47 protein-coding genes (1 of these 47 running past the window's edge) are annotated in these 57,671 nt (G+C 46.6%); 13 read left to right on the forward strand and 34 right to left on the reverse strand.

Features of this window, described 5'->3' with window-relative positions:
* Positions 1-449: 449 nt before the first annotated feature.
* From BT105_RS15385 to BT105_RS14035, 4 genes are all read right to left on the reverse strand, one after another.
* On the reverse strand, positions 450-1,280 hold the full coding sequence (locus BT105_RS15385) for a sodium:solute symporter family transporter (RefSeq protein WP_072301317.1): 831 nt from the start codon (positions 1,278-1,280) through the stop codon (positions 450-452).
* Positions 1,270-1,470 (reverse strand): ATP-binding protein, encoded by a 201-nt coding sequence (locus BT105_RS14025; RefSeq protein WP_072301318.1) that lies wholly within the window; start codon positions 1,468-1,470, stop codon positions 1,270-1,272. Before BT105_RS14025 ends, BT105_RS15385 begins: the two co-directional genes overlap by 11 nt.
* A 175-nt stretch (positions 1,471-1,645) precedes the next feature.
* On the reverse strand, positions 1,646-1,888 hold the full coding sequence (locus tag BT105_RS14030; protein WP_072301319.1) for a hypothetical protein: 243 nt from the start codon (positions 1,886-1,888) through the stop codon (positions 1,646-1,648).
* Positions 1,889-2,186: 298 nt separating this feature from the next.
* Complete coding sequence (locus BT105_RS14035; protein ID WP_072301320.1) at positions 2,187-3,833, reverse strand: hypothetical protein; 1,647 nt, start codon at positions 3,831-3,833, stop codon at positions 2,187-2,189.
* A 273-nt stretch (positions 3,834-4,106) separates the two neighbouring features.
* On the opposite strand from BT105_RS14035, the gene BT105_RS14040 reads away from it, so the two are divergent.
* Positions 4,107-4,334 carry a hypothetical protein gene (locus BT105_RS14040; RefSeq protein WP_072301321.1) on the forward strand — a complete coding sequence of 76 codons (228 nt, stop codon included), beginning with the start codon at positions 4,107-4,109 and terminating at the stop codon, positions 4,332-4,334.
* A gap of 57 nt (positions 4,335-4,391) precedes the next feature.
* Here the strand turns inward: BT105_RS14040 and BT105_RS15400 are convergent, their stop codons facing one another.
* Positions 4,392-4,661: an alpha/beta-type small acid-soluble spore protein gene (locus BT105_RS15400; RefSeq protein WP_072301322.1), complete on the reverse strand. Its 270-nt coding sequence runs from the start codon at positions 4,659-4,661 to the stop codon at positions 4,392-4,394.
* Between the two features lie 273 nt (positions 4,662-4,934).
* On the opposite strand from BT105_RS15400, the gene BT105_RS14050 reads away from it, so the two are divergent.
* The gene (locus tag BT105_RS14050; protein WP_242940133.1) at positions 4,935-5,867 is read left to right on the forward strand and encodes a magnesium transporter CorA family protein; all 933 of its coding nucleotides are present in this window, start codon (positions 4,935-4,937) and stop codon (positions 5,865-5,867) included.
* A 402-nt stretch (positions 5,868-6,269) separates the two neighbouring features.
* On the opposite strand, the gene BT105_RS14055 is transcribed toward BT105_RS14050, so the two are convergent.
* The 4 genes from BT105_RS14055 to BT105_RS14070 are packed head-to-tail and all read right to left on the reverse strand — an operon-like array spanning position 6,270 to position 8,720.
* Positions 6,270-6,995, reverse strand: coding sequence for an AAA family ATPase (locus BT105_RS14055; RefSeq protein ID WP_072301324.1), 726 nt, complete (start codon positions 6,993-6,995; stop codon positions 6,270-6,272).
* A 9-nt stretch (positions 6,996-7,004) separates the two neighbouring features.
* Positions 7,005-7,577, reverse strand: a complete 573-nt coding sequence (locus BT105_RS14060) for a DUF6434 domain-containing protein (RefSeq protein ID WP_072301325.1) — start codon at positions 7,575-7,577, stop codon at positions 7,005-7,007.
* Positions 7,570-8,211: a methyltransferase type 11 gene (locus BT105_RS14065; protein ID WP_072301326.1), complete on the reverse strand. Its 642-nt coding sequence runs from the start codon at positions 8,209-8,211 to the stop codon at positions 7,570-7,572. The genes BT105_RS14060 and BT105_RS14065 overlap by 8 nt, the downstream gene beginning before the upstream one ends.
* Positions 8,208-8,720 carry an AAA family ATPase gene (locus BT105_RS14070; protein WP_072301327.1) on the reverse strand — a complete coding sequence of 171 codons (513 nt, stop codon included), beginning with the start codon at positions 8,718-8,720 and terminating at the stop codon, positions 8,208-8,210. The genes BT105_RS14065 and BT105_RS14070 overlap by 4 nt, the downstream gene beginning before the upstream one ends.
* 222 nt (positions 8,721-8,942) lie before the next feature.
* Here BT105_RS14070 and BT105_RS14075 point away from each other — a divergent pair, with 222 nt between their 5' ends.
* Both BT105_RS14075 and BT105_RS14080 read left to right on the forward strand, forming a co-directional pair.
* The gene (locus BT105_RS14075) at positions 8,943-9,623 is read left to right on the forward strand and encodes a response regulator transcription factor (RefSeq protein WP_072301328.1); all 681 of its coding nucleotides are present in this window, start codon (positions 8,943-8,945) and stop codon (positions 9,621-9,623) included.
* Positions 9,623-10,903: a sensor histidine kinase gene (locus BT105_RS14080; RefSeq protein ID WP_072301329.1), complete on the forward strand. Its 1,281-nt coding sequence runs from the start codon at positions 9,623-9,625 to the stop codon at positions 10,901-10,903. Before BT105_RS14075 ends, BT105_RS14080 begins: the two co-directional genes overlap by 1 nt.
* Positions 10,904-11,256: 353 nt before the next feature.
* Here the strand turns inward: BT105_RS14080 and BT105_RS14085 are convergent, their stop codons facing one another.
* From BT105_RS14085 to BT105_RS14100, 4 genes are read right to left on the reverse strand one after another with little or no spacing between them, the layout of a single operon-like run.
* Positions 11,257-12,666, reverse strand: a complete 1,410-nt coding sequence (locus tag BT105_RS14085) for an HlyD family efflux transporter periplasmic adaptor subunit (RefSeq protein ID WP_072301330.1) — start codon at positions 12,664-12,666, stop codon at positions 11,257-11,259.
* A 4-nt stretch (positions 12,667-12,670) separates the two neighbouring features.
* The gene (locus BT105_RS14090; protein WP_072301331.1) at positions 12,671-13,519 is read right to left on the reverse strand and encodes a carbohydrate ABC transporter permease; all 849 of its coding nucleotides are present in this window, start codon (positions 13,517-13,519) and stop codon (positions 12,671-12,673) included.
* A complete protein-coding gene (locus BT105_RS14095; RefSeq protein ID WP_072301332.1) occupies positions 13,520-14,371 on the reverse strand; it encodes a carbohydrate ABC transporter permease in 852 nt (283 codons plus the stop codon).
* 4 nt (positions 14,372-14,375) lie between these two features.
* Positions 14,376-16,556 carry a type 2 periplasmic-binding domain-containing protein gene (locus BT105_RS14100; RefSeq protein ID WP_072301333.1) on the reverse strand — a complete coding sequence of 727 codons (2,181 nt, stop codon included), beginning with the start codon at positions 16,554-16,556 and terminating at the stop codon, positions 14,376-14,378.
* Positions 16,557-17,002: 446 nt separating this feature from the next.
* Between BT105_RS14100 and BT105_RS14105 the strand changes: the two genes are divergently transcribed.
* Complete coding sequence (locus tag BT105_RS14105) at positions 17,003-19,312, forward strand: hypothetical protein (protein WP_072301334.1); 2,310 nt, start codon at positions 17,003-17,005, stop codon at positions 19,310-19,312.
* A gap of 447 nt (positions 19,313-19,759) precedes the next feature.
* On the opposite strand, the gene BT105_RS14110 is transcribed toward BT105_RS14105, so the two are convergent.
* Genes BT105_RS14110 through BT105_RS14120 form a run of 3 tightly spaced genes read right to left on the reverse strand, consistent with a single transcriptional unit; the run spans position 19,760 to position 23,236 of the window.
* Entirely contained in the window at positions 19,760-20,872 is a 1,113-nt protein-coding gene (locus tag BT105_RS14110; RefSeq protein ID WP_072301335.1) for a PP-loop family protein, read from the reverse strand.
* Positions 20,869-22,560: a sensor histidine kinase gene (locus BT105_RS14115; RefSeq protein ID WP_072301336.1), complete on the reverse strand. Its 1,692-nt coding sequence runs from the start codon at positions 22,558-22,560 to the stop codon at positions 20,869-20,871. Before BT105_RS14115 ends, BT105_RS14110 begins: the two co-directional genes overlap by 4 nt.
* Entirely contained in the window at positions 22,553-23,236 is a 684-nt protein-coding gene (locus BT105_RS14120; protein WP_072301337.1) for a response regulator transcription factor, read from the reverse strand. Before BT105_RS14120 ends, BT105_RS14115 begins: the two co-directional genes overlap by 8 nt.
* 313 nt (positions 23,237-23,549) lie before the next feature.
* Between BT105_RS14120 and BT105_RS14125 the strand changes: the two genes are divergently transcribed.
* The 7 genes from BT105_RS14125 to BT105_RS14155 all read left to right on the forward strand — a co-directional run bounded on the left by BT105_RS14125 (position 23,550) and on the right by BT105_RS14155 (position 32,068).
* Positions 23,550-23,888, forward strand: coding sequence for a hypothetical protein (locus BT105_RS14125; protein ID WP_072301338.1), 339 nt, complete (start codon positions 23,550-23,552; stop codon positions 23,886-23,888).
* Between the two features lie 3 nt (positions 23,889-23,891).
* Positions 23,892-24,842 (forward strand): D-2-hydroxyacid dehydrogenase, encoded by a 951-nt coding sequence (locus BT105_RS14130; protein ID WP_072301339.1) that lies wholly within the window; start codon positions 23,892-23,894, stop codon positions 24,840-24,842.
* A gap of 14 nt (positions 24,843-24,856) precedes the next feature.
* Complete coding sequence (proB, locus tag BT105_RS14135) at positions 24,857-25,651, forward strand: glutamate 5-kinase (protein ID WP_028515389.1); 795 nt, start codon at positions 24,857-24,859, stop codon at positions 25,649-25,651.
* A gap of 16 nt (positions 25,652-25,667) precedes the next feature.
* Positions 25,668-26,156, forward strand: coding sequence for a deoxycytidylate deaminase (locus BT105_RS14140; protein WP_072301340.1), 489 nt, complete (start codon positions 25,668-25,670; stop codon positions 26,154-26,156).
* A gap of 30 nt (positions 26,157-26,186) precedes the next feature.
* Positions 26,187-27,434: a glutamate-5-semialdehyde dehydrogenase gene (locus BT105_RS14145; protein WP_028515388.1), complete on the forward strand. Its 1,248-nt coding sequence runs from the start codon at positions 26,187-26,189 to the stop codon at positions 27,432-27,434.
* 33 nt (positions 27,435-27,467) lie between these two features.
* The gene (locus BT105_RS15340) at positions 27,468-29,783 is read left to right on the forward strand and encodes an MAP7 domain-containing protein (protein WP_072301341.1); all 2,316 of its coding nucleotides are present in this window, start codon (positions 27,468-27,470) and stop codon (positions 29,781-29,783) included.
* 287 nt (positions 29,784-30,070) lie between these two features.
* Entirely contained in the window at positions 30,071-32,068 is a 1,998-nt protein-coding gene (locus BT105_RS14155) for a protein kinase domain-containing protein (protein ID WP_143186612.1), read from the forward strand.
* A gap of 168 nt (positions 32,069-32,236) precedes the next feature.
* On the opposite strand, the gene BT105_RS14160 is transcribed toward BT105_RS14155, so the two are convergent.
* From BT105_RS14160 to mtaB, 16 genes are all read right to left on the reverse strand, one after another.
* Entirely contained in the window at positions 32,237-32,971 is a 735-nt protein-coding gene (locus BT105_RS14160; RefSeq protein ID WP_072301343.1) for an ABC transporter permease, read from the reverse strand.
* The gene (locus tag BT105_RS14165; RefSeq protein WP_072301344.1) at positions 32,964-33,875 is read right to left on the reverse strand and encodes an ATP-binding cassette domain-containing protein; all 912 of its coding nucleotides are present in this window, start codon (positions 33,873-33,875) and stop codon (positions 32,964-32,966) included. Before BT105_RS14165 ends, BT105_RS14160 begins: the two co-directional genes overlap by 8 nt.
* 96 nt (positions 33,876-33,971) lie before the next feature.
* The gene (gene tuf, locus BT105_RS14170) at positions 33,972-35,171 is read right to left on the reverse strand and encodes an elongation factor Tu (protein ID WP_028515384.1); all 1,200 of its coding nucleotides are present in this window, start codon (positions 35,169-35,171) and stop codon (positions 33,972-33,974) included.
* Between the two features lie 168 nt (positions 35,172-35,339).
* Positions 35,340-37,418 carry an elongation factor G gene (gene fusA / locus BT105_RS14175; RefSeq protein WP_072301345.1) on the reverse strand — a complete coding sequence of 693 codons (2,079 nt, stop codon included), beginning with the start codon at positions 37,416-37,418 and terminating at the stop codon, positions 35,340-35,342.
* Positions 37,419-37,442: 24 nt separating this feature from the next.
* Entirely contained in the window at positions 37,443-37,913 is a 471-nt protein-coding gene (gene rpsG / locus BT105_RS14180) for a 30S ribosomal protein S7 (RefSeq protein ID WP_028515382.1), read from the reverse strand.
* A gap of 226 nt (positions 37,914-38,139) precedes the next feature.
* Entirely contained in the window at positions 38,140-38,556 is a 417-nt protein-coding gene (rpsL, locus tag BT105_RS14185; RefSeq protein WP_019680939.1) for a 30S ribosomal protein S12, read from the reverse strand.
* A 187-nt stretch (positions 38,557-38,743) separates the two neighbouring features.
* Positions 38,744-41,557, reverse strand: a complete 2,814-nt coding sequence (locus BT105_RS15155; RefSeq protein ID WP_177243999.1) for a leucine-rich repeat protein — start codon at positions 41,555-41,557, stop codon at positions 38,744-38,746.
* Between the two features lie 32 nt (positions 41,558-41,589).
* A complete protein-coding gene (locus BT105_RS15160; RefSeq protein ID WP_081367929.1) occupies positions 41,590-42,843 on the reverse strand; it encodes a leucine-rich repeat protein in 1,254 nt (417 codons plus the stop codon).
* A 73-nt stretch (positions 42,844-42,916) separates the two neighbouring features.
* A complete protein-coding gene (locus BT105_RS14215; RefSeq protein WP_347497076.1) occupies positions 42,917-44,341 on the reverse strand; it encodes a TrkH family potassium uptake protein in 1,425 nt (474 codons plus the stop codon).
* A gap of 33 nt (positions 44,342-44,374) precedes the next feature.
* Positions 44,375-45,733: a Trk system potassium transporter TrkA gene (gene trkA, locus BT105_RS14220; protein ID WP_072301347.1), complete on the reverse strand. Its 1,359-nt coding sequence runs from the start codon at positions 45,731-45,733 to the stop codon at positions 44,375-44,377.
* Between the two features lie 233 nt (positions 45,734-45,966).
* Positions 45,967-46,209 carry a hypothetical protein gene (locus BT105_RS14225; RefSeq protein WP_072301348.1) on the reverse strand — a complete coding sequence of 81 codons (243 nt, stop codon included), beginning with the start codon at positions 46,207-46,209 and terminating at the stop codon, positions 45,967-45,969.
* A complete protein-coding gene (locus BT105_RS14230) occupies positions 46,206-46,865 on the reverse strand; it encodes an HAD family hydrolase (protein ID WP_028515377.1) in 660 nt (219 codons plus the stop codon). Before BT105_RS14230 ends, BT105_RS14225 begins: the two co-directional genes overlap by 4 nt.
* 49 nt (positions 46,866-46,914) lie before the next feature.
* Entirely contained in the window at positions 46,915-47,856 is a 942-nt protein-coding gene (locus BT105_RS14235) for a DUF1963 domain-containing protein (RefSeq protein WP_081367930.1), read from the reverse strand.
* A 444-nt stretch (positions 47,857-48,300) separates the two neighbouring features.
* Entirely contained in the window at positions 48,301-49,755 is a 1,455-nt protein-coding gene (gene glgA / locus BT105_RS14240) for a glycogen synthase GlgA (protein WP_072301349.1), read from the reverse strand.
* A 623-nt stretch (positions 49,756-50,378) separates the two neighbouring features.
* Positions 50,379-54,083: a phosphoribosylformylglycinamidine synthase gene (locus BT105_RS14245; RefSeq protein WP_072301350.1), complete on the reverse strand. Its 3,705-nt coding sequence runs from the start codon at positions 54,081-54,083 to the stop codon at positions 50,379-50,381.
* Positions 54,084-54,280: 197 nt separating this feature from the next.
* Positions 54,281-55,591 (reverse strand): tRNA (N(6)-L-threonylcarbamoyladenosine(37)-C(2))-methylthiotransferase MtaB, encoded by a 1,311-nt coding sequence (gene mtaB / locus BT105_RS14250; RefSeq protein WP_072301351.1) that lies wholly within the window; start codon positions 55,589-55,591, stop codon positions 54,281-54,283.
* A gap of 265 nt (positions 55,592-55,856) precedes the next feature.
* Here mtaB and BT105_RS14255 point away from each other — a divergent pair, with 265 nt between their 5' ends.
* Entirely contained in the window at positions 55,857-56,087 is a 231-nt protein-coding gene (locus tag BT105_RS14255) for an HPr family phosphocarrier protein (protein ID WP_024860854.1), read from the forward strand.
* A gap of 77 nt (positions 56,088-56,164) precedes the next feature.
* Here the strand turns inward: BT105_RS14255 and BT105_RS14260 are convergent, their stop codons facing one another.
* Together BT105_RS14260 and BT105_RS14265 are read right to left on the reverse strand one after the other, a co-directional pair.
* Positions 56,165-56,758, reverse strand: a complete 594-nt coding sequence (locus BT105_RS14260; protein ID WP_072301352.1) for a hypothetical protein — start codon at positions 56,756-56,758, stop codon at positions 56,165-56,167.
* Positions 56,759-57,124: 366 nt separating this feature from the next.
* On the reverse strand, positions 57,125-57,671 hold the 3' portion of the coding sequence (locus BT105_RS14265) for a response regulator (RefSeq protein ID WP_072301353.1). It continues 221 nt past the right edge of the window; only the last 547 of its 768 coding nucleotides appear in the window; its start codon lies beyond the right edge, outside the window — the gene reads right to left on this strand; the stop codon is at positions 57,125-57,127.

The raw sequence follows: 57,671 nt of genomic DNA on the forward strand, positions 1-57,671 counted from the left end.
TATGAGCCATCAAAGGGCGAAGTAACATTCAGAATAGCATTCGATGAAGATGCTCAGGATTGGAGAATTGAGCAGAAGGATGTTGAATATGAATACCAAGATAATTCCACAACAACTGAGACTAATTCTACATCTATCGAATAAGCTGCACATAAGCTTACTGATGATTATTAATCAGGGCAATGGTGCTCGTCCGAATGAAGCGCCATTCAGCTTATAATACATAATAAGGAAGCCCATTACGGTAATGCCATTAAGCTAAGAAGACAAAGTAAAAGAAACAGTAGTATGTTTAATGTAAGAAGACATACTACTGTTTTATACACTTCTATAGCATATAAAGTCAAGGAATCATTTGTTTTCAAACTTCTATTGAATAACACTATGCGCTATATGGTCGCTTTTTTATATGTGTTTTTCAGTACTTTTGAGTTAGACAGCATTGAAAGTTACTTGTTGAGTTCTGCCTTTACAGTTTCATATTCCAGAGTTGTTTCCGTTTCGGGAGCGCCTGTTACCAGAGATACTATGATAATAGCTGCAAATGCGCAGAGGAATGCAGGAAGAAGCTCGTATATTGCAAGTACGCCGCCCATAGGAGCAATTGCGAACTTCCATACGAATACCATTACTGCACCTACAATAAGTCCTGCAATAGCGCCCCATTTATTTGAACGCTTCCAGAAGAGAGCTGCAAGCATTACAGGTCCGAAAGTCGCACCGAAGCCAGCCCATGCAAAGGATACTACTCTGAATACAGAGCTGTCCTGATCCCATGCGAGCGCAACGCCGCAGACTGCGATAACGAGGAGTACAACTCGTGCAACCAGCATAGAAGCCTTATCGCTCATTTTTACATTGAATACGCCTTTAAGGATATTCTCTGACATTGATGATGAAGCTGCAAGGAGCTGTGAATCAGATGTGGACATAGTACATGCAAGGATACCTGCGAATACAAGATAGGTATTCCAGAGCATTATGAAGAACATGGTAAAGAAGAATACAAGAAATCCGTAGCGGAAGTATTTGGACTTCATCCACTTCGGCATATCCTTTTTCCGGGACAGTCCGAAATGTCCGCCCAGCATTGAGAAGAGCTGCCCCCGGCCGCAGAATTTGTTGCAGTACGCTTTGTTTCCCCAGCCTATTGATATAACAAGGGGCACAATGAAGCATATCATTCCAAGCCATGCAAACAGAATATTCACAAAACCGAGGATAAGATAAGTAATCGAGAATATCCACAGGTGATCGTACCATTTTTTCTTAGCTTTCATGTTCTCTCTCCTCCAGTGTGATAATGCTCGCAGGACACTCCTTGGAACATTTACCGCAGCCTACGCACATCGTTTCATCAATGACTGCATTTATGCCGTGAGGTACACTTACAGCTCCCTTTGGGCAGACCTTTACACAGCAGCCGCAGGCTACGCACTGACTTTTATCAATTACAGCTTTTCGTTTCATGTCATCGCCTCCTGAGTATATTATATACTCTTTGTGTTTTTTGTTCTGTGACAAAGTCACATTAGCTGATCATAAACCAAAAAATGTTTTACAAGCAATAAAAATTCAAAGTTATACGAAAAATCTCCGACCATATGGTCGGAGATTTTATTTTTTTCAAATGCGATAATATCTGTTATTTAATTGCTTCTTTTGTTAGTCCTGCAGCAAACAGAGCAATCATCAAAATATAACAGCCAAGTCTGAACCATATAAGATACTGTGGTATCTCTTTCCGCATTCTTTTTGCAAGTGCTCCCGAAATAAGCATGATAAAAAGAACGGGAGACAGTGTGCTTACCAGTGAAAACACTGCACCGAGTATGGCTGCAAATCCTACAGGTAAAGTGGCTGCATCAGGTTCTTTCGCTCTACTCACGCATATCCTTCACTTTTGGAAGAGTTGATAGCAAGAAACAAGTGCCCTGTCAGACCTGATCGTTTTGCTGATAGAAAAACTCGTTACCATTCTGCTATCCCCTTCAATTACAGGTTATCATAATTCTTTTCTTGTGTCAATATTTTTTCTGGCAGATCTCTGATCTGTCTTTTCGTGCTGCCTTTTTTCAATAAATACTATCAGGAGTATGCTCGTTTATTTTCAAACATACTCCTGATTCCTTTTCATTATTCGATTAGCTTAATGACATTAACCGAAAAGGGAGCTTTTTATAATTCTATCTATCGATACGATAATATATCTCATAATTAAAATCATCAGGTTTGATTAAGTCATTCTCTTTGGGCGGAGTTTTATCAAATTTTGTACTTAAAATCTCATTTAGTTTATTTTCAATCGCAACCGAAGAAAAACTATCTAAAATAATTATATCACTGTTATCGATCTGCTTCATCAACTGCTGAAAAAACCATGTGTCTTCAGTCTGAAAATTATCAGGATCCTGTGCAAAAGAAGGTCCCTGCGGTGAATGTTCAGTAAGTCCGAAGAATTCGTCTTCTCCGTTAAATCCTAAGAACTGATATCTGTCAACTTCATAAAAATCAAGGAGCTCATCAACATATTCAGCATTTTTCTTAATGTAATCGTATTTTTCATCATAACGCCCGCTGTAAGTCGTTTCGGAAGAGAAAAATACATTTGCCATAGCAACTATACATAAAGTTATTATCGATCCTGAAATATATTTATTTTTGACCTTTATGCTATTTAAGCTTTCTCCGCCGTACATTAAAAATGAGGCATAGACAGGAACGGCAAAAATATAATGATGATTATAGTACTGACCTCCGAGTCCGACACAGAATGATGCAAGATAAACTGCTGCTACTACTTTTGCAGAATGCAATAAAATGTGTTTTGTACTCTTTTTATAAACGGCAATCAATGTAAGAACAATTTCGATCAGGATCATTAGCAGCAATATTTTATTAAATGACATAATATCAGATTCCAGCATTTGTATATTACCGGTTTTACTGATAGTTGAACTATTATCACTTAATCTGGTATTAAACATATGCTTTATGTAAATAGTAAAATACGGCTTTAATACGCCTGTTGCACCTAAAAGAGCTAATGTAAGGACTGCTCCTGTAATATCAGGTATCAATATCACTCTAATAAAATCACGAAACTTATCAACGAACAGAAAAGCACATATTGTAGCTACGACTAAAAAAGGTTCTTTCAGCATTACAGTTAAGCTGATATAAACTGCAGTGACAACTGTCCTTGCCACTAACATCTTTTGGCTTTGGGCGTTGATCATTTTGCGGACCGAGTTTATATAAAGCAGCGAGCAGGCAGTACCAATCGCCTCGACCTGAAAACCTCCGGAACGTTCCTCAGCATATATAGCCAGCATTGTACTGCAAAACAATATCATCCAGAAGCAAAAGAAACCATATATACATTTTGCTTTATTATCCTTGTTATACTTTAATAGTTCCTTTTTCATGTTATCATAAATATTCAAACTCGGAACAAAGGCTATAATTAAAACCGCTAAAATACTGATCCAGTTACACAGTATAGTACTATCAGTAAAATAGAACGATATTGCCGACAATAAAAACACACCAATAGGTTTGTTTTCGTACATTTCAGAATAAGGAGTAAGACCATTGAGCATTCCCCTGCCAACTGCCCAGTAAAGCGGTGCATCTGCTGTATACGCATGAGATAATTCATATGTTATTACACCATAAAAAACACGAATCATCACACACATTGCAAATAACATAAATACAAGTAAATATAAATTATCGCTTATAAATTTGGAAAAATTTTTATTCATCATTAAAGTATTATGCTTTTTTAACTTTAATACACCATTACTCAATGATGACCTTTTAAAATTCATAACTTTTTCTCCTGTAAGTTTAATTATTTGCATTCATTATAACATACTTATATTTTGAATGTCAAGGCTGGTTATTTGTGAGCCGAGATCAAGCAAGATCCGTGTAGTTATTGCAATATACATTTTTCTCAAATTATTTAGCATTATAAGTGCTCTGCCCTACTCCATTAACACTTGCTGCAATAGTAAATAGTTTATCAGACATAGTATCAGCTCATCATGCTATGCATTATTATGCTATAATAGATTATAAGAATTGAAAAGGAGCTATTTATGGGACAGAAAGAGATCATTGACCGGGACACTTATCGAAAAATCAAGAAAATGAACCGCGAGGAACTTACCAAGTTCATTCTCCGGTATGGGGATCAGTTGCTCGTAGAACAGGGAAAAACAATTGACCTTTCTGCTCTTGAAGCAGAACTGAGCAAGATCAAGGGTATCGGTGGTAAGCGCCTTGAAGAGATAATGGTTGTTATAGAGAAATTCTTTGAAGAATAGATATATCCAAGACTTATGGGACGGCTTTACGCCGTCCCTTTATAATCATTAATCTTATTATATTCCCACTTGCATTAAATATGTAAGCTCTATTTTATGCTCCATAGATCTCATGCTGTTTCGTGTAAATTTCCATTGTTGTTCCGGACACATCATATTGACCATGCTGCCGCCTATAGAACCTGCCTCACGGGAGGTAAGATCGCCGTTATAGCCATGCTTGAGGTTGATACCAAGCTCGTTTGCTGACTCCATCTTGAATCTTTCGAGAGCCTCTCTGCCCTTTTCTGTCATTACGCCCTTGTTATTATTGCTGTTATTGCTCATTTCTGTTATCTCCTTAAAAAAGTTTTTGATGCCGTGGTAGTATTATGGCTCTGCAATGAACATTTATAACATGGAAATTAATGTACAAATTCATGAAAATCAGCATGATAAAAATGTCTTTTTTCCGTGTCAGTTTCAACTGTGCAATAATTTTGTTGCATTATTTGTACCGATATGATATAATAGTTAAAAATCTCTGCAAATGCGGGGATTTCGGAGATATGTATATAAATAATAAGTTGGAACAAACGGCGAACAGAAAATCATATTTGAATGGGATTGAGAAGAATGTATTATTATATAAAAAACACGCTTGAAAAGACAAAAAAGCTGGACTTCAAAGGCAAAAGCGGTCAGTTCGTTGCTGTGCTGACGTCTGCGGAATGGCTGGAAAACAGGGACAAGTTCGATATGGGCATCGAAATGGACATCGACCTCTCCGCTATCCATTCCACCAAGGCTGAGGTAAACTACGATTCGCTGACAGGCACTTTTTCTATACCCAACAGAGAGAATATCTCGGCTTTAAACATCAATTTCGCCTTTGCTCTCGATGAAAAGGGCATTGTTTTTATCGATGACAGCGGCTACGTTGATGATACTATCAGCAATATCATAAACTCCAAGCGCTGGACTATTCCCAGCCTTGAACGCTTCATATATGATTTTCTCGAACAGATAGTTTCTCGCGACAGAATAATACTTGAACGTGTTGATAAAGAGCTTGACACCGTAGAGTCCAATATCCTTGACGGCGAGGAAAAAGATCCGTCGCAGAGAGTCAGCCGTATCAGAAGCGATCTAAGAGATCTGCGTACTCATTACGAACAGCTTATCGACCTCGGTGAGGAGCTTGAAGAAAACGAGAATAATTTCTTCAATGAGGATAACATAAGATATTTCCGACTGTTTACCCAGCGAGTTTCAAGACTGCGTGATATGACAGCTTCGCTCCGTGATTTTTCAATACAGATACGCGACCTCTATCAGTCACAGCTCGACATAAAGCAGAATCGCATAATGGCTCTGCTGACGATAATCACTTCCATATTCATGCCGCTGACGCTTATCGCAGGCTGGTACGGTATGAACTTCAGGTATATGCCCGAGCTTGAATACAAGTGGGCTTATCCTGCCGTTATTGCAGTCAGCATTCTCATCGTTATTGTCAGTCTCATCTTTTTCAAAAAGAAAAAATGGCTATAAAAATATCGGGAACAGCTCCAAAAGCCGTTCCCGTTTTGTTTTATTCACCCACAACAGGTATCCAAATCTGGCTCTTGTAGTCAGGCGACGTCATATCGCCGTCGGGATAAGCCTCGATGTAGTCGATAGCCTTCTGAATACCTGTGGCTAAGTTCATGTTTTTCCCTCCATAGAGACCGTTTAGCATCTGTCGGCACACAGCTTTTCGGCAGATTTTGTCGATGACTGCGTTAAAATCACTTGAAATGCGACAGCATTCCTGCGTAATTTTGCCTTGTCCTCACCAAAATCATGCTCGAAAATCTGCATACAAACAGATACTAACCAGTCTCTTGGTGTAATTCTATTATAACATCGCAGGTATGTGGTGTCCTGATATTTTGTGGCTTTTGGTGTCAGGTTTCATTCCTCAAAAAGATGTCTCAATATCTGTTTGCGGTCATTGATGAACATTTTCGTTATCTGATAGCTTTGGGTATCTTCATAGCCAATGGGGCGTATCTCGCCGTCATCGAAGCTGAGGATAGTTGCTTCGGGATAACCGAGAAGAATCGGCGAATGAGTTACTATGATGAACTGCGAATCATTCTTAACGCATTTTGATATTTCAAGCAGAAGCGTCAACTGCCTTTGCGGAGACAGAGCGGCTTCTGGCTCGTCGAGTATATACAGACCGTTCTGACTGAAATTTCTTTGTATGACTGAAAGAAAACTCTCGCCGTGGGACTTTTCGTGGTAATGCTGAGGCTCACCTTGGATCTTTGTATATTCTTCCTCGGCAGAAGCTACATTGTAAAAGCTCTCCGCTCTGAGAAAGTATCCCCATTTGGCTTTATTGAAGCTTCTCACAAGCCTTAGAGCGTCGTGAAGCTCGGAATGTGAATCATAGGTGGAAAAGCTGTAATTGAGAGTTCCGCCTTCGGGATTGAAGCCATAAGCGACAGCGATAGCTTCAAGCAGAGTGGACTTTCCGCTTCCGTTTTCGCCTACGAAGAAAGTGACGGGCGTATTGAAGGTCAGCTCGTCAAGTGCTTTGATAGCGGCTATTTTCCGGAGATAGCTGCAACGCTCTATCTTATCCCATTTTACTTTCAGCCCTGTTAGATATAATTCGTTTGGTTCAAGCATTGTTTCACCTCATTCCAATGCAATAAGGTCAGACTTTTCGTAGCGGTTATGCCCTGCAAGGCTCTTCTTGTATTTCCAGCATTTGATCGCGTCATCAAGGCTTTTTCCCTGATTATCGGCAAAGAAATCACGGATATATGTATTGTACTCAAACTGCTTATCAATGACAGTCCTGCCTTTTTTCTTATCTTCCAATATCTGATAATAAGCCTGTATCGCGTCGGCATAGGTCTTTCCTGCGCTGTTTTTCAGCCACTTCTGAAACGCCACATTGAACGAAAAGGACTTTCCTATCCTGTCCTTGAAAAAGGCTCTGTGTTTCTCCGAGCATACAATGTTCGCTTCAATAACTGTGCTTTCGGTAATGTCTCCCACAGTAGCAGACGTTTTCCTTTGGAGTGTGACGTTCAGCACCTTACCCGTTTCGAGAAAGTTCGCTATTCGCTCTGTAAGCTCTTGCTTTGAACCCGATGTCGGCAGACCGTTATCGCGGCAGAATTGCACCAGTTCTTCTTTGAGATAATAGAAATTTCTAAAAGCGCTTGCATCTGTTTCGATTGTCAATTCAGGTCTTTCACTCATTGTAATTTACCTCGTTTTTCTTAAAATCCAGTCTCACCAGTGCCTTGCCGTTGGGGAGCGGCTCTGATTTCTGCAATATTAGCGAGTAGACTATATCGTTCATGGCAGCCGTCAGTGCCTTTTCTTCCATCTGGTGATGAACCTCGTCCAGCCTGTCAAATGCGTGGAGATACGGTGACTCTGACACCCACTGGTCCTCGTCTGTGTTTATCTGTATAACGCAGGAAACGTACTGGGGAACGGTCTGCAAAACGGCTTTCTGAAATGCTCCATAGCCGATGTATTCGATGAGCAGATTCGCTATGAGGAGCTGAGTCCGCGGCAGTTTTTCGGCTTCGTTCACAAGGTCGATTTGCAGACATTCCAGTACGCCCGAAAGCTCCGTATATCGCTCGGATACCACACGGAGGTAGTCCGCATTTATGTCCACGCCGTATACCTTGCGAAACTTCTCGGGACGGACGTGTTCAAGACCGTTTCCGCCTGCGATACCCAGCACCATTGCTGTCTCGGCAGGATAGGTATTGAACTGCTCCTGCATTATGGAATTCATTGCCTGAAGCTGCCGCACTGAATCAAGGCTCATGTGCTTTTCGTAGTCGTCAAGACTTATTTCTTCCCATGGATTGCTCATATGCCGCACCTTTCCAGATCATACTCGCCGTCTATCAGAAAATAATCGAGCCCGTAACTGATACAGCCTCGGAGGTACTCCTGATTGTCCTGTTTTATCTCCTCGATGTTGATATCGTTGGGGAGCCGCTTTTCGATAATGTTCCCGTTGCTGACAATGTCACTGAAATGGCTGTTTATGTAGCTTTCACTCATGACAAGGCAGACGTATTTTATCTGCGAAAGATAGTTCTCATCGAAGCTGTCATGCCAGTCGAATGGGATATAACAGCCCTCGATTATGAGGTTCTGACCGTTCTCAATGGCGGTCTTTATCATCTCTTTCAGAATGTTCCAGAGGTACGCCGTCAGCTTATCGTCGTCATAGGGCGTGAACTCGGTCTGACCGCTTCTTATCAGCCCCATTTTCAGGTGGTCTATGGACAGGTATGGATATTTGTATTTTTCAAGCAGCTTCTGTGCAAGGAGCGTCTTTCCCGTGTGCGAAGCTCCTGTTATCAGTATTATCATAAGCTTGACCGTATTGCCTTTCTGTAATTTCCATAATTATACCATATTCGGAGAAGTTTTTCAATGGCAGTGAAAAACGCTTGACAGCGGAGACTGCACGGACAGTCCACAGACTTATATTATTTCAATATCCGCTCTGATCTCTATTGAATATCGCGAAAAAAAGTGATATAATATACCTTGACACATATTTTATAACGCTATACTGTAAGGAGCTAAACTATGCGAATTCTAATCATTGAAGACGATATCGAACAATGCGCTATACTAAAATTCAGACTTGAAAAGGAAGGCTTTTCCACAGACGTATGCAACGACGGCGAGGACGCGGATTACTTCCTGCAAAACAACTCATATGATATTATACTGCTCGACAGAATGCTGCCGCACAAAGACGGCATTGCTATCCTGAATGATATCAGAAGATACGGTCTCACCACACCTGTTATCATGGTAACTGCCCTCGGCGAGATAAACGACAGGATATCAGGTCTTGATAACGGTGCAGACGACTACATCGTTAAGCCCTATGATTTTCAGGAACTGATGGCTCATATCCGCTGCCGTCTGAGAAGACCTTCAAATGTCGAGAACACTCATGAATTATCCTTCGGCGACCTCACCTACAAAGCCAATGAAAATGTAATAACAGGTCCCAATGGCAGCTGTACCCTTTCAAACAAAGAGAACGAGCTACTTGAAATATTTTTTCACAATCATGAGCAGACCATAACAAGGAAAACTCTCCTCTCCAAAATATGGGGCGCAGATTATGAGATTGAGGACGGCAACCTTGACAACTATATCTATTTCCTGCGCAGAAGACTTAAAAACGTCGGCAGCAGCCTTTCCATAAAAACTATCCGCGGCGTCGGATACAGACTTATGAAAGAGGAAAGCTGATGTATAAAAAAGTCCATATGCGGCTCACGATATTATTTACCGCAGTCTGTATGCTGATAATATCCATTATGTCTGCCGCCTACCTGTATCTTAACTATAACAGTATCTACAACAATGCGTTTTCCAGCTTCAGCAAGGATATCGTTATATTCAGCTCATCTTTCTCAAACAGCAGTGTTCTGTCCCATGAATGGCTGCAATCCATGCAGAAAAACTACAATTACAGATACCTTATCTACGATAACGACAAACCTATACAGTTTACTCGCAACAATTCCACACCTGAGGAGCTTAAGCTCATAGACGATATTTGCAGCACCTACTCAGAGGACATAACTCAGCTGAAATATTCAGGTATCTCTCAGAACAAAATATACCGCTTAGGCAAAAACAGCGATAAAAAATTCGTGGGAGTAATAAGTATCCCGGGTGAATACGGAAACACCATTATATACACTATAAATCTGCTGCCAAAAGAAAAACAGCAGGTCAGAAAGCTCTTTATCAGCTTTATCGTTATCATTCTGCTTGCTTCTGTAGCCCTGTACATATTCGCCTACCTCTTCACGCGCAGGCTCCTTAAGCCTGTCAAGGAAAGTCAGGAAAAACAGGAGCTTTTCATTGCAGCAGCCTCACACGAGATACGTAACCCTGTAAACACCATAATTTCGGCTCTCGAAGCTGCCGATAAGGGCGACGCAGAGCAGCAGAAAAACTTTTCCGCTATTGCAAAAAAAGAAGGTATCCGCCTGAAAACACTCACCGAAGACCTTCTTACTATTGCACGTACCAAAACAGGCAGCTTTAATTTCGAGACTTCTCCCGAGGAGCTCGATACCATAGTTATTGACTGCTATGAGGCGTTTCTTGCCCCTGCTCAGGACAAATCAATATCGCTGAAGATAAATATCCCCGACGGAACAGTTCCCAAGGCGATGATAAATCCCACCAGAATAAAGCAGGTCATATCAATACTTCTTAACAACGCCATAAGCTATACTCCCGAAAAGGGCGTCGTCCACCTGTCCTATGCTCTAAGCAGTCAGTACCACGTTATTTCGGTATCCGACAGCGGTTCGGGCATAAGCGACAAGGACAAGGAACACCTGTTTGAATACTTCTACCGCGCCGACCACTCACGCGAGGATCGCTCACATTTCGGACTCGGTCTTGCTATCGCAAAGGAGATAGTAGAGCTCCACAACGGAACGATAAGTGTAATGAACGGTCAGAAGCAGGGCACGATATTCACCGTGAATCTGCCTATTGAGCATAAATAAAGGTCAGACGCAAACATAATACTTATACAGAAGCTTTATGTTTATTATTGAGAGAACCCCTTTTGAAAAAGGGGCTTCTCTCAAACTCTCTCCCTAAAACTTTAGTTTTGTTTTTTCACAGATAGGGCGCACCTGCATTTTTGCAGGTCTTTTTTTATTTAAGAAGCGCCCTATCTGCGAAAAAACCAGATAAAAGTCTTTGGAAAGGGGTATGGGGGTGACTCCCCGCAGTGCGGGGAGATGTCACGCAGTGACAGAGGGGCGCGCCTCCGTCAGAGGAACCTTTCCTCAGAAAGGTTTCCCCCATAAATAAATATAATCTTTTATATAGGTATCATGTTTACGTCTGACCTTTATTTTTCTGCTGCCAGCCGAACCTTTTGTCCATCATTCAGTTTCTTTGATGACGATATAACTATCTTTGAGTCATCGGCTTCTGCAAGAGCGTCGACACCGTACATGGTATCATTTTTCTCCTTTATATTCACTTTCTTTTTTCTGAGCACATACTCCTTGCCAAGGAAACCCTCGCTCTCGTCGATAATATAAATAAAGCCGCTTGTTTCACTTGCATTATTTACCGCTTCGATAGGCAGGCAATCGTATTTCTCTCCGGACAGCACTTTTGTGGTCAATGTGCCTATCTCTCCGACTGTAAGCTCGTCATCGCTTACAGGTATCTGAACGTCATACTTTTCGCCGCTTTCGTTCTTGACTATAGAGGTTATCTCACATTTGTCGATGCGCTTTTTTCCGTTTCTGAATCTTACTGAAACGCTGTCGCCGACCGAGATGAGCTTTGTGTCATCTTCTGTTATCTCGGCATTGAAAATAAGTCCGCCCGATACGTCCGCAACTGTTGCAACTGCCTCAGCTGTGGTAAGATTACCTGTATTTAACGTAACATCGGAAACCACTCCGTCAATGGGACTCTGGATATTTCCGTCAGCCTCGGCAAGCTTTCTGAGATTTTCCAGCTTTGATTCCTTTTCAGAGAAGGTGTAATTCGGCTTTGCGTCTCCGCTGACCATTATAACAGCCGAATCTGTAGTGATATCGCCTGTTTTAACAAGCACATCCGTGACAGTTCCGCTGAAATCGCTGTATATCATTCCGCCGTTGGCTGACAGGGCATTGTACTTGTTATACTTTCTTTCCTTGACCTCTATGCTGTTTGCCATTGCGTCCGCACTTGTGTTGTTGCCTTCCTCAATATATCCGTTATAGCTCTGTCTGTCAGACTCAAGCTCGTTATAGAGATCACAGACCTTATCATAAAGATAAGAGGGATCAAGCTTCATGACATACTGTCCGCACTCAACATAGTCTCCTACCTTTACGGGGATCTCTGATATCCTCAGCTCTGAAAGCGCAAAAACAGGATTCTTGCTGCCTGCATTATATACGCCCGAGCCGCCGTTGATGTCTGTGCTTATCTCGTTTTCAAGCTTTTTTATCTGCTCGGAAAGATCATTTTTGTCAAGTCTGATGAGAGTATCTCCCTTTGCCACCTTGTCGCCGTTTTTTACAGCCTTGTCCGCAATTTTTATTCCCTCGGGAACAAATACAGGCGTCTTTTTTCTGGCTTCAAGAGTTCCGCTGCACTCCACCTGATGTGAAAGCGACTGACTGCTTACCCTCGCCGCTGTTACTCTCGGAAGATTATTCGTATAGATCATTCTCGATATAAATGTCATAACAAACATTACCAGAAGAAATATGACGAAATACTTCAGCGCTTTTTGTTTGAATTTTTCTTTCATGATATTACTCCTTCAATGCAGTTGCAATAATACCCTGTTCAAGGAAATCCTGTCCGATTATGAATACAAACACCGCAGGGATAAGCGTTACTATAGCGGCGGTGAGCATTATATCTGCATTCTTTATATCCAGCATAGGCAGATACAGCGACAGCGGAAAAAGCTTCTTGTCCTTGATGAATGCAAGGGGCTGCTCCACCATGTTCCACAGGTCGAGGAAGCTTAGTACAAGACAGGACAATATGCCCGATTTTCCAAGCGGTATGCCTATGTGGAGCAATACCTGAAGTTCATTTGCGCCGTCTATCCTTGCAGAATCCGCCACATCATCGGGAATATCTGCAAAGCCTCTGTATATGAGAAATACGGGAAATGTTGAGAAGATAGCAGGAAGTATTATTGAAAGACGGGTATTCATAAGGTGCATACCGTCCAGTACGATATACTGTGAAAGCATCATTATCTGGAACGGCATGAGCATAAAGATGACATACAGATTGAACAGGAGCTCCTTGCCCTTGAATCTGAATTTTGCAAACGCCCATGCAGACGGAACTGCCACAAGAAGCTGAAACAGCAGTATTGAGCCGACTATCAGTATGGAATTCCAGAACACCTTGTAGAATTCAGGTGTGTAGAGCAGAAGCTTAGAAAAGTTTTTCAGCGTGGGATACTGCGGGATATAGTCTATACTTACGTATCTGCTGCCTGTCTCGGCAAGAGGAGCGAATGTACGCTCCAGCTCGTCCGAATCCTGTATCGGCAGTATGACCGCGATCAGCACTGGAAACAGTATAACTGCGCCAATAACCGCAAAAAGAAAGTATATTGAGGCAGAACGTATCTTTTTCATTTATTCCTCCTTGTTCCACATACGCTGCAAAAGAACGATCGCTGCAAAGATAACAGAGAATACAAGTACAGCTGCCGCAGCCATTTTGTCAAGGTCCATATTTATGAACCAGTTGTTGAACAGGTGCTGAAGCAGGTATATGCTGTCATGTGGATAAGCTCCAGCCACAAGAAATGCTTCTCTGAAGACCTTGAACGAATTCAGGAATGATATTATAGTGATAGTATAAAGCGTTGGTTTGAGATTTGGTATGATTATCCTGAAAAGGATATCCGCCTCGCCTGCTCCGTCCACCTTGGCAGCCTCTATTACAGAACCCGATATCTTCATGATACCTGTTACCCAGAGAATAACGGTATAGCCCAGATTCTTCCATATATAGCTGCCCACGAGAACCCAGAAGGCTGTCTTTGAGCTCAGGAAGCTGACGCTGCCGTGACCTGTGCTGACGAGGATATTATTGATATATCCGTTGTCGCTGAACAGTATCTGCCATATCAGCACCATTGCCGCCGTCGGTATTGCAAGAGGAAAAAGCAATACCGACTTTATCAGGCGAATGCATTTTATCTTTGTTATCAGATAAGAGAGGAAAAACGAAATTATTATAAGCGCAGGGATACATACAGCCGTAAACAGCGCAGTATTCTTCACAGCAAGCGCAAATGCGTCGTTTTTCATTATGACTTCATAGTTCTTTGCCCCGATGAATTTTTCAGAGACCGCTGTAAAGAACGATTTCCTCACAGAATCCAGAAACGGGATAAATATGAATATCATTACTCCTAAAAGACTTGGGAGCAGAAACAGTAAACAATATACGTTCTGCTTCTTTGTTTTACACTTTGTCATAAAATTACTCTTTCATTTTCAGCTCCAGCTGGCTCACTGTCTTTGAAGCAGCCACAGAAATGCTTACAGAATCATTCATGCACTCTATACCATTGTTTACGATTATCTGCTCTGTTGCCTTGTCTACAGCGAATGGAGTATCAAGTGTACGGATAAACTCGTCGAATTCCTTTGCCTGCTTGTTTGTTATCCACTTGATGTCAAAAACAAAGGTCTTGCTCTCATCTAAAGATGTCAGGTCATAGCCGTAGAAATTGTTGATATCATTTTCATTCTTTTTGTAGAACCAGCTGAGTGCGTCAGTATTTACAGAGAATCCGCTTTCCTCCGCAAGCTTCTGGGGCTCTGCGCCGAGAGCATAGGCGATGAACTTTTCTGCTTCCTCATGATTCTTGCCTGCCTCGATGATACCGAGGTTGCACTTAGGAACAAATACCTTGCCGTTCCTGCCTGTGCCGAACTTGTAATCAGCGTTGTTTTCGGGAGTCAAGCCGTTAAGGGACTCAAGAATATTAAGGTCATAGTTGAAGGTGTTGACTGTACCGACGGCAACTGTGTGATCCTCTCTTATGACATTGAATAATCTGTCAACAAATGACATTTCATTGCCGTCATAGCCGTAAGAAACATACTCGCCTTCCTTTTCGTTGTATTTATTGATGTCATAGCAGCTGCCGAAGAACTTCTCAAGCTTATCGCTGTCGATCTTTCCGCTGCCGAAAATATCCCCGCTCTCATAAATAAGAGCTGTTTTTACAAGCTGCTCGGGCTTTTCAAAATACATGAGCGGAAAACGATCGTCATACTGCTTTCTGTTATCCTTGATAAATCCTGCAATATTCTCAAGGCTGTTGAGCTTTTTGAGGTCGTCGGAATCAGCACCTATAGCAGGAATGGTGAATTTGCAGGCTACATTATAGACCTTATCGCCCTTCTTGTTCCACTTTACGATATTGTCAAGAAGCTTTCCGTCCTTGTTCCATTCACTTTCAAACGAAGAAAGATCACAGAGCATATTCTTGTCGATATAGTTATCGATATCCATTCCGTCAAGCATTATAAGGTCGGGAGCATTTCCTGAGAGGACCTGTGTCGTAAAGTCCTTCATAGCGTCCTCGTAAGTGGTGCCGTCCTTCATTCCGATCTGAAAATCGATCTTTACATCTCTGTTCTGTGAAGCATATCCGTTGATAAGCTGTGAAAGCACCTCGTCCTTTTCGAGAGCGTATACCTTAAGCACAACAGCTTTGTCATTCTCCATTTCTGGATCATAGGAAAATCTCGAAATAGTTCCCTCGTCAAAAGCAACTACCATGCTCTCGTCGTCACAGCAATAAATAGATGAAAGCTTGAGCGAAGGATTACCGAGGCTGCATGAAACTCCGTCAACTATCTGCTCGACATTGTTGCCGTTGAGGATATACTTGTATATACCGTCAGAGCAAGCTATGCAGATGCTGTCGTTAGGAGCCTTGCACATATCGATGCGCACCTCCTCGCTGCCTGCCTTGTTGACATATTCAGCAAGGAAATCGCTCAGAGCCTTGGGAGCTTCCGCTTCCTTATCGTTCTTGATATCATAGAAATGAACGCCCTTTTCGTCGATGACGATAACGTTGTCGCCTATCACGTCCATATTGATAACGTTCTCGCCAACTGTCATCAGCGGCTTAACAGAGCCGTTTTCAGCCACCTCGCAAAGATTTTCTCCGCCTACCATGAAAAGTCTTCCGCTTTCCGAATACTCGGCATGGGCTATAAAATCATCAATATCAAGCTTTTTTTCTTCACCCTCGGAAGACAGGAGCAGATACTCGGTTTCAAAGCTTGCACCGCTGGTCCTGCTGATAAAATAACCGTTTTCCGAGCTTGCAAGCAAAGTCATGTAACCGTCTGAGGGTTCGATTTTTTTCATCGTCTGATTAACGCTCGTTTCCACATCTGAGCCATCATTGGGGATAACATATTCATTGCAGAACATACTGTCAAATGTTGTCAGCTTGTTGTCAATGAGCTCAAGCTCAGACAATGAGAATACATCTGAACCGACTTCCATTACCGATTCAACATATCCTCCCTTTGATAATTTAACAGCCTGCTGCTGTTCTTCGTCACTGCAGCCCGAAAGTGAGCTGAACGTCATCAATGCACTGAATAAAGCTGCTGCCTTTAAAGTTCTTTTCATTTTGATTACCTCTCCTTCTGTCTTTTGTATACATATCCTTATTAATTCTTATCTCGTGAGATACAATTCCTTTTCCTCTTATCTCACCATACATATAATATCATTTCAACCTCTAATTGTCCTCTAATTTATCTCTAATTAATCTCTATTTTTCTCTATTTTATCTCTAAGCTCTGCTTATAAATATTTTAAGCCGCTTTTTTATTCAATGAAAAATTATGTACAACCTGACGAAATTAGGCACAATAATGCAGTCCTAAATATTTTCCCCTTGATTTGTCTGCCCATATCATCGTATAATATAAAAGATATAATGCTCCTGCCTGCCGCTGATTACCAAAATTTTTGCCGTACAAAAATTTTTTTCAAAAAAGGTGAGAGTTTTCGCATTTTTATTCGTCTAATTAATAGATACACTATAATCTTCAAAAGGAGAGCTTCTTAATATGCTTTTATCTGCTGTTATCCCGATGATATGCTTCTGCGCAGCATTTGGTGCTGACGCTGTTCTCGGGAAGAAATTCGCAGGCGATAAAAAAATCGCTGAAACTGCGGGAAAATTCCGAAAAAAACTTGTTGGTGCAGTCTGTGTGCTCATCTGCGTATTTATTCTGCTCTGCGCCGTAGCCTCCGCAAATATGATAAACGGCGAAAGCGGTCTTTCCGCTGCTGCTGTGACAGCCGTAAGCCTGCTGACTTTCTCGGCTATGACAGCCGACCGTTATGCAGGCGAAAAAACAGCAAAGCTTCTGAAAAGAGGCGCTGTATGGGCTTTGATATTCATTGCCGCCGAGGTCTTCATATTCAACGGAAAGTGCTTCGGAACAATATACGTAAACGAGCCTGTCTCACCTTATGATATAGAGATATCGGGCTCAGGTGAGACCGAAAACGAAGATGAGCTCAGCCTGACAGGCTACACAAAGCTTATCTTAACCGACCTGCCCGACAATATAAACGATATCGAAATGGAGCTTGACGGCGAAAAGGACATCTCCCCCGTTGATATAAAGCTCAGTATCACTGACGACAACCTTTCCTCCCGAGAGTATACGCTCCAGCACAAGCGCGTAAGCTGCTGTGATACAAAGCTTTCCATGAGCTTCAAGCCATACGGAAAGCTCCGCAGTATCATCATAAGCTTTGACGGCGTGGACAAAAAGCTCATTATCCGCAATATCCGAGTCCTGAGCAAGCCTGCCTACGCTTTCTCCAATACACGATTCTTCGTACTGCTTGCAGCAGCACTGATACTTATCGCAATAAAGGTATACAGGTTCTACGAGGTCACCTATGACAGCAGAAAGAACTCGCATATCATCGCTGTTGCGGCAATGATGCTGCTTGTAGTGTTTACGGGCTATTTTTTCAGCGTTCCCGACCAGACTATACGTGAATATTCTCCCGAAGCCGACTACCTGGACGATCCATATGCGGCGACTTTGAAGGCTTTCATAAAAGGACAGGTATATCTCGACGTTAAAGCCGATCCTGCGCTGGAGACTCTCGATAATACCTACGACGACAGCGAAAGAGCCGACAAGGGAGTCAGTTTCCTCTGGGATTACGCCTACTATAAGGGACATTATTACTGCTATTTCGGAGCTGCTCCCGTTGTGACCTTCTATTATCCCTATTATAAGCTCACAGGCGGCATTCCCACTATGGCTTCGGCTAACAATTTCTTTATGGTAATGGGACTGCTTTTCATGTGCCTGACTATCCTTTCGGCAATAAAGCTTCTGAAAGTCAAGCCGAATCTGCTGCTTTTACTGCTGCTCATGCCTACTGCGGCAGCGACCATAGGCATATGGTTCTCGGGAAACTGCATAGACAGATACACCCTGCCCTCGGTAACAGGACTGTGCTACATCATGCTGTGCCTTGCTTCAGGAATGACCGCGCTGAACGCAAAAAACAAGAAGCTAAAGCCGCTCCTGCTGTTCATAAGCGGTGCAGCCTTAGCCCTCTGCGCAGCTTCAAGACCTACTATAGCCCTTTGTGCGGCTGTGCTCATTCCCTATTTCTGGCGAGTTCTATTTGATAAGAACGAAAAGCTCCCGTGGAGACTGTCCCTTGCGGCAAGCTTTTTAGTTCCCCTTGCAATTGGCGCTGTAATTATCATGAAATACAATGCGGCACGTTTTGATTCGCCATTCCAGTTCGGTGCGATATACCAGCTGACTATCAGCAATGCAGGAGCAAACAAGCTCTCGCTGGCACGTATCCCCGATACTATAATACACTATTTCGTTCATCCGCCGAGACTGAGAACCTCTTTCCCGTTTATTGAGACAGCTCCCGTATATATGGAGAATTACACGGCATATACCTATATATCCTCAGGCTGCGGAGTTCTCATGTATCCTGTAATCATGTTCGGAGCATTCATGCTGCCCTATGCCTTCGGAAAGAAGTCAAAGGAGCAGTCAGACAAAAACAGACGTCAGCTTGTCTGGATATGCCTTGCGGTATCATTTATAACAGCATGGCTGGATATGTCGCTGGGCGGCATAGTTACCCATTATTTATTTGATTTCACACCTATGCTGTTCCTTGTGACCATGCTGGGAATATTCCGCGGCTGTGATAAGCCTCACGAAAACAAGGGCAGATATATCCTTGCAGGTGTTTCCATGGCGGCAACTATAATATTCACGCTGGCGCTTTGTCTGGATATAGGCGACGGCGGTCTTATCAGACACTGTCCGCAGTTCCTTGACAGAGCGGAAGACCTGCTGATATTCTGGCAGTAAATATGACAAAAACACCCGAAAGCTTAACCATGATACTCATATAGAAGTTTTATAATTATTATTGAGAGAACCCCTTTTGAAAAAGGGGCTTCTCTCAAACTCTCTCCCTAAAACTTTAGTTTTGTTTTTTCACAGATAGGGCGCACCTGCATTTTTGCAGGTCTTTTTTTATTTAAGGAGCGCCCTATCTGCGAAAAAACCAGATAAAAGTCTTTGGAAAGGGGTATGGGGGTGACTCCCCGCAGTGCGGGGAGATGTCACGCAGTGACAGAGGGGCGCGCCTCTGTCAGAGGAACCTTTCCTCAGAAAGGTTTCCCCCATAATTAACTGTAAGCTTCTATATAAGTGTTGCGGTTATGCTTTCGGGTGTTTTCTGTAATTATTGAGTAGTGATTAGTGCATAGCAATTAGAATTTGCAGGGGCGGATAATATCCGCCCCTACAGGCTCAATATCTATCGGTGAAACGGTGAACTCCCTCGTTATCCTTATAAGCTATGACCGTATTCACATTGACATTTTCCACGCTTCGGAAGATATTCTTCTCCACCTGCGGATTCACCTTTTTCAGCTCAGCGATGAGGTTCTTTATCTCCAGACGCTTTGACACGGAACGGCTGTCGGGCTCGCAGGTAGTGCAGGTATCAGTGAACTTGCAGGCGCACTGTATGAAATGCAGGTCGTTGTAGTCACGCCAGTGCTTTATCTCAGCCTCGCGTACAAGATACAGCGGTCTTATCAGTTCCATGCCCTCAAAGTTGGTGCTGTGGAGCTTCGGCATCATGGTCTGTACCTGTCCGCCGTAGAGCATACCCATGAGGATTGTCTCGATAACGTCGTCAAAATGATGTCCCAGAGCTATCTTGTTGCAGCCCAGCGCCTTTGCGTGACTGTAGAGGTAGCCCCTCCTCATTCTCGCGCATATGTAGCAGGGATTCTTCTCGATATTGTATACCGAATCAAAGATATCCGACTCGAAAATATGAACTGGTATAGACATTGAACGGGCGTTTTCCTCTATAACACGGCGGTTCTCGGGACTGTAGCCCGGATCCATAACAAGGAACACCACCTCGAACGGAAACTTGTCATGGCGTTTCAGCTCCTGAAAGAGCTTTGCCATGAGCATTGAGTCCTTACCGCCTGAGATACAGACAGCTATTTTATCATTTGGCTGTACCAGCTCATACTCGTTTATAGCCTTGGTGAACTTGCACCATATGGACTTCTTGAACTTCTTACGCAGGCTCAGCTCCACCGCTTCTGTGACGTCGCGCTGCTCCATTTTGCCGCGGAGCCATTCCACATAGCCCCCTGCCAGCTCATAGGCGTCATAGCCCTTGTCGCAGAGCTGTTCGGCGATATCGCCGCTGATGATGCCGCCCTTGCAGTATATGATTATTTTCCTGTCACGGGGAAGCTCCGCTGTAAGCACCTGCTCCTGCGGAATATTCACAGCTCCGCTGATATGTCCGTACTCAAAGGCGGAGCTGTCGCGGATATCCACAAGCATTGCGTCCCCGAAGTCTTTCAGCTCTGCGGCAGTAATAGTCCTGCTCATATATTTTCTCCTTGTTCGTTGTTTTTCTTCTCAATGGGCAGCTCAATGGTAAATGTAGTTCCCTTGCCCGATTCGCTGTCCACATGAACAGTGCCGTTGTGGTACATAACGCCGTGCTTTACAATGGAAAGTCCCAGACCTGTGCCCTTTATCTTACGTGAGCGGCTCTTGTCAACGCGGTAGAAACGTTCGAAGATACGCCCGATATGCTGCTTTGGTATACCGATACCGGTATCGCTGACGGTGATTATAGCACGCTTTGGCGCGTGGGAAATCTTCACGTCCAGCTTTCCGCCGCTGACGTTGTACTTTATGCCGTTGTCGCAGAGATTGTACATCACCTCGCTGAGGATAGTCCTGCTGCCCATAAGTGAGACCTTCTCCCCTGTGAGTGAAACAGCCACGCCCTTTTCCTCGGCGCTGAGCTTCAGACGTCCAATCACTTCCTCTGCCAGTGAATAGAGCTCAACGCTCTCATTCTCATGGGGAGCGGAGTCCTCGTCAAGCTTGGACAGGGAGATGATATCGTTGATAAGGTTGATGAGCCTTTCTGCTTCGCCGCGGATATTGCCGCCGAACTGCACAACGTCCTCAGGCTGAACCATACCGCTTGCAAGCATATCCGCCGTGCCGTAGATAGTAGTCAGCGGAGTTTTCAGCTCATGGGATACATTTGAGGTAAACTCGCGGCGCATGGTCTCAAGCTCCTGCTTTTCGGTAACGTCCATGATGAATACCACCAGTCCGCAGACCATGTCTATGCTGTTTGCAGGGCTGGCGATGACCTCGCGCTGACCGCCGCCTGTTCTAAGTATGCACTCGGAGCGCCTGCCGCCCAGTGCGTTCAGCAGGCAGCGGCGGAAAATATCGGAGTTATTGAGAGCGTAAATGCTCTGTCCCATGGTGAAGCTGCCTGTGCCCAGAAGCTTCAGCGCCGCTGTATTGCAGGCAAGCACCATGAGCTTGGGATCTGCGATTATGAGTCCCTCGCTCATGCTCTCGGTCATAAGGCTGAACTGCTCTCGCCTGCTCTGTATCTCGTCCATTTGTCGGCTGACCTTGTGATTCTGAGTACGCAGCTTTTCCAGCAGGGGCGCCAGCTCCTTGTAGTTCTTCTGCGCGTCGGGATGTTCAAGGTCTATATCGTTGATAGGCTTGACGATATTGCGTGAAACAGCACTTGCGGAAAGCGCCGAGAACAGCGCAGCTGCCGCAAGGATAAGCAGTATTGGATTTATAAGCTTTAAAAACTGCGCGGTAAATGAGCTGTGGGCTCCCGAAACTCTGATAACAGAACCGTCGCTGAGCCTTACTGCGTGGTTCACGGTCTTTTTCATTATTGTCTCGGAGTAGCGTGATGAGCTGCCCTCTCCTGTTTGAAGAGCCTGCGCTATCTCCTCACGGTCGGCATGGTTTTCAAGGGAATCGGCGTCCTTGTCGGTGTCAAATTTTACCGTACCGCCGCTGTCTATCCATGTCACGCGGATATTCTCGGAAAATTCGGTATCTAAGAGATAATCGCTGCCGCCCTTTTCCACGGCAGAAGCTATGAGCCGCGCCTCATTTCCTACCTGCTCCGCAGCCAGCTCCGCAGTCTTGTTGTTCATCAGCACAGTAATGAGCAGCATTACCGCTATTACGGATATACCGCAGATAGACACGATACTCAGGAATATTTTCTTAGTCACTGCTCTCGTCACCTGCCTTGTAGCCCACGCCGCGGATAGTCTGTATCAGTTCGCCGCAGCTCCCCAGCTTTGAGCGGAGAGTCCTTATATGAACGTCAACGGTACGGCTCTCGCCTGAGAAGTCGTAGCCCCATATCTCGCGGAGAAGCCTGTCACGGGAGAAGACCTCCCCCTTGTTCTTGACCAGAAGCAGCAGCATATCGTACTCCTTGAGGGTGAGGGAGACCTTTTCGCCGTCGGCAAACACCTCATGCTTCGAGGGATAGATACACAGTCCCGCAAGCTCCAGCTTTTCGCTCTCCGAGGGGATATCAGCCGTGCGGCGCAGAAGCGCCTTTATACGGGACATAAGCTCCCTCATGCCAAAGGGCTTGGCGATGTAGTCGTCGGCACCGCTGTCAAGCCCCTCTACCTTGTCAAGCTCGGTGTCCTTTGCGGTCAGCATTATCACAGGGAGCTTCCTTGTTTCGGGAGCGCTGCGGAGCTTTTTAAGCACCGTCAGACCGTCCTCCTCGGGCAGCATTCTGTCAAGGAGCAGCAGCTCGGGGAGCTGTCTTGCCATAGCCTCGCGGAGAGCGCCGGGCGTCTCGAAGCCCTCTGCCTCCATGCCGCTGTTTCTCAGGGCATACAGCACGAAATCGCGGATACCATGTTCATCTTCAAGCATATATATCATAAATTTTCCTTTCGGTCAAGTTATAAGTGAATAGTGCAGGGAACGCCTTGCAAGTGAAGGCGTTCCCTAAACGGGCGGATAATATCCGCCCCTACTAAATAATATTATACGTGATAAGTTCGGCAAATTCAACCCCTATGTTAAAAACAGCCGAAAATCTGAGACTGTGCGCCATAAAATTTTTGTGTATTTTTTAAAAGAATAGTTGAATTTTTCAGCCGTTTGTGTTATACTGTAATGTGCAGACTTATGCAACTTTTAATATATCCGCCCTGCGCCAAGGCGCTTTTTCGGACGGAAGAACGGAGTAATCATGAACCTTTTAAATATGCTTGATTCTATTGCACAGATATCCGACGCTGAGCACCCCTCAATATTCCCATTCGGTTTTTCTATGCATATCGCACTTGCTATCATATCGGTCATTTTCTTTGCTTACAGATTCGCAACGCAGAAAAGACCTTTCCAGCTCATTTTCGCTATCGCTCCGCCTATTTCCCTTGCTCTCTGGATATCCGACAATAAAACCCTTTTCTACGCTGTCGGACTCATCGAGTTCATTCTCATTCTCGCAGCACTGATATCCACTTTCATCTGCAAGCCGAAAAAGGCTGAGGAAGCTGCTGACGCTAAGAAAAGCGAGGAGAAATAAGCCGTGAAAATAGCTGTTCTCGACTGGTATACCGTAAATATCAGCGGCGATATCCCCACCACTCAGCTTGAAGAGCTGGGCGACGTGAAGATAATCCCCCTCACCAAGCCCGAGGAGACTGCCGCTAATATCGGCGACGCAGACATAGTCCTCTGCAACAAGGTGCTCATTACCAAGGAAGTAATGGACGCCTGCCCAAACATAAAATATGTAGGTCTTTTCGCTACAGGATTCAATAACGTGGATATAGACTATGCCGCACAGAAGGGCATAGCTGTCTGCAATGCAGGTCAGTATTCCACAAACGCCGTAGCTCAGCAGACCTTCGCATACATACTCGACCGCTTCAGCCGTGTAAGAGACTATGATACTGCCGTAAAAAACGGCGAATGGGAGCGCTCTCCTGCGTTCTCTTACTTCCCCGTCCCCACCTCGGAGCTTGCAGGCAAGACTCTCTCCATAGTGGGTTTCGGCTCTATCGGCAGAAAAGTAGCCGAGATAGGCTCGGCATTCGGCATGAACATCGTGGTAAGCACAAGAACTCAGCCAAAGGACTGCCCATACGAGGTCACTGACCTTTTCACAGCCGCAGAAAAAGCCGATGTTCTCACATTCCACTGCCCTCTCACGGACAAGACCGCAGGCATCATCAACAAGGAGCTTTTCTCACATATGAAGTCCTCTGCTATGCTGGTGAATACATCACGCGGCGGAGTAGTGAACGAGGCAGACCTTGCAGAAGCTCTCAACAGCGGAAAGATAGCCGCCGCATACCTTGACGTGTTGGTAAAGGAGCCGATGTCTCCCGATACGCCGTTAAAGGGCGCAAAAAACTGCGTTATCACTCCTCACACCGCATGGGCTCCGCTGGAGACAAGACAGCGCCTTGTGGATATCGTATGCGATAACATCAGGGCTTGGCAGAACGGCTCACCGAAAAACAAAGTCAACTGAAAGAAGTCAGAACTATGAGAAATATATCCGAAAAACAGCGTATCGTCATAAAGCTGGGCACATCTACCCTCGCCCACAAGACGGGCAAGCTCAATATACGCCGCATGACCAATCTGGTCCGCGTTATTTCCGACCTCCACAACTCGGGACGTGAGATAATCATGGTATCCTCTGGAGCTGTAGGTCTGGGCGCAGGAAAGCTGGGACTTCCCGAAAAGCCAAAGGATACCAAGACCAAGCAGGCTGTAGCCGCTATCGGTCAGTGCGAGCTCATGCACGTTTACGACGATATGTTCGCTAAATACAGCGTTACCGTGGCGCAGATACTGCTCACAAAGGCAATAATCAACAATCCAAGCCACTGCGAGAACTTCCGCACTACCGTAGAATCGCTGGTAGGCATGGACGTTATCCCCATAGTCAACGAAAACGATACCATTGCTATAGATGAGCTGGAGCTTGAAATTGGCGAGAACGACTCACTTTCCGCTCTGGTCGCAGAGCTTTCGGGAGCTGACCTGCTTCTGATACTCTCCGACATCGACGCTCTCTACGACGGCGATCCCCGTGAAAATCCCGACGCAAAGCCAATACCTCTCGTTGAGAAGATAACTCCCGAGATAGAGGCTATGGCAGGCGGCGCAGGTACAAGTCTGGGCACAGGCGGTATGTCCACAAAGATAAACGCCGCTAAGATAGCTACAAACGCAGGCATCGACATGATAATAATGAACGGAAGAGACCCCGAAAAGCTCTACGACCTCTTTGAGGACAAGGAGATAGGTACTCTTTTCAAGTCGCAATACTAAGCAACAGAGGTTTACCATGGTAATATCAAAGGGCTCAGAGCGCGTTTCAAAAATCGACACTTATCTTAACTGCGCCGAGGTATTCGCCTACAGGAGCACTTGTTTAAAGCGAAAATACGGCGCTGTTATAGTAAAAAACGACGCTGTTATAGCCACTGGCTACAATGGCTCGCCGAGAGGTATGGAGAACTGCTGTGATACGGGCGAATGTCCGAGGATACCCCTTGATATGCATCAGGGCGACGGCTATGCCATGTGCAAGGCTGTCCATGCAGAGGCAAACGCCCTGCTGAACTGCTCACGTGAGCAGACCGTTGGTGCAGACCTTTACCTTACAGGCGTAAATCCTGAGGACGGCTCTGTACACAAAGCAAAGCCCTGTCCACTGTGCGCAAGACACATCATACAGGCAGGGATAAGGAACGTTTACCTCAGACAGAGCGGCAAAGCAGGCGATTATACGGTAATTCCCGCAGCCGAACTGGAATGGTTCAAGACTGAATGATACAAAAATCTACATACAAGAGGTGTAAATATGAGTTATACAGAGGAACTGGGCAAAAGAGCCAAGGCTGCCGAGGCAGCTGCGGCAAGCGCTTCAACTTCACTTAAAAATAACGCTCTCGCAGCTATATCAAAGGCTCTCCTTGCAAACAAGGAGCTCATCATAGCCGAGAACGCCAAGGATATCGCCAACGCAAAGGCTAACGGCATGACTGAAGCCAAGCAGGACAGACTCAAGCTTGACGAAAAGCGTATCGAGGGCATTGCCAAGGGCGTTGACGAGCTTATCGCTCTTGCTGATCCTATCGGCGAGATAATAGGCGGCGGAAACCGTCCCAACGGCTTGCAGATTATCAAGACAAGAGTACCACTCGGAGTTATAGGTATCATCTTCGAGTCACGCCCAAATGTTACAGTTGACGCAGCTGCTCTCTGCTTAAAGGCAGGCAATGTGGTCATATTAAAGGGCGGCAAGGAGGCTATAAACTCCAATATCTGCCTCGGAAACATCATGCGCAAGGCTATCGAGGAGGCTGGGCTCCCTGCTGATATGATACAGGTCATCGAAAAGACAGACCGCGAGACTACCACAGAGCTCATGCGTCTCAACGGCTACGTTGACGTTATTATCCCAAGAGGAAGCGCTAACCTCATACAGGCTGTAGTCAAGAACGCTACCGTACCTGTTATCGAGACAGGCGCAGGCAACTGTCACGTTTACGTTGACGCCTCCGCAGACCTCGATATGGCTGTGGAGATAACCGACAACGCCAAGACTCAGCGTCCGTCCGTATGCAACGCTATCGAGAGCCTTCTCGTTCACAAGGATATCGCGGACAAGTTCCTGCCAATGATAGCAGAGCGCTTCAAGAAGCACGATGTGAAGATCTACGGCTGTGACAGAACTATCGCTATCCTCGGCGATTCCGTTGAAAAGGCTACAGAGACCGAGTACGCTACAGAGTTCAACGATTTCATCATAGCAATAAAGGTCGTTGACGATATCGACGAGGCTATAGCTCATATAAGAAAATACAGCACCCGTCATTCCGAGTGCATAGTTACAAGCTCACTGGAAAGCGCTCAGAAATTCCAGAAGCAGGTAGACGCTGCGGCAGTTTACGTCAACGCTTCTACACGCTTTACCGACGGCGGTGAATTCGGCTTCGGAGCAGAAATAGGCATTTCTACACAGAAGCTCCACGCAAGAGGTCCTATGGGGCTTACAGAACTTACTACAGTAAAATATCTGATAAACGGTAACGGTCAGATAAGATAAATACAGCATTTTATTTGATTTTTGGAGGTCGAAATGGCTATTAGAAAAGATCTTGACGATATGCTCAACAGCCTTATGGACGGCGGCGGAAGCAGCGGAAGCACTCCTGCAAGAAGCCATAATACTCCGAGAGCTGCAAGAAAAAGCAAATTCGACGATATGTCCGTCGATGACCTGCTCCACGCTCTCGAGGAGGAAAAGCACCATATAGATGAACAGCCTGTTGTCCACGATGACACGCCCCCTGCTGTATGGGAATTTGCTCCGCCGTCACAGGATATACCTGTCCCCGAGCCTGTTTCCGAAGCAGAGCCCGAGGAGGTCCCCAACATCATCGACGAGGTGATGCATACCGAGGCTTCTGCCGAGGTAACAAGGGTGTTCGACACAGTTCCCATGACTGAGGAGCTGCCAAAGCCCGTCAAGAAAAAGAAGATAGTTATAACAGGCGAACTGCCCGACTACGAAGCGCTCCGCCGCGAGGAACAGGAACGCGAAAGACAGGCAAGGATAGCTGCCGAAAACGCTGCCGAGGAGCAGAGAGCAGCTGAAAGAGCCCGCAGAGCTGCCGAGGCTGCCGCAGAGAGACAGCGCCTTGCAGAAGAAGCTGAGCAGCGCCGTCTGGCACGCGAGGCTGAAGAAGCCGAGCGCCAGCGCAGACTTGCAGAGGCTGCCGAGCAGGCACGACTTGAGGAAGAAGCCGAAAGACAGCGCCGTATCGCTCAGATAGAGGCTGAAAAGCAGCGCAAGGCTGAGGAAATGGCAAGACAGGCTCGTCTCGCTGAGGAAGAAGAGCAGCGCAGACTTGCCGAAGAAGCTGAAAGACAGCGTCAGGCTGAGGAAATGCGCCGCCTTGCAGAAGAAGCAGAAAAAAGCGCTCCCGTTTCTCTTGCAGAGGAGATAATCGTTAATTCCTCCGCTGCCGAGAATGAAGTGGATTCCGCAATAGAAGCTCTCGGCGAAGCAGCAGAAGCCCCTGCCGAGCCAGCGGAAGAAACTGCTCCCGAAGCTGAAAAGACCAGCAAGATAGGCGGTTTCTTCAAGAAGCTCAAAAGCAAGGGCAAGGACGAGGAAAAGCCCGAGACCGCAGCTGAAACAGCTCCCGAGGAGGGACTCTTTGAGGACAATGACAGCGAAGTTTCCGCTACAGACCTCATTGACGCCGCTATCGCCGCTATAAATCATCCCGAGGACGCTGCTCCCGATAATTACAGCGATCCCGTAGGCAGTATGCTGGACAATATCCGCGAGGACGCTGCCGAAGCTATTGCCGATATAAATACTCAAAGGTCCGCTGAGCCACTGGTTCTCACAGACGAGGACATCATCAACGGTCTTACGCCCGACCTCAAGGAGCGCTTTGACGCTCTTTCTCCAGACAAGCAGAGACAGGTCATTGATATGAGACGCTCTCAGATGGGCGCTGTAGCTCCCGAAGCCGCAGAAGAAGCTGCTCCCGAGGAATCGGCTCCTGCTGTTGACGAATACGAGGAGGCTATCAACGAAGCTACCAGCACCGATGGCTTGTTCGAGATAGAGGAGACTGCCGAGGAAACAGCCGCAGAACCCGAAAAGGCTGAAGCTCCTGCTGAAAAGGCAAAAAAAGAACCCTCCACATTCAAGAAGATACTTGACGAGGATCCTGCCGAGCTCATCGCTCAGAGAAGCGAGCACGTTGAGCGCTCCGAAGCAGAGACATTCGCAGACACTCCCAAGAAAAAGCGCCTGTATACCGTACTTGGCGTGGTACTCACAGCCTTTGCAATAATCGGTATCATAGCTACTATCGCAAAGGGTATCGGCTTCGCAAAAAGCTTCACATCAGGCGAGGTAAAGAAGGACAGCTTCACACAGATGATATACCCTGCCGCTATCATGGATATAGAGCCATTCAGCGATCCGTCACAGCTCACCTCCGAGCAGGTCATAACCGCTACAATATGGTCTATAATCATGGACGACAGCAAGGTCTCAAAGTACGACCTCACCCTTGATACCGTAAGTATCCCCGATGTTGACGTTGAAAAGTACGCAGTAGAGCTCTTCGGCGAGAATCTTCCCGCATTTGAGCACGCTACCGTTGGTCCTGTGGAGTCCAGATTCTACTACTCCGACGGCGCATACAACGTTAAGGTCAAGACTATCACACATACCTACGCTCCCGAGATAAAGTCCATAACCAAGAACGGAAACGAGTATACTCTCAATGTTGACTATATCGCAGAGCTCCCGCAGTGGATGGAAAAGACCGTTGCAAAGCAGGCTGAGTACAAGCTTATCGAAAAAGAGGACGGTACGTTCCAGTACAGCTCAATGAAGATACTCTCAGTAAACAGCGGTAATCTGTAAGAAAAAGAGTCATAAAGAAGTAAATCTTCTTTATGACTCTTTTTAATAAGTAGTAATTAGAAATCAGAGAGTAGTAGTCGCTTCCTTGCTGCTCACTAATCACTAATCACTAATCACTAAATTATTACAAATGAGAAAAATCTCCCGTGAAATTATTACAAAAAAAATACAAATTCACAGTATCGCGAATTATTCGCCTCCAAACAGTTGACAATTTCCGTTTTTCTTGCTAAAATAGATATGATGCCTATTTTGTGCATTGACTACTTTTAGGAGGAGGAACTGCTTTGGGAGATAGTAAATTTTGCAACAGATGCATGGAAAAGTATGACGAGTCTATGCACGTTTGTCCGTCCTGCGGATACGTGGAAACAGATGAACATAACCCCATGTATGTCCCACCAGGTACGATACTCCATAGCAAATACCTCTGCGGTGTTCTTCTGGAATACAACGGCGAGGGTGCGACCTATATCGGCGCTGATACAACAACAGGCAAAAAGGTGCTCATAAGAGAGTATATGCCTATTAACCTCTGCACCCGTGTCAAGAATAAGGCGATAATCAGCGTTAATTACAATAACCTTGCCAAGTACAAGGCTTTCATGGCTGAGTATACCGAGCTCAACAAGTCTCTTGCGAGACTCCGCAACAACTCGAATATTCCGCCTGTGCTGGATATGTTCGCCGAGAACAACACCACATATACCATTTTTGAATACATCGAGGGCGTTAAGATACTGGACTACCTCAAGGAAAATGCAGGCGAGCTCAGCTGGGAGCAGGTCTCCAAGATATTCCCTCCCCTGTTCACCACCATCGGCATTCTCCATAACGCAGGCATAATCCACCGCGCTATCAGCCCCGATACAGTCTACATCACCGATAAGGGCGAGCTCAAGCTCTTCGGCTTCTGCGTTTCTGCTGTCAGAACTGCAAATGCAGGTCTTGAATATGAGCTCTTCAAGGGCTATGCTGCTCCCGAACAGTATTCCGCAAGCAGCAGCAGCCGTCAGGGTTCATGGACTGACGTTTACGGAGTCTGCGCACTCCTCTACAGAGCTCTCACAGGCTGTATGCCTGTTGACTCTATGAGCCGTCAGAACCACGACGACCTCCACGAGCCTCATATGCTGGATTCACGCATTCCGCGCCATGTGTCAAGAGTTATCATGGAGGGCATGAATCTCAACGGCAGAGACCGTATACAGACTATCACCGAGCTGGTAACAAAGCTCTTTGAGCAGCCTGCCGAGGACGATGAGGAGTTTCTCGACAATACAAGTACTGTTCTTCTGGGCAGCGGTATAGGCAATACAGCCGCTTCCGCACTGCACGAAGCTCCCCAGCAGCCTGTATATCAGCACGAAAATCCCCAGAACGTCATTCACGAGCGCAGCGCTCCCGTATACAAGAAGCCACGCCGCGATGACAGCTACAGCTACGAAAAGATAAATACCGTGGACAGGATAAAGGTACCGATAATCGTTGCTCTCCTGTTCCTCGCCATTATGATGATACTGGGCGTTATCTTCTATAAGCTCATTGTTCCGCCCGAGCAGGAATCCACCATGTCCAGCAGCAGACGTTCATCGTCAGTTTCGGATAAGGTCGTGGACGACAACAAGGAGTCCACAAAGGAAAAGAACATCGTAATGCCGAATCTGATCAAGCAGTTCTATTCGCTTACCAAGGACAAATACAAGGAAGACTTCGTTCTCGACGCTGATTATGAGTATAACAACGATTACGACAACGATGTTATCTTCGAGCAGAGCGTTGAAGCCGGCGAAAAGATAGCACAGGGCGACGTTATCAAGATAAAGGTCAGCAAGGGCAAGGAAACCGCTACTATCCCCGATTATCAGGGACTTACCATGGAGCAGTACAAGAACGCTCTTGACAAGGCAGGTATCCATGACCATAACTATCAGTTCGTAGAGTCAAAGGACTCCTACGGCAAGGCAAATTCCATCGTCGGCTTACAGGTTGACGGCAAGACCGTTACACCTAACTCGACTTTCAACAACAAGAGCGGCAAGAAGCTCACAGTCTACTACGTTTCTGCAAATACAGTCACTGCTGCACCGACAACAGCTGCACCTGCTACTACAGAAGCACTTACAACGACTGTAGCAGTAACAACTCAGGCGTCTCAGCCTACAACACAGGCACCTACAGCACCGCCTGAGCCAGTAACAAATCCGCCCGAACCCGTAACTAACCCGCCCGAGCCGCCTGTTGAGCAGCCTGCTGAACAGCCAGCCGAAGGCAACGGTGAATAATAACGAAACAAAGCCCGAAAGCATATGCTTTCGGGCTTTTTAATGTAGGGGACGCCGCCCTCGGCGTCCCGCGCCTTCGGGGCGATGTAGGCATCGCCCCCTACACATCGGCTATTATAATATCATCTAAATCCACTGACGGCCAATGGTCGTCCCTACAAATCATACTTATTTAAGGTCAGACTTATTGAAGAGAAGGATTCCGCCAATAGTCGTAACGACGATAATCAATGCGTCTGCAATGAGTATCACAGGAAGTCCATCAGGGAACTTCATATAATTGTATTCAACAAGGCTTACCTGGAAGCTTGGGAGACAGTTGCCGATAAAGTCCTGCACCTTTTCACTCCTGATAAGGAGCATTATCGGCGACATCATCAGTACGACCTCGTGCATGATGAGCGAGATAACAAATCCGCCAACATTTTTCATGGTATTGCAGAAGAATACGATGATGGAAGTGAATGTGAGCTGTATCAGGATAGCTATGCCCATATTTGCGAATACTTCCGCGCAGGGGAAGAACTCGAACTGAAGCAGGATATAGCCCAGTGCAAGTACTGTGAGCCAGAATGCAAGCTGGTAGATAACTGCCACTGTGACGGAAACGATGAGGTTTGCAAGATAGATATTTGTTCTTGAATGACCGATGATTATCTTGTTTCTCACGGTGTTATTGCGGTAATCCTGCACGATGAGCAGACCTGCGGCGATACTGATGAGGAGTGGGAGTGTACCCGTCATCATAAACAGCATACCGTCAGCACGGGCTGTATGGTCGGAATCGAACACTTTCACGAAGGAAAGTACCAGTACTGCAAATCCCACGATAACCGAAAGGACAATGTAGAAACGCTTGCCCTTGAAAAGCCTTCTGTAGCCTTCTGCCAGTAACTCACGCATTGCGAACACCTCCTACAAGTCCCATGAAGTAATTTTCGAGGCTCTCGTGGCTCTCGGTCATGGAGTTAACAAAGCAATTCTTCTCATTCAGCGCAAGAACGAGAGGAGTTACCTGCATAGGAGTGAAAATATCAGCCTCATTGGGTGAATATATCCTGTATTCAGCCTTCATGCCGTCAAGAACCTCTGCCAGAAGCTTAGTATCGTTGACGTTGAGGTGGATAGAGCGGCGGCTGACGTGTTCAAGCTCCTCGGCGCTCATTTCCTTGATGACGTGACCTCTTTCGATGAATCCGTAGTGAGTGGCAAGACGTGAGAGCTCGTCAAGGATATGGCTGGAGATAAGTATGGTGATACCCTTTTCGCGGTTGAGCTTCAGTATCATCTCGCGGACCTCCATGATACCCTGTGGGTCAAGACCGTTGATAGGCTCGTCAAGAACGAGAAACTCGGGGTCACCCACCAGAGAAAAGGCGATTCCAAGCCTCTGACGCATACCGAGGGAGAAGTTCTTGGCCTTTTTGTTACCGGTATTTCCAAGTCCCACAAGCTTTAGTATCTCGTCCAGCTTTTCATCTGAGATACCAAGTGCCTTGGTCTGCTGTATAAGGTTGTCCTTTGCGGACATTTCGGGGTGAAGTGACGGAGTTTCAACAACAGCGCCTATTTTTCGGCGCTTTGCAAGTATATCAGCGTCGGTATTCTTTGTCCCGAAGAGAGTGAACTCTCCCGAGGACGGGTTATTCAGCCCCGTAACTATACGGATAAGGGTAGTTTTGCCTGCGCCGTTTCTTCCGACCATACCGTAGATAGAGCCCTTGGGAACATTTATGGTAAAATCGGTGAGAGCGTTGAATTTTCCGTATTTCTTACAAAGCTGCTGAGTCTGAAGAACATATTCCATGTTTGTACCCTGCCTTTTGTATTGATATTATGTAAAAAGGCGGTCATGCCACTTGGCACGACCGCCTAAAGTCGTTGATAATTAAAGTATCAAAGATTATTCGTTGATCTTTGTAACAACGCCTGAACCAACTGTTCTACCACCCTCACGGATAGCGAAACGGAGTCCCTCTTCGATAGCGATAGGAGTGATGAGCTCAACGTCCATAGCAACGTTATCGCCAGGCATACACATTTCCTTGTCAGCAGGGAGAGATACAACACCAGTAACGTCAGTTGTTCTGAAGTAGAACTGAGGTCTGTAGTTGTTGAAGAAAGGAGTATGACGGCCGCCCTCTTCCTTCTTCAGTACGTAAACCTGACCGCTGAACTTTGTGTGTGGGTGAATTGAGCCTGGCTTACAAAGAACCTGTCCACGCTCAACCTGATCTCTTGTGATACCACGGAGAAGAGCACCAACGTTATCACCAGCCTCACAGAAGTCAAGAGTCTTTCTGAACATTTCAAGACCTGTAACAACTGTGTTGAGCTTCTCGTCAGAAAGACCAACGATCTCAACAGGCTCGTTTACGTTGAGCTTTCCACGCTCTACTCTACCTGTAACAACAGTACCACGACCGGAAATTGTCATAGTATCCTCGATAGGCATAAGGAATGGCTTAGCATCGTCTCTCTCAGGGCTTGGGATGAACTCATCAACAGCGTCCATGAGGTCGAGGATTGGCTTGTAAGCAGGATCGCTAAGATCATCTGGAGCTTCGAGAGCCTTAAGAGCAGAACCCTTGATGATAGGAGTATCATCGCCAGGGAAGTCATAGCTTGAGAGAAGGTCACGGATGTCCATCTCAACGAGCTCGAGGAGCTCTTCGTCGTCAACCTGATCAGCCTTGTTCATGAATACAACGATTGCAGGAACGCCAACCTGACGAGCGAGAAGGATGTGCTCTCTTGTCTGAGCCATAGGGCCATCAGAAGCAGCAACAACGAGGATAGCGCCGTCCATCTGAGCAGCACCAGTGATCATGTTCTTAACGTAGTCAGCGTGACCAGGGCAGTCAACGTGAGCATAGTGACGCTTGTCTGTCTCGTACTCAACGTGAGCTGTATTGATTGTGATACCACGCTCTCTCTCTTCTGGAGCCTTATCGATCATATCGTAAGCCTCATACTGAGCCTGACCCTTCAGAGCGAGAGTCTTTGTGATAGCAGCAGTAAGAGTAGTCTTACCGTGGTCAACGTGTCCGATTGTACCAATGTTTACATGGGGTTTGGTTCTTTCAAATTTAGCCTTAGCCATTGGAAAATTCCTCCTTAGAATAGATTTCAGAAATCTGTATATATTATTATACCAGATTATTTTGGTAAATTCAAGTGTTTCAGTAAAAAAATATTAGCTGAACCACATGATTTTGTAAATTTTGCCCGTTTTACACAAGTTTCCGCATAAAACGGGCGGAATATTCAATTAGTTCTTAGCTCTGTTAGCCATGATCTTTTCAGCGATGCTCTTTGGAACTTCCTCATAGCTGTGAGGCTCCATAGTATACTGACCGCGTCCCTGTGTGTTGGAACGGAGATCACTTGTATAACCGAACATTTCTGAAAGAGGTACGAGAGCGTCGACCTGGATAGAACCTGATCTTGACTCCTGTCCCTGGATCTGTCCGCGGCGAGAGCTGAGGTCACCGATAACTGTTCCGAGGTAATCATCAGGAACGATAACTGCAACCTTCATAACAGGCTCCATGAGAACTGCGTTAGCCTGCTTGAGAGCTTCCTTGAAAGCGATAGAACCAGCGATCTTGAATGCCATTTCTGACGAGTCAACTTCGTGATATGATCCATCGTAAAGCTCAACCTTAACGTCAACTACTTCGTAGCCGGCAAGGATACCAGCCTTCATAGCGCCCTGGATACCTGCGTCAACAGCAGGGATATACTCCTTGGGGATAGAACCGCCGACAACGGCGTTCTTGAACTCGTAGCCCTTACCTGACTCATTAGGCTCAACACGGATCTTAACGTGACCGTACTGACCTGAACCACCGGACTGCTTCTTGTACTTGTAGTCGATGTCAGCTTTGCCCTTGATAGTTTCCTTATAAGCAACCTGAGGAGCACCAACATTAGCCTCGACCTTGAACTCACGGAGGAGACGGTCAACGATAATATCGAGGTGAAGCTCACCCATACCTGCGATGATAGTCTGACCTGTTTCCTCATCTGTCCATGTCTTGAAGGTAGGATCCTCTTCAGCAAGCTTTGCGAGAGCAATACCCATCTTTTCCTGACCTGCCTTTGTCTTAGGCTCGATAGCGAGCTGGATAACAGGCTCAGGGAATTCCATGGATTCGAGAATGATCGGGTGCTTTTCATCACAGAGTGTATCACCTGTGGTTGTATTCTTAAGACCAACAGCTGCGGCAATATCGCCTGAGTAAACAGTTGTGAGGTCCTTTCTGTGGTTAGCGTGCATCTGAACGATACGGCCGAAACGCTCCTTAGTGTCCTTTGTAGCGTTGAGAACTGTATCACCCTGATTTACGACACCTGAGTATACACGGAAGAACGCAAGCTTACCAACGAATGGGTCAGTAGCGATCTTGAATGCGAGAGCTGAGAATGGCTCGTTATCAGAAGAAGGTCTTTCCTCTTCCTCATCTGTATCAGGGTTAACACCCTTGATAGCCGGAACATCGAGCGGAGAAGGCATATAGTCGATGATAGCATCGAGGAGCTTCTGAACGCCCTTGTTCTTGTATGAAGTACCGCATGTTACAGGAACCATGTGGTTAGCAATGGTAGCCTTTCTGATGCAGGTCTTGATCTCGTCCTGAGAAAGCTCGCCCTCTTCGAAGTATTTCTCCATAAGAGCCTCATCCTGCTCAGCAACGTGCTCAACCATTTCATCGTGGTACTTCTGAGCGATCTCCTTCATATCGTCGGGGATATCCTCGACCTTGATATCTGTACCGAGATCGTTTGTATAAATGTAAGCCTTCATCTCAACGAGGTCGATGATACCTCTGAATGAGTCCTCAGCGCCGATAGGGAGCTGGATCGGAACGGCATTACACTTGAGTCTGTCCTTCATCATGTCGATAACATGATAGAAATCAGCACCCATAATGTCCATCTTATTTACATAAGCCATACGGGGTACTTTATAGTTATCAGCCTGTCTCCAAACGGTTTCAGACTGTGGCTCAACACCGCCCTTAGCACAGAGAACTGTTACAGAGCCGTCGAGTACACGGAGTGAACGCTCAACCTCAACTGTAAAGTCAACGTGGCCAGGAGTGTCGATGATATTAAGTCTGTGGCCTGCCCAGTAGCAAGTAGTAGCAGCGGAAGTAATTGTGATACCTCTCTCCTGCTCCTGCTCCATCCAGTCCATAGTAGCGGAACCTTCGTGTGTTTCACCGATCTTGTGGTTAACACCTGTGTAGAAAAGGATACGCTCTGTGGTAGTGGTCTTACCTGCGTCAATGTGGGCCATTATGCCGATATTTCTTGTATTTTCAAGTGAACAATCTCTTGACATAATTTACTCCTTTTACAAAGACGCTTACCAGCGGTAGTGAGCAAACGCCTTGTTTGCCTCTGCCATCTTGTGAGTATCGTCACGCTTCTTGCAAGCACCGCCTGTGCCGTTGAGAGCGTCGAGTATCTCACCTGCGAGTCTTTCCTTCATAGTCTTCTCGTTTCTCTCTCTGGAATACTTTGTGATCCAGCGGAGACCGAGAGTCTGACGTCTCTCAGGACGAACCTCCATAGGAACCTGGTAAGTAGCACCACCGAGACGGCGAGCCTTTACCTCAAGCTCAGGCATGATATTTTCCATAGCCTGCTGGAACACCTCAAGAGCGTCCTTGCCTGTCTTTTCAGCTACGATCTCAAATGCACCGTAAACTATTTTCTGCGCTACGCCCTTCTTACCGTCTAACATGATATTGTTGATCAGACGTGTAACGAGCTTTGAATTGTATACAGGATCCTGTAATACATCACGCTTTGCGATTTTACCTCTTCTTGGCATTTTCGCTTCCCTCCTTCATATAGATTAATGAATTCATAGGTACTCAAACCTTGTCGGTTACTGCCCTGTGGGCTTTGCTTCGCCGACAGGTGTGTCAGGAGCCAATGCAGAGGATCAATCGAATAAATCTATATGATCTCCGCATTACCCTGCGGTAGTAGTTATCCTATATTAATGAATGAACGGCATTGTTTATACAGCCAGCCGCTGACTGATGAGAAGTATCTTACTTCTGCTTAGGCTTCTTTGCACCGTACTTGGAACGAGCCTGATTACGGTTAGCAACGCCCTGAGCATCGAGAGTACCTCTGATGATGTGGTAACGCACACCAGGGAGATCCTTAACACGTCCGCCTCTGATAAGAACGACGCTGTGCTCCTGAAGGTTGTGACCGATACCTGGAATGTAAGAAGTTACTTCGTAGCCGTTTGTGAGCTTAACTCTGGCGATCTTTCTCATAGCTGAGTTAGGCTTCTTAGGTGTAGCAGTTCTTACAGCTGTGCAAACGCCTCTCTTCTGAGGTGAGCTGAGGTCGATCTGAGTCTTCTTCTTAGCATTGTAGCCCTTCTGGAGAGCAGGAGCTGTAGACTTTGTCTCAAGATCCTTTCTTCCCTTACGTACGAGCTGGTTAAATGTAGGCATATTTTTCCTCCTTTTCATTAAATATAGTGCGCATATACCTATAAAAGGGTATAGAATCCGCGCATTGATTATTATACCCTAAAAAAGGGCGGCTTGTCAAGGGGATACCTTAAAAAGCCGTCCTTTTTGATTGTTTTTCGTGATTTTTCCTATTATTGTCTGTAATTTAGACCTTGAGACTTAGCTATTATTTCAGCCATTCTCTCATATCAGCGATAGTTCCGCCGCTTCCGCGGTAAGCGTAATAGGAAAGAACTATAGAAGCGTCCACTGCATTTACCTTTCCGTTGAAGTCTGCGTCAGCCGCCTCGCGCTTATCCTTGTCAAAGCTTGGCTGATGACCTGTAGAGGTGCTTGCGTACTCTGTAAGGATATAGCTTGCGTCTACAGCATTTACCTTTCCGTCGCCGTCCACGTCGCCCAGCTTCACCTTAGAAGGCTGAGGGACTGTTGTGGTAGTAACGGGTGCAGTCGTGGTCGTTGTGACCTTTGTTGTGGTTGTTGTGGTAGTCTTAGGCTTTTCTGTGGTCGATGCTGTGGTTTTGGTCGTAGTTGAAGTCGTCGATGTTGTGGTTGTTGTAGTTGTAGTGGTAGTTGTAGTTGTAGTAGTGGTAGTTGAAGTTGTTGTCGTAGTTGTAGTAGTGGTAGTTGTTGTTGTCGTTGTAATAATTGCAGGTCTATACTCAATAAAGAATGTGTGAGAGTCTGAAACATCCTTACCAAGCTCATAGTTATAAGTTGCAACTGTAACGGTTATGCGCTGACGTCCCACTCTGTTCCTGTCTATATCCATTACAGAATATCCATAACCATAGGGCAGTTCCAGAATGGACTGATTCCAAAGGATCTGATGTCTTTCGCCGTTCTCCTCGATACGCCACAGATTTATCCGCATTCCTGCCAGTTCTATATTGTTGTCGAACTGGTTATACTCAAGCTTGTAAGGATTCTCGGTTATCTCCATTTCAATGCTGAAATCAGCAGGCTTTGCGGTTGTAGTCGTTGTTTCCGTTGTAGTTGCAGTCGTGGTGGTGGTGGTTGTAGTTGTTGTCTCCTCAACTCTTACCTCAAAATCAGCAGAAGCCGTTACCCACTCACCCACTTCTTCATTATATACCTTATAATTGAGCTTCAGGCGCTGAGGACCTATCCTGTTGCTGTCGTAATCCCTTACCTCATACTTTTCGGGGAAGGCGATGACCTCTTCGTTCTTGTTGATGAGCTCCTCGTTTTCACCGTAGGTATGATATACATTCACTCTGAGTCCTGCAAGCTGCAGCTGTTCGCCAACGGTATATACTATTTTATAAGGGAGCTCCATTACCTCGACTCTCGCAGTGAAGCGGTTGTCCTTAGCCGTAGTTGTGGTGGTTATCTGCTCCTCAGCAGTTGTAGATGTAGTAATAACGGCAGGATTTACCTCCACATTGAATTCGGCATATGCAATGGAATCCTGATAGTAATAGCTTACGGATATGGTCTGAGTACCTGCCTTAAGGCTGTCAAAGTCAGACTTTACGATATTCACGCGGTTTCTTCTGTATGAAGCCTCCGTCATGCTGAGGGGCTCAAGCACCGTATCCTTGTAGCTGCCGTCGCTGTAGAACTCCCTGTATGAGCGGAGCACAGTACCGCCGCTGAGGTCGAGCTCGTCGCCTATGGTGTATGTAGTCTTGTAGGGCAGACTGCCGATATCCAGCTTTGCGCTTACGCTTATAACGCGCACCTCTGTCGTGGTAGTCTCTGTAGTTGTCGGTACAGCCGTGGTAGTCGTGGCAGTAGTCGTCTCAGTTGTGGTAGTTTCGGTGACGGTTGTAGTCGTTTCAGGCTGTCTTACCTCTACCTCGAAATCAGTAGAGGCTATAGAGTCCTGATAATAGTACATCACGGAAATGGTGCAGACTCCCGCCTTGCTGCTGTCAAAATCAGACTTGCTGATATTGATATGGTTCATTCTGTATGAAGCGTTTTTCATCATCACAGGCTCAAGAACCGTATCCTGATAGCTGCCGTCGCTGTAGAACTCCCTGTAGGAGCGGAGCAGAACGCCGCCGCTGAGGTCAAGCTCGTCGCCAACCGTGTAGACAGTCTTGGTGGGGTAGCTGCCGATGTCTATCTTCGCACTTACACTGACCACATAGGGTGCTGTAGTAGTCGTTGTGGAGGTTGTAGTAGTTGTTGTAGTTGTGGTGGTAGTGGTCGTTGTAGTCGTTGTTGTGGTCTTTTTGGTAGTTGTAGTAGTCTTTTTCGTGGTAGTAGTTGTCTTTTTTGTAGTAGTAGATGTTGTTGAAGTAGTTGTGGTCGTTGTGGGCTTTGCAGTAGTTGTTGAAGTCTTGGGCGGAGGCGCTGTTGTTGCAGGCGCATCGCCCAGAGAAATGAAATTATAGCCGTTTTTTGAAGCATATGATTCCGCAGACGAGCCCTTGTAGCCGCTTATAGAACCGCCGTATGAGGACTGTCCTATAGAGGCGCTGTTTGAAATAGTTGGCTTGCCGCCTATGATACGGCAGCTTTGATTGCGTATTGTCACATTCCTCAGTGCAGAACAGGCTTTGAATGCGTTCAGACCGATAACCGCCACAGAAGCAGGCAGCTCTATACTGCCAAGGCTTTTACACTCCTCAAAGCAGCTCATATTCAGGTCAGTTACCGTACTCGCCAGCTTTACCGAGGATATCCTTGTACAGCTTGCAAAAGCGCAGGTTCCCACACTGGTTATGCCCTCGCCTATCTCTACCGAGCCTATCCTGTCCCTTATCTTTCCCCACGGGGTGCGGTCAGGAGTATCCCAATAGCCCATTTCGCCGTTTCCCGTGATGACAAGTCTGTCTCCGCTGAGCTCCCAGTAGGCGTCAACGCCGCACTTGCCCGATTCCTCCACTCTGCTGTCCTCGATTATGTTCATCTGAGGAGAAAGCGCCACAGAAACAGACTTAGGCGCGGATATTCCTGCGGATATACTCATTACTGCTGCCATAACGGCAGCTAATATTCTCTTCATCGATACCTCTCCATTTCGATAGCGTCAAAGGCTCAGTTCTGCTTCATGTAGTCCTCAAAGGACTTCTTATCGCCTGTGCCTGTTGAATTATAAGCGTAATAAGAGAGGATATAGGAAGCGTCAACAGCATTTACTGCGCTGTCCTTGTTTACATCTGCCGCCGCAGCCTGCTCTTCTGCAAAGCTCGGAGCATGATTTGTAGATGTGCTTGCGTATTCTGCAAGAACATAGCTTGCGTCAACAGCGTTTACTGCGCCGTTTGCGTCAACATCGCCGAGCTTAAAGCCGTCTTCGCCTGTAACAGTGACAGTTATCTGTGTTTTATAGCCCTCGGTGGTGTAGAAGGTTATTGTTGCAGTACCTGCTGATATGCCCTTTACGGTTTTTGCTGTTGCCTCAGCAACGGAAGGTGCAGACGACTCCACGCTCTTGACTGTCCAGCCGTCTGTGTAAACGTCAGCAGTCTCGCCCACCTTGATGACCTTCTTGCTTATACCGATGCTTATCTTAGGTGTTGTTGTGGTAGTTGTAGCTGTTGTTGTAGTAGTAGTAGTTGTTGTTGTTGTGGTGGTAGTCGTTGTGGTTGTGGTCGTAGTAGTCGTTGTCGTCGTTGTCGTAGTCGTTGCTTTGGTAGTAGTCGGAGGAGTGCTGCTGTTTATATTCTCAAATTTATAGCCGCTCTTGTTGGCGTAAGCCTCAGCTGTAGAGCCGGGATATCCCACGATAACGCCTGTGTACTTATTGTTTCTGTTGGCGGTATCATTGCTTATGGTGTCTTTACCGCCTACGAACTTGCAGGTCTGACTGCGCACGACAACTCTTTTCAGATTATTGCAGTTCTTCAAGCAATACGAACCAACAGTTGTAAGTCCGCTTGGCAGCTCAATGCTTTCAAGGCTGTCACAGTCCTCAAAACAATTCGTTTCAAGAGTAATAAGACTCTGAGGCAGCTTTACCGATGTTGCCTTTACGCAGTTGGAAAAAGCGCACATTCCTATCTTTGTAATACCCTCGCCTACCTCGATAGTGTTTATATTATCACGCAAGCTTGCCCATGGAGTAACGCCAGCGCTGTCCCATTTTCCCATTTCGCCGTTTCCCGTGATAGTGAGCTTGCCGTTTTCAAAGTTCCAGTAAGCGTCGACACCGCACTTGCCTGAATCGGCAACTCTGATGTCCTCAGCGGATATACCGCCCATATCCGTAGTTACCGCGCATACACTCGGAGCCGATACAGCTCCCATGCAGATAGCAGCTGAAAGAGCTGCCGCAACAAATTTTTTCATGTTAAATTCCTCCCATTTTAATCTTTTTACGTATTAATAAAACAGCGGAACGTCCCCACGCTCCGCTGCATTATCATCTTCTTCTCGGAACAAACAGCATTATCAGCGGATATATCTCCAGACGGCCGAGAAGCATATCAAAGCAGAGAACCACCTTTGAAAATGCATTGAGTCCGCCGAGATTTCCTGCAGGGCCGAAGCGTCCCACGCCGAAGCCGATATTATTCATGCAGGTTATGACCGCAGAAAGCGATTCGTCAATATGGAAGCCGTTGAGCGATATCAGAAGCACTGATATTGACATGAGCGTCATAAAAAGTATGAGATAATTGCTCACGCCGCGCACTACGTCCTTTTCCACAGGCTTTCCGTCCATTTTGACAGTAGCTACTGCACGGGGATTTGTAATATATTTCAGCTCCTTGATGCCTGTTTTTATAAGTATCATTATACGCGATACCTTCATACCGCCGCCTGTAGAGCCTGCGCATGAGCCCACGAACATGAGCATCAGCAGCAGAGTCTGCGAGAATTCAGGCCATTTCGCCGTATCGGTGGTGGAGAAGCCTGCCGAGGTTATGGTGGAAGCCACCATAAAGAAGGTATGTCTCAGGGTATCGCCTACTCCGTCGTAAAGCTTGTGTACATTAATGGCGATAATAGCTGTAGCGGCTATTATCACGCCGAAATACGTCCTTACCTCCTCATTCTTGTAAGCCATTGAGAACTTTCTGATGAGAAGATAATAGTAAAGGTTGAAATTTACGCCGAAAAGGATAATGAACGCTGCCACTACCATTTCTATGTAAACGCTGTCGTAATGACCTATGCTGTCTCCCCACATGGAGAAGCCGCCTGTACCTGCCGATGAGCAGGCGTGCAGAATGGCGTCATAGAGAGGCATACCGCCGCAGAGCAGGAGTATCGCCTCGGATACGGTGAGAGTGATGTATATGCCGTAGAGTATTCTTGCGGAAAAGCGTGATTTCGACACAAGACGTCCTACCTTCGGACCTGCGCACTCAGCCCTCATCATATGCATAGTACGAACATCGTTGCTGGACATGATAGCCAGCACGAACATGAGGACTCCCATACCGCCCAGCCAGTGGGTAAAGGCTCGCCAGAAAAGGCATGAACGTGACATAGCCTCGACATCTTCCAGTATGGTAGCGCCTGTGGTAGTAAAGCCCGACACAGTCTCAAAGAGAGCGCTTGGATAGTCGGGTATCTCCCCTGATATCACGAAAGGCAGAGCGCCTATGCAGGACATGGTCACCCATGAAGCTGCAACACTCACAAAGCCCTCCATTGAATAGACCTGATTGTTTTTCGGCTTTATTATCGTAAAGCCGAATCCTATCGCCATAGTTATGAGAAACGGTATGCCGAAGGAGGTCACAACATGGTGTTCCCCGTAAATAAAGCCCACTATTATGGGAAGAAGCATAAAAAGTCCGACGACCTTAAGTATCTGTCCCATAATATAAGATATCATTCTGTAATTCATAGTTTAACCGAAATGCACTCCTTAGTCGAAAATATTGCTGAGGTCGTGCATACCCTTTGTAGTGGTTATTACCACAACGCTGTCGTTGACCTGTAAGCAGTCATCACCCTTTGGGATAATGAGCTCGTTGCCTCTTACGATACTTCCGATAAGGATACCGCTTCTGAGCTTGAGCTTTTTCAGAGGAACATCAACGTATTCCTTCTTGTCGCGGACAACGAATTCTATAGCCTCCAGCCTGTCATTGACCAGTCGGTACAGCGTAGTTACGTTGTTTCCGAGAGAATTCTGCTTTGCACGAACGTACTGGAGTATCTGATTTACCGTGATAGACTTTGGCGAGATGATACTGTCAAGGTCGAGAGTGTCCGAAAGCTGCATGAGAGACATTCTGTTTACCTTGGTGACTACCTTGTCAACGCCGTTGTTCTTGGCAAGGAGCGAGAGAAGGATATTCTCCTCGTCGATGCCTGTCAGTGTGACTACAGCGTCGGCGTCGTAAACGCGCTCCTCCTCGAGGATATCGTGGTCAGTACCATCGGCACAGGAGATATCCACCTTGTTGAGCCTGTCGGAGAGCTCCAGACAGCGCTCGCGGTCTATCTCGATTATCTTGACCTTGACACCCATTTCAATGAGCTGCTGAGCCAGATGATAGGCAACTCGTCCGCCGCCGATAAGAACTGCTTGCTTTACGCGCTTTTCGCGGTAAGCGGCGCTTATGCTCTTGAAGAACTTGACCATATTGCTGTGAGAAGCGGTCATGTGTATCTTGTCTCCTGCACGGAGCACGAAATTACCATTAGGGATAGTGAGCTCGTCACCGCGCTGTACTGCGCAGATGAGCACGTCCAGTCTGAGACGTCTCGAGAGCTGGCTGAGAGCCACGCCGTCAAGGATACTGCCGCTGGTTATGCGTATCTCCGCAAGGTCAACTCTGCCCTTGGCAAAGGACTCGATATTGATAGCCTCGGGATAGCGCAGAACCTTTGCTATCTCGTTTGCAGCGTTGTAATCGGGGTTTACCATCATGCTGATACCAAGCTCCTCACGCATGAATACCAGCTGTTTATCGAATTCGGGACTGCGGACACGGGCGATACAGTGACGTGCGCCCATTCGCTTTGCAATAAGACATGACAAAATGTTTACCTCGTCAGAAGCTGTTACAGCTATGATTATATTTGCCTTTGCAACATTAGCCTCCTCCAGAACTTCTGTCTGAAGGCAGTTCCCGACGATGCCCATTACGTCGAAATCGTTTGAGGCAGCCTCAACAAGAGATTCCTTTTTATCAATTATGGTAACATTGTGTTCATCGCTGAGCACCTCGGCGAGAGCACTTCCCACCTTGCCGCAGCCTACGATTATAATATCCATAACTCCTCCGTAAAATATAGCTAAAAATACTGTTATCAGCAGATATATTTATTCAATATAATTATAAACCCACTGCATGATTTTGTCAATGCTTTTTAATAGTTATTAGTTGTTAGTGATTAGTTTGTAGGGGCGACGTCCACATCGCCCCGTTGGGTTACGTATAAATTAGTCGGGCTGATGTAGGCATCAGCCCCTACAGCGCAGAGCCTGCGCCAACTGCTACTCACTACTCACTCTTTATACTGCTCCTCCAGCCATTTTATCATGGCGTCGAATCCCTCCTGTGTGCGCTCGAACTCCGCCTCATGCTCTATCTCCGCTTTCATGGAGCAGAGCCTGCCGTGCCATGTCATGCACTTCAATACATCGCCGTTGCATATCTTATAGGAGAAGTCACCCTTGCTCCCCGAAAAGTCGTTGCCGCTCTCGAAGTAATAGAACTTGGGTATCTCAAATATCTCGGAAACGCTCATTCGCCGAAGCTCCTTTCAAAATAATCTACAGCAAGCCCGAGATTCTCGTAAACTGCCGACAAAAGCGGCTTTATCTCGTCGTCGGGCTGAGTCATATCTGGTATCATTATAGCGTGACAGCCTGCGGCGTGGGCAGCCTTTATGCCGTTGGGAGAATCCTCGAATGCCGCACATTCCTCAGGCGGAAGTCCCAGTTCCCTTGCCGCTGTCAGGTATATATCGGGGGCAGGCTTGCCTGTTTCCACCATGTCTCCGCATATCACCGCCGAGAAGAACTTCGCCGCTCCTATCTTTTCCAGATATTCCGTTGTTCGGCTTCTGGGAGTTGCCGTTGCCACAGCCATTTTTATCTCCCTGCCCTTTAAATAGTACAGGAGCTCGAAAAGTCCCTTTTTCACTTCAAGTCCGTGCTCGTTTATGTACTCCGCCATGAGCTCGGTTCGGTGAGCTCTTATCTCCTCGGTAGGACAGTCCTCGCCGAGAAAGCCTTTCAGCGTAGGGATAGAGTATTTTCTCGCCATACTGCGGATAGCGTAGACGTGCTCGGGCTTCATGTCATAGCCGAAGTCCTTTGCGGACTGTATCCAGAATTTAAGATAGAGCTTTTCGGTGTCTATCATAAGACCGTCCATATCGAATATTGCGCCTTTTAACATTGTATCTTATCCTTTTTTATAATTAACCTGTATAATTTGGAATTGATCATCAGTCGCAGTCTGCGTCCAGCTGTATATTGTCGAATTTGCGGTCGATGAAGTCCTGTTTGTCCATTATCCAGAATAATTCCCATATACAGCCTACCGAGTAATCGAGCTGTAACAGCAGGAGTTGGTCGTCACCGAGCTGTGGAGCGTTAGCGCCGCTCGGTATACCGAATATCTTATCGTCGCGGCTGACAAAATCATACTCGTCGGCGTCCTCTAAAATATCCATGAGGTCTTCTATCTCATAAGCTGCATTGCGTTCATAGTCGTATTCCTGCCAGAAATCTATCATTGTTTCGTGACAAGTCTCGTCAAAGATACCATTGTCCTCGTCATTGACTTCTTCATAATAGGGCAGAGACGGCTGAGTACGTCTGAGCGTTGACATATCCCCATCCCACCAGATGACCTTGTTTATATGAGCAAGCTCGAGCTCGTCAGGCTTTACAAAGCGATACTCATTGTCAATGTCGAACAGGGTATAGTCATACTCGCCGCTCCAGAACAGATAAAACATACCTGTTTTCGGGAAAAGCCCCTCGGTATCCGCGCCGCTTTCGGCAAGCTCGCGCAGATTTATCTGCATAACGAGGTGCATAGCTGATTTTCCGCAGGTCTTGGTCTCGCTTTTGCCCTTAACGCGCATGGTATAGCCTGTCATAGTGGGGTATTCGATATCGGGCGGCAGGTCGGGAAGTCCGCCTATCTTGCTTGCTCCCACGGGTATGCCGTCCTCGGGAGTTTTCTTAACTCCGATAGATATGATATTGTGCCTGTACTTTTTCAGTTTTTCGGCAGTTTCGGGGTGTCCCTTTGCAATGAGCTCCTCAACGTAGTCCTTTTCTTCCCATTCCTCGCGTTTAGCCTCAAATTCGGAATAAAGCTTGGCAAAGGCTTTCACTTCATCGCTGAGCTGTTTTTCATTTTCGTCATCATTAAGCATATTTTTTCTCCGTTTTAGTAGTCAGTGGTTAGTGATTAATTTGTAGGGGCGAACATTGTTCGCCCGTTGTTCCCTTTGCATATAGATTCAAGGCATTGTAGGGGGCGATGCCTACATCGCCCCGTTGATTTACGTAACAATTGGTCGGGCTGATGCGGGGGACTCCCTGTAGTACAGGGAGATGTCAGCAGAGCTGACAGAGGGTACGGGTGCCTGTTAGGCATCAGCCCCTACAGTGCAGAGCCTGCGCCCCCTTGCCACGGCAGCGTGACGCTGCACCCTTGCCACGTTGCCGCTCGTAAACTCGCTCACTCTCATCAATACCGATAATCGTACATCGCTTACAGCACATTTACATGGAACGCCGAGGAAGCCGTTCCCTACAGATAATCAGCAAGGGCGGAATGGATCCGCCCTCACTCCCTATAATATGTTTTAGAATTATTACCAGTTTATCATCCAGCTGTACATACCCTCGTACTGACGGGCTGAGCTGTTCCATGAGAAGTCCTGCTCCATAGCTCGCTGTACCATTGCGTCCCACTGCTTGCGGTTATCGTAGTACACTCTCTTGGAGTAGTTGATAGTGTTCAGCATCTCGTCGCCGTTGAAGTTGGCAAATGAGAAGCCGTTGCCTGTTCCGTCAAACTCGTTATATGGCTGGACTGTGTCTTTGAGTCCGCCTGTTTCGCGTACTATAGGCAGAGTTCCGTAGCGGAGAGCGATGAGCTGTGTAAGTCCGCAGGGCTCGAACAGGGACGGCATGAGAACTGTATCCGCTGCCGCATAGAGCTTATGGGCAAGTTCGTCGTTGTAGAGGATATTTGCGGAGACTCTCTCGGGGTACTTCCACTGATAGTGTTTGAACATATTCTCGTACTTGGGATCGCCTGTGCCTATTATCACGAACTGAGTGTTCTCGTCGCAGATACGCTCCATAGCGTAATTAACGAGATCAAGTCCTTTCTGGTCGGTAAGACGTGATATGATACACATCATGTACTTGTCCTTGTCAACGGGAAGTCCCAGCTGTTCCTGCAATTTCGTCTTGTTCTCAACCTTTTTGGTCTTGAAGTTCTTGGCTGTGAACGGTGTGAATATCTTCTCGTCCTTTGCAGGATCGTATACCTTGTAGTCGATACCGTTGAGGATTCCCCTCAGTGAAGCTGACCTTGCACGGAGAAGTCCGTCAAGCTGTTCGCCGTAGAAGGGGTATTTTATCTCCTCGGCGTAGGTCTCGGAGACCGTGGTGATGTAGTCAGCATAGACCAGACCGCCCTTGAGCATATTTGCGTTCTTGTTGAACTCCAGCTTATCGGGAGTGAACATATAATCGGGCAGAGCCGTATTGTAGCGGAATGTGTCTATATCCCAAACGCCCTGGAATTTCAGGTTATGGATAGTCATTATCGTCTTTGTTGCACTGAAGAACGGGTTCGTAGCAAAGGCAGAGTGCAGGAAAACGGGAATGAGTGACGACTGCCAGTCGTGACAGTGTATGATATCGGGACGGAAGCCGATAACAGGCAGGATAGCCAGTACAGCCTTGCAGAAGAAAGTGAATCTCTCGATGTCCCATTTAAGGTCTGATGAATATGGAGTATCGCACTTGAAGTAATACTCGTTGTCAACGAAATAGAACTTTATGCCGTTGTACTCATACTCCATAATGCCGACATGAACCCCCTCGCTTCTCATGCCGTAGTCCATATAAAAGTGATGAACGTACTTGAATTCGCTTCTGTACTTATCGGGTATGCAGGTGTAGTAAGGCATAATTACTCTTACATCGTAGTTGTTCTTGTCGATATACTGCGGAAGTGCGCCTACAACGTCAGCAAGTCCGCCTGTCTTTATAAATGGTACACACTCTGAAGCGGCAAACAATATATTATTCATAGCATATCTCCCTTTTTAGTTATTAGTTATTAGTTTTTAGTGATTAGTTTTGGCATAAGCCGCCTTTGTCGTCTGTTCCATACGATTTTTTGATTACTAATCACTAATCACTTATAACTTTAATCTACTTATTATTATATACTAAATAATAGTATTAGTCAACACAAAAATATGAACATTGCACAGCCGGCAGAAACACTGTGAATATCAACAATAGTATTGACATTTATTTGTTGATTAAGCCAAATTCAAAAATTATTATTAATAAATTATCAGTTGATAGTGATTAGTAATTAGTTTGTGTAGGGGCGACGTCCCGTCGCCCGTTATACCCGTTTCAAATAAAATGCCATTTGTAGGGGCGAACAGTGTTCGCCCGAAATAAACGTGGTTTGTCATACACGGGCGCAGAGCCTGCGCCCCCTTGCCACGTTGTCGCTCGTAAACTCGCTCACTATTATCAACACCGATAATCGTACATCGCTTACGGCACATCTACACGGGCGGATAATATCTGCCCCTACAGCGCGTCATTTATCATCTCATTGTAAGGCACGGGCGGCGAAACGCCACTCCAACAGGCTAAGGGCTAAAAAAGGACAGCCGAAGCTGTCCTTTTTTCATCATGTGAAGTATTTAACTCCGCTCTCGAATATCTTCTGGTCTTTTTCGCCCTGAACGTTCTTGCAGATATAGCTGCCCTTACGCTCGGAGTGTCCCATTTTACCGAATACACGTCCGTCGGGTGAAGTGATGCCCTCGATAGCCTCGATAGAGGTATTGGGGTTGTAGCGTATATCCATTGTTGGGTTGCCGTCAAGGTCAACGTACTGTGTAGCTATCTGACCGTTGTTTGCAAGCTGCTGAATGAGACTTGCAGGAGCTACGAAGCGTCCCTCGCCGTGTGAGATAGCAACTGTATGGATATCGCCTACCTCACAGCCATAGAGCCATGGGCTCTTGTTTGAGGCGATACGTGTATTTACCATCATGGACTGGTGGCGGTTTATGGTATTGAATGTAAGTGTAGGTGCGTCGTCAGCCATGTCGATTATCTCGCCGTATGGAACGAGTCCCAGCTTGATAAGAGCCTGGAATCCGTTGCAGATACCCAGCATAAGACCGTCGCGGTTCTTTAAGAGGTCGTGAACTGCGTCCTTTATCTTGGGATTGCGGAAGAATGCTGTAATGAACTTGCCGCTTCCCTCGGGCTCGTCGCCGCCGCTGAATCCGCCCGGTATCATAACAATCTCGGAACGTCTTACTGCGCTCTCGAAGTATCTTACGCTCTCCTCGATATCGCCTGCGGAGAGGTTTCTGATAACGACTACCTCAGCCTTGGCGCCTGCCTTTTCAAAGGCTCTTGCAGTATCGTACTCGCAGTTTGTACCTGGGAATACAGGAATAAGAACTCTCGGCTTTGCTATCTTTGTCGAAGCTGAAAGCTGAATGCGGTTAGGTGAAGAATATGTCTGGGGAGTTGTATCCGTAGTCTTTATGCGGCACGGGAATACAGGCTCCAGCTTAGCCTCCCATACTCTCTGGAGGTTGTCAAGGCTCACTGTGTAGTCCATAGAGAGTATCTTGTAGTCGGAGATAGTCTTACCGATGATGTTTTCGCCGCTCTTTGCGCCGCCCTTGAGCTCGATGATGAATGCGCCGTAGCATGGCTTGTAGAGCTCCTTAGCGCTGAGTCTTGTTGTGAACTCGAAGCCTATCTTGTTGCCGAAGCACATCTTTGCGATACCCTCTGCAAATCCGCCGTAGCCGATAGTCCAGATAGCGTTTGCGCGGTCGTCCTTGATTATCTGCTCTACCTTGTCGAAGCAAGCCTTTATGCTGTCCCACTTTGGAAGTCCGTTCTCGTCGTACTCGGGAATGATAGAGATAACTGTATTGCCCGAGCCCTTGAACTCTGTGGAAACTACCTTATCTGCCGTAGCAGTGGAAACTGCGAATGAAACCAGTGTAGGCGGAACGTCGATGTTCTCGAAAGTACCCGACATTGAGTCCTTTCCGCCGATAGAGCCGCAGCCCATTTCAAGCTGAGCCCTGAATGCGCCGAGAAGTGCAGCCATTGGCTTGCCCCAGCGCTTTGGATCGTTCCGAGTTCTCTCGAAATACTCCTGGAAAGTGAGCCAGCACTTCTTGTAGGTACCGCCTGCGGCAACTACCTTAGCGATAGACTCGATAACAGCCAGCATTGCGCCGTGGTAAGGAGATTTCTCGGATATATCGGGGTTATAGCCCCAGCCCATGAGCGAGCAGGTATTGGTCTCACCCTTTAATACAGGTATCTTTGCAGCCATAGCCTGTGAGGGAGACATCTGGTATACTCCGCCGAAAGGCATGAGGACTGTGCCTGCACCGATAGTTGAGTCGAACTTCTCTATAAGTCCCTTCTGTGAGCATACGTTGAGGTTTGACATGAGCTGAGTCCATGAATCTGCGCTGTCTGCGATATCATCATCAGCTGCGAATGCAGGAGCTTCTACCTCTATGTCTGTATACTTGGGAGCGCCGTTTGAGTTGAGGAACTCGCGTGAAAGGTCAACGATAGTGTTGCCGTTCCATACCATTTTGAGTCGTGGCTCTTCAACAACATCGGCAACGAGGGTAGCTTCAAGGTTCTCCTTGGCAGCCTCCTCCATGAACTTGTCCTTATCCTCGGGAGCAATGACAACAGCCATTCTCTCCTGAGACTCGGAAATAGCAATTTCAGTACCGTCCAGACCGTCGTACTTCTTTGGAACTGCATTGAGGTTGATAACGAGACCGTCAGTCAGCTCGCCGATAGCAACTGAAACGCCGCCTGCACCGAAGTCGTTGCAGCGCTTTATCATCTTTGTAACCTCAGGGTTGCGGAACAGTCTCTGGAGCTTTCTCTCCTCGGGAGGATTACCCTTCTGTACCTCTGCGCCGCAGTGCTCGAGGGATTCAAGTGTGTGTGACTTTGATGAGCCTGTAGCTCCGCCGCAGCCGTCGCGACCTGTCTTGCCGCCGAGGAGTATAACAATATCTCCCGGCTCAGGTCTTTCTCTGCGGATATTCTCAGCAGGAGCAGCTCCGAGAACTGCGCCTATCTCCATACGCTTGGCAACATAGCCGGGGTGGTATACCTCTGCAACGTGACCTGTAGCAAGACCTATCTGGTTGCCGTATGAGCTGTAGCCGTTGGCAGCTCCGAGAGTTATCTTTCTCTGCGGGAGCTTGCCTGCGATAGTATCCTCAACAGGAACGAGAGGATTAGCCGCACCTGTTACACGCATAGCCTGATATACGTAAGAACGTCCCGAAAGCGGATCGCGGATAGCGCCGCCCAGACAGGTAGCAGCACCGCCGAAAGGCTCTATCTCAGTCGGGTGGTTGTGAGTCTCGTTCTTGAACATGAGTATCCAGTCCTCGAGCTGACCGTCTATATCCACCTTTATCTTTACGGAACAAGCGTTTATCTCCTCGCTCTCGTCGAGGTCGGGAAGCTTTCCGTCAGCCTTCAGCTTCTTTGCAGCAAGGGTAGCAAGGTCCATAAGAGTCATGGGCTTGTCCGTTCTGCCCAGCTCCTTGCGGACATTCACATACATATCGTATGTATCTTTTATATAAGGAGTATCTATCTTTACGTTTTCTACATTGGTGAGGAATGTGGTATGACGGCAGTGGTCAGACCAGTAGGTATCTATCATGCGTATCTCGGTGATAGTGGGGTTGCGCTTCTCCTCGTTGCGGAAATAATCCTGACAGAACTTGATATCGTCATAGTCCATGGCAAGACCGAACTTGTCAACGAAAGCGTGGAGACCGTATGCATTGAGGTTGATGAAGCCCTCAAGCTCCTCTACTGTAGTTGGGATATCGTAGTTTGTATCGAGAGTCTTGACAGTCTCAAGTGAAGCCTCGCGGCTCTCAACGGGGTTGATGATGTAGGACTTGAGCTTAGCGAAGTCTTCGTCGCTGATGATACCCGAGATTATGTATATCCTTGCGTTTCTCACGCGGCAGCGCTCTCCCTGACGGAGTATCTGTATACACTGCTCGCAGCTGTCGGCTCTCTGGTCGAACTGACCTGGGAGGTACTCAACGGCAAAAACGCGGTCTGTCTCTGATACAGGTGGGAGCTCGTCGTAAACAACGTCAACGGCAGGCTCTGAGAAAACGGTGCTTATAGCAGCCTTGAAATCCTCCTCGCTGAGTTTGTCTGCGTCGTATCTGTTGAGGATACGGACTCCCGAAATGTTAAGTCTGAGCGCAGTTTTTATATCGCTGAGCACGGACTGAGCTTCAACTGCAAATTCAGGCTTTTTTTCAACGTAAATTCTGAATACGGACATAATTCAGTCTCCCTTCAAATAATTCATAATGCGTAATGCGTAATTAGCAATGAAATATGCCGGAACGAACTGTAGGGGCTGATGCCCACATCAGCCCGTCCATAAGAAAATCGTAATGCTCGGGGCGATGTAGGCATCGCCCCCTACATTCAAAAGTGTACAGGCTCTGCTCTAATCCCTGATTCCGCATTCCGCATTCAAACGTCAGGCACTGCGCTGCCAATGCAGCAGTCGTGACCATACTCCTCTATTATAACACTAATTATCCGATTACGCAAACTTTTTTCTGGATTTTTTCGAGAAATTTTTATTAATGTATAGTCGGGTGCGTATCCGCGGTGAAATTCTGTAGAATTTTCACGTTCAAACAGCACGGGAACCGTTTTGCCTACCAACGAGCTAAGATATTTCTCCCTTGTTTCGTCTGCCGCCGCAGTCATCTCCTGCCAGCGGAGAGTCTTGACGCTCTCGGGAACTTGTCCGTCCATTTTGTCGGCTCTTGTACCCTTTCTCCGCGAATATCTGAACACATGAACTTTAGCGAAACCTATCCTGCGTATGAACTCCACGGACTCGGCATGGTCATCATCAGTCTCCTGCGGAAATCCCACCATTACGTCAGTAGTGAATGAGCAGTCGGGAAAAATGCTCCGTATGCGCTCCGTAAGAGCAAGGTATTCCTCGGCGGTGTACTTGCGGTTCATGGCTTTAAGGGTGCGTTCACAGCCGCTTTGCAGGGACAAATGGAACTGTGGGCAGAACTGGGGCAGGGCTTTCAGCCGCCTGAGAAGCTCCTCCGACATCATCTCGGGCTCCAGCGAGCCGAGCCTTATGCGCTCTATACCCTCTGTTTCGGCGCAGATCTCCGCAGCGTCCGCAAGGTCAAGTCCCCATTCCCTGCCGTAAAAGGCAAGGTTTATGCCCGACAGGACTATCTCCTTAACGCCGTTTTCTGCGATAGCGCGTATCTCCTCACGGAGCACGTCAACTGGCTTCGAGCGGCAGCGTCCCCTTGCAAAGGGTATCATGCAGTATGAGCAGAACTGGTTGCAGCCGTCCTGAATCTTCACAAAAGCCCTTGTATTGCTGTCAAAACGGGTGCATTTCAGGGGCTCGAAGATATCCTCGAAGCTGTAGTCCGAAAGCTCCACGATACGGGTGCGGTTCTCAAGGCAGTCCCCTACCAGCTCCACGATGTGAGCTCTGGACTTGGTGCCTGCGATAATGTCCGCCTCGGAGAGCTTCGCCGCCTCCTCGCGGTTAGCCTGTGGATAGCAGCCTGTCAGGGCTATGACCGCATCAGGCAGAGCCGCCCTTGTCTTTCGCAGAGCCGCCAGTGCACGGCTGTCTCCCGAGGAAGTCACGGTACATGAGTTGATAATGACAGCGTCGGCTTCGGTCAGCTCCTCCGTTATCTCATAGGAAGCCTCACGAAACAGCGATTTCATACACTCTGTCTCGTAGTGGTTCACCTTGCAGCCGAATGTTATAAAATTAATTTTATACATAGTTTGTTCCTTTTTGACGCATTTAACAGTAATTTGTGCGTAATCAGTTATATAAAATATGCACAAAAATACACCTTGTAATTTATGCACACTTAATAACTAAAAAATAACTCTCTCTTACTCAATCAATTATACCAAATTGACGAAAATGTGTCAAACTCCTTGACACTATATGCTTTTAATGTTATTATGATATTGCGGAATCGGAAAAGCCGCAGAAAAAGAAATAAACGAGCAAAAACATAACAAACAGGAGGTATTAAGCATGACTAAAACAACTGTTAATCTTCAGGCAATCAACGACGTAAAGGAATTCGTCAATATAGTTATGAAGTACGACTTCGATATTGACCTTGTTTCCGGCAGATACGCTATTGACGCTAAGTCTATCATGGGTATCTTCAGCCTCGACCTCTCTAAACCCATCCAGCTCAACGCACACACAGACAATGCAGATGCATTCCTTAAAGAGATCGACAAATTCATCGTTAAGTAAGATTTAACATAACACACAAAGCAAAAGGGATATGTTCCATTCGGAATGTATCCCTTTTTTCTTTATATGCTCAAAGCTCATTGCCTGTCATAATATTTCTTGCCGCCGTTTGGACGGAAATAAGTCCTGATATAGCCGTCCTTGGAAAGAATAACGAACTCGTTGGTATCCTCGATATAGTAAACTCCGTCGCCGTCCTCGGCTTCGGTCTTGTGAAGCGCCTCGCTGTTGTTTATGACATCGCTGGCGCCCTTTTCGTATTCAGCGGCGGTGCTGTACTTTTTGTCGAAGTCCTTGCTGAACTCTCCGCCGTGCTTCTCAAAGTGCTCGTTGAGGAGCTTCCTGCTGCGGAAGTGATACTCAACATAAGTACCGTCGTCAAGCCCGAATACGGAAGTCGTTGTCGTCTCGGCAAAAGCCTCAGTAGTGGTGGTTTTCTTCTGGTTCTGCTGCTTTTTCGCCGTAGTCTTTGTAGTTCTGGCTTTTTTTGCCGTAGTCGAAGCCTTTGTAGTCTCGGGAGTTTTGATAGTCCAGTCCTGTATCTCCACAGCGGTGGTGGTAACGGACTGCGTTTTTTCCGAATAACCCGAATTATGGTCGGTACAGCCGCTGAAAAACGACGAAGCAAGCACAGCCGCCGAGAAAAATGCAAATATCCTTCTGTTATCCATATCATTGACTCCCTTCCGAGCTGAGCCGGCTCGACCGCGTCCGCGCTGCCGCTCGTAAACTCGCTCACTCTTATCAAAACCGTTCATCGCATATCGCTTACGGCGCATTTACACGGGCGGATAATATCTGCCCCTACTTTTTCTTTATTATACAGCAAGCCGCCAAGAATATCAAGTTACAATTTGACAAAAAGTTACCATGTAGAGGCGGCGTTTCGCCGCCCGTTTAATTTCACCGTATCCCTCGGGACGTCGAGAACGCCGTCCCCTACAGAGTATCATTCATCATTTTAACGTGTTCTTAGCTCTTAGTTCTTAGTTCTAATAACAAAAAAGCCGCAAGGAAAAATCCTCGCGGCTCTGCGCTTATGTAGTTGTACGAACTTCCCTTATATCATAGCTGAGTTCATAGCTGTCGTCAGAGCACTTGCTGTAGAAGCTGCTGACTATTCGGCTTGCAACAAGGTGTCCGCCCTCGTCATCTGCACCGATGAGAAGTATAACTACCCTGTCGTCTCCGCAGACCGACGACATATCTCCTCGTCTGAGGCATTTGCGCACCGATTCGGCAAGTATGCTCATTGTCTGACGTCTCTCGGCGCCTGTTGTATCGCCGATGTGGTCAAGCTTCATTACAAGCATCTGTGCATTCTTCTGTGTACGCTCAAGTACTCTCAGTACAAAGCGGAATATATTCGTGAAATCAACGGAGCGGACGCAGTATGCTCCCGAATCGCCGTCGTTTATCTCCATAATGCTGTCGATGTTCATCATGTGCTCTGAGCTCTCGCGCAAAGATACCGCCGCAATACCGCGAAGTCTGCGGATAAGCAGCTGTCCGCTGATAGGCAGTCTTACCACGTCGTCAAAGCCCATGCCCAGAAGTATCTCCTGATTCTCGCAGCTGCACTCT

This window comes from Ruminococcus flavefaciens, from assembly GCF_900119075.1.
GTDB lineage: Bacteria > Bacillota > Clostridia > Oscillospirales > Ruminococcaceae > Ruminococcus > Ruminococcus flavefaciens_Q.

What these genes read in the sequence shown, in the direction of transcription:
- BT105_RS15385 (WP_072301317.1), bottom strand. Translation starts at nt 1,280, where the DNA reads ATGAAAGCTAAGAAAAAATGGTACGATCACCTGTGGATATTCTCGATT.
- BT105_RS14025 (WP_072301318.1), bottom strand. Translation starts at nt 1,470, where the DNA reads ATGAAACGAAAAGCTGTAATTGATAAAAGTCAGTGCGTAGCCTGCGGC.
- BT105_RS14035 (WP_072301320.1), bottom strand. Translation starts at nt 3,833, where the DNA reads ATGAATTTTAAAAGGTCATCATTGAGTAATGGTGTATTAAAGTTAAAA.
- BT105_RS14040 (WP_072301321.1), top strand. Translation starts at nt 4,107, where the DNA reads ATGGGACAGAAAGAGATCATTGACCGGGACACTTATCGAAAAATCAAG.
- BT105_RS15400 (WP_072301322.1), bottom strand. Translation starts at nt 4,661, where the DNA reads ATGAGCAATAACAGCAATAATAACAAGGGCGTAATGACAGAAAAGGGC.
- BT105_RS14050 (WP_242940133.1), top strand. Translation starts at nt 4,935, where the DNA reads ATGGGATTGAGAAGAATGTATTATTATATAAAAAACACGCTTGAAAAG.
- BT105_RS14055 (WP_072301324.1), bottom strand. Translation starts at nt 6,995, where the DNA reads ATGCTTGAACCAAACGAATTATATCTAACAGGGCTGAAAGTAAAATGG.
- BT105_RS14060 (WP_072301325.1), bottom strand. Translation starts at nt 7,577, where the DNA reads ATGAGTGAAAGACCTGAATTGACAATCGAAACAGATGCAAGCGCTTTT.
- BT105_RS14065 (WP_072301326.1), bottom strand. Translation starts at nt 8,211, where the DNA reads ATGAGCAATCCATGGGAAGAAATAAGTCTTGACGACTACGAAAAGCAC.
- BT105_RS14070 (WP_072301327.1), bottom strand. Translation starts at nt 8,720, where the DNA reads ATGATAATACTGATAACAGGAGCTTCGCACACGGGAAAGACGCTCCTT.
- BT105_RS14075 (WP_072301328.1), top strand. Translation starts at nt 8,943, where the DNA reads ATGCGAATTCTAATCATTGAAGACGATATCGAACAATGCGCTATACTA.
- BT105_RS14080 (WP_072301329.1), top strand. Translation starts at nt 9,623, where the DNA reads ATGTATAAAAAAGTCCATATGCGGCTCACGATATTATTTACCGCAGTC.
- BT105_RS14085 (WP_072301330.1), bottom strand. Translation starts at nt 12,666, where the DNA reads ATGAAAGAAAAATTCAAACAAAAAGCGCTGAAGTATTTCGTCATATTT.
- BT105_RS14090 (WP_072301331.1), bottom strand. Translation starts at nt 13,519, where the DNA reads ATGAAAAAGATACGTTCTGCCTCAATATACTTTCTTTTTGCGGTTATT.
- BT105_RS14095 (WP_072301332.1), bottom strand. Translation starts at nt 14,371, where the DNA reads ATGACAAAGTGTAAAACAAAGAAGCAGAACGTATATTGTTTACTGTTT.
- BT105_RS14100 (WP_072301333.1), bottom strand. Translation starts at nt 16,556, where the DNA reads ATGAAAAGAACTTTAAAGGCAGCAGCTTTATTCAGTGCATTGATGACG.
- BT105_RS14105 (WP_072301334.1), top strand. Translation starts at nt 17,003, where the DNA reads ATGCTTTTATCTGCTGTTATCCCGATGATATGCTTCTGCGCAGCATTT.
- BT105_RS14110 (WP_072301335.1), bottom strand. Translation starts at nt 20,872, where the DNA reads ATGAGCAGGACTATTACTGCCGCAGAGCTGAAAGACTTCGGGGACGCA.
- BT105_RS14120 (WP_072301337.1), bottom strand. Translation starts at nt 23,236, where the DNA reads ATGATATATATGCTTGAAGATGAACATGGTATCCGCGATTTCGTGCTG.
- BT105_RS14125 (WP_072301338.1), top strand. Translation starts at nt 23,550, where the DNA reads ATGAACCTTTTAAATATGCTTGATTCTATTGCACAGATATCCGACGCT.
- proB (WP_028515389.1), top strand. Translation starts at nt 24,857, where the DNA reads ATGAGAAATATATCCGAAAAACAGCGTATCGTCATAAAGCTGGGCACA.
- BT105_RS14140 (WP_072301340.1), top strand. Translation starts at nt 25,668, where the DNA reads ATGGTAATATCAAAGGGCTCAGAGCGCGTTTCAAAAATCGACACTTAT.
- BT105_RS14145 (WP_028515388.1), top strand. Translation starts at nt 26,187, where the DNA reads ATGAGTTATACAGAGGAACTGGGCAAAAGAGCCAAGGCTGCCGAGGCA.
- BT105_RS15340 (WP_072301341.1), top strand. Translation starts at nt 27,468, where the DNA reads ATGGCTATTAGAAAAGATCTTGACGATATGCTCAACAGCCTTATGGAC.
- BT105_RS14160 (WP_072301343.1), bottom strand. Translation starts at nt 32,971, where the DNA reads ATGCGTGAGTTACTGGCAGAAGGCTACAGAAGGCTTTTCAAGGGCAAG.
- BT105_RS14165 (WP_072301344.1), bottom strand. Translation starts at nt 33,875, where the DNA reads ATGGAATATGTTCTTCAGACTCAGCAGCTTTGTAAGAAATACGGAAAA.
- tuf (WP_028515384.1), bottom strand. Translation starts at nt 35,171, where the DNA reads ATGGCTAAGGCTAAATTTGAAAGAACCAAACCCCATGTAAACATTGGT.
- fusA (WP_072301345.1), bottom strand. Translation starts at nt 37,418, where the DNA reads ATGTCAAGAGATTGTTCACTTGAAAATACAAGAAATATCGGCATAATG.
- rpsG (WP_028515382.1), bottom strand. Translation starts at nt 37,913, where the DNA reads ATGCCAAGAAGAGGTAAAATCGCAAAGCGTGATGTATTACAGGATCCT.
- rpsL (WP_019680939.1), bottom strand. Translation starts at nt 38,556, where the DNA reads ATGCCTACATTTAACCAGCTCGTACGTAAGGGAAGAAAGGATCTTGAG.
- BT105_RS15155 (WP_177243999.1), bottom strand. Translation starts at nt 41,557, where the DNA reads ATGAAGAGAATATTAGCTGCCGTTATGGCAGCAGTAATGAGTATATCC.
- BT105_RS15160 (WP_081367929.1), bottom strand. Translation starts at nt 42,843, where the DNA reads ATGAAAAAATTTGTTGCGGCAGCTCTTTCAGCTGCTATCTGCATGGGA.
- BT105_RS14215 (WP_347497076.1), bottom strand. Translation starts at nt 44,341, where the DNA reads ATGATATCTTATATTATGGGACAGATACTTAAGGTCGTCGGACTTTTT.
- trkA (WP_072301347.1), bottom strand. Translation starts at nt 45,733, where the DNA reads ATGGATATTATAATCGTAGGCTGCGGCAAGGTGGGAAGTGCTCTCGCC.
- BT105_RS14225 (WP_072301348.1), bottom strand. Translation starts at nt 46,209, where the DNA reads ATGAGCGTTTCCGAGATATTTGAGATACCCAAGTTCTATTACTTCGAG.
- BT105_RS14230 (WP_028515377.1), bottom strand. Translation starts at nt 46,865, where the DNA reads ATGTTAAAAGGCGCAATATTCGATATGGACGGTCTTATGATAGACACC.
- BT105_RS14235 (WP_081367930.1), bottom strand. Translation starts at nt 47,856, where the DNA reads ATGCTTAATGATGACGAAAATGAAAAACAGCTCAGCGATGAAGTGAAA.
- glgA (WP_072301349.1), bottom strand. Translation starts at nt 49,755, where the DNA reads ATGAATAATATATTGTTTGCCGCTTCAGAGTGTGTACCATTTATAAAG.
- BT105_RS14245 (WP_072301350.1), bottom strand. Translation starts at nt 54,083, where the DNA reads ATGTCCGTATTCAGAATTTACGTTGAAAAAAAGCCTGAATTTGCAGTT.
- mtaB (WP_072301351.1), bottom strand. Translation starts at nt 55,591, where the DNA reads ATGTATAAAATTAATTTTATAACATTCGGCTGCAAGGTGAACCACTAC.
- BT105_RS14255 (WP_024860854.1), top strand. Translation starts at nt 55,857, where the DNA reads ATGACTAAAACAACTGTTAATCTTCAGGCAATCAACGACGTAAAGGAA.
- BT105_RS14260 (WP_072301352.1), bottom strand. Translation starts at nt 56,758, where the DNA reads ATGGATAACAGAAGGATATTTGCATTTTTCTCGGCGGCTGTGCTTGCT.